This is a genomic window from Halalkalibacter sp. APA_J-10(15) (assembly GCF_023017105.1).
In the GTDB taxonomy this organism is placed as follows: Bacteria; Bacillota; Bacilli; order Bacillales; family Bacillaceae_D; genus Halalkalibacter.
In genome coordinates, this window is the sequence record NZ_JALKEV010000001.1 from 576,715 (window position 1) to 634,385 (window position 57,671).

Annotated in this window: 39 protein-coding genes and 6 pseudogenes (2 of these 45 only partly in view); 32 read left to right on the forward strand and 13 right to left on the reverse strand. The window is 37.7% G+C overall.

Features of this window, described 5'->3' with window-relative positions:
* The 4 genes from MW695_RS02540 to MW695_RS02555 all read left to right on the forward strand — a co-directional run.
* On the forward strand, positions 1 to 1,489 hold the 3' portion of the coding sequence (locus tag MW695_RS02540; protein WP_247102861.1) for an ATP-binding protein. The gene continues 119 nt to the left of window position 1, outside the view; the window shows 1,489 of its 1,608 coding nt (coding positions 120–1,608); its start codon lies off the left edge, out of view; its stop codon occupies positions 1,487 to 1,489.
* 200 nt (positions 1,490 to 1,689) lie between these two features.
* Entirely contained in the window at positions 1,690 to 4,521 is a 2,832-nt protein-coding gene (locus tag MW695_RS02545; RefSeq protein ID WP_247102863.1) for a peptidoglycan-binding protein, read from the forward strand.
* A 373-nt stretch (positions 4,522 to 4,894) separates the two neighbouring features.
* Positions 4,895 to 6,283: a sugar transferase gene (locus MW695_RS02550; RefSeq protein WP_274169692.1), complete on the forward strand. Its 1,389-nt coding sequence runs from the start codon at positions 4,895 to 4,897 to the stop codon at positions 6,281 to 6,283.
* A 142-nt stretch (positions 6,284 to 6,425) separates the two neighbouring features.
* Positions 6,426 to 7,493, forward strand: a complete 1,068-nt coding sequence (locus MW695_RS02555) for a glycosyltransferase family 4 protein (RefSeq protein WP_247102866.1) — start codon at positions 6,426 to 6,428, stop codon at positions 7,491 to 7,493.
* Between the two features lie 38 nt (positions 7,494 to 7,531).
* On the opposite strand, the gene MW695_RS02560 is transcribed toward MW695_RS02555, so the two are convergent.
* Together MW695_RS02560 and MW695_RS02565 are read right to left on the reverse strand one after the other, a co-directional pair.
* Positions 7,532 to 8,572 (reverse strand): LCP family glycopolymer transferase, encoded by a 1,041-nt coding sequence (locus tag MW695_RS02560; protein ID WP_247102867.1) that lies wholly within the window; start codon positions 8,570 to 8,572, stop codon positions 7,532 to 7,534.
* Positions 8,573 to 9,029: 457 nt separating this feature from the next.
* On the reverse strand, positions 9,030 to 9,668 hold the full coding sequence (locus MW695_RS02565; protein WP_247102872.1) for a YigZ family protein: 639 nt from the start codon (positions 9,666 to 9,668) through the stop codon (positions 9,030 to 9,032).
* A gap of 232 nt (positions 9,669 to 9,900) precedes the next feature.
* On the opposite strand from MW695_RS02565, the gene MW695_RS02570 reads away from it, so the two are divergent.
* From MW695_RS02570 to MW695_RS02585, 4 genes and pseudogenes are all read left to right on the forward strand, one after another.
* Complete coding sequence (locus tag MW695_RS02570) at positions 9,901 to 11,070, forward strand: sensor histidine kinase (RefSeq protein ID WP_247102874.1); 1,170 nt, start codon at positions 9,901 to 9,903, stop codon at positions 11,068 to 11,070.
* 106 nt (positions 11,071 to 11,176) lie between these two features.
* Positions 11,177 to 11,872, forward strand: a complete 696-nt coding sequence (locus MW695_RS02575) for a response regulator (RefSeq protein ID WP_247102875.1) — start codon at positions 11,177 to 11,179, stop codon at positions 11,870 to 11,872.
* Positions 11,873 to 11,962: 90 nt separating this feature from the next.
* The gene (locus tag MW695_RS02580) at positions 11,963 to 12,817 is read left to right on the forward strand and encodes a DegV family protein (RefSeq protein ID WP_247102876.1); all 855 of its coding nucleotides are present in this window, start codon (positions 11,963 to 11,965) and stop codon (positions 12,815 to 12,817) included.
* Positions 12,818 to 12,973: 156 nt separating this feature from the next.
* Positions 12,974 to 14,191 (forward strand): annotated as a pseudogene (locus MW695_RS02585) (ISL3 family transposase).
* A 156-nt stretch (positions 14,192 to 14,347) separates the two neighbouring features.
* Here the strand turns inward: MW695_RS02585 and MW695_RS02590 are convergent.
* Positions 14,348 to 14,659, reverse strand: a complete 312-nt coding sequence (locus tag MW695_RS02590; protein ID WP_247102881.1) for a sigma factor — start codon at positions 14,657 to 14,659, stop codon at positions 14,348 to 14,350.
* Between the two features lie 724 nt (positions 14,660 to 15,383).
* On the opposite strand from MW695_RS02590, the gene MW695_RS02595 reads away from it, so the two are divergent.
* The 3 genes and pseudogenes from MW695_RS02595 to MW695_RS02605 all read left to right on the forward strand — a co-directional run.
* Positions 15,384 to 17,735 (forward strand): glycoside hydrolase domain-containing protein, encoded by a 2,352-nt coding sequence (locus tag MW695_RS02595; RefSeq protein WP_247102883.1) that lies wholly within the window; start codon positions 15,384 to 15,386, stop codon positions 17,733 to 17,735.
* A 298-nt stretch (positions 17,736 to 18,033) separates the two neighbouring features.
* A complete protein-coding gene (locus tag MW695_RS02600; protein ID WP_247102885.1) occupies positions 18,034 to 18,426 on the forward strand; it encodes a hypothetical protein in 393 nt (130 codons plus the stop codon).
* Between the two features lie 2,079 nt (positions 18,427 to 20,505).
* Positions 20,506 to 20,778 (forward strand): annotated as a pseudogene (locus MW695_RS02605) (transposase); the annotation flags it as partial.
* A 661-nt stretch (positions 20,779 to 21,439) separates the two neighbouring features.
* Here the strand turns inward: MW695_RS02605 and MW695_RS02610 are convergent.
* From MW695_RS02610 to MW695_RS02620, 3 genes are all read right to left on the reverse strand, one after another.
* Positions 21,440 to 21,724 carry a peptidoglycan-binding domain-containing protein gene (locus MW695_RS02610; protein ID WP_247102888.1) on the reverse strand — a complete coding sequence of 95 codons (285 nt, stop codon included), beginning with the start codon at positions 21,722 to 21,724 and terminating at the stop codon, positions 21,440 to 21,442.
* Between the two features lie 153 nt (positions 21,725 to 21,877).
* Positions 21,878 to 22,099 carry a M15 family metallopeptidase gene (locus MW695_RS02615; protein ID WP_247102891.1) on the reverse strand — a complete coding sequence of 74 codons (222 nt, stop codon included), beginning with the start codon at positions 22,097 to 22,099 and terminating at the stop codon, positions 21,878 to 21,880.
* A gap of 187 nt (positions 22,100 to 22,286) precedes the next feature.
* Positions 22,287 to 22,580 (reverse strand): hypothetical protein, encoded by a 294-nt coding sequence (locus MW695_RS02620; protein WP_247102895.1) that lies wholly within the window; start codon positions 22,578 to 22,580, stop codon positions 22,287 to 22,289.
* Positions 22,581 to 22,791: 211 nt separating this feature from the next.
* Here MW695_RS02620 and MW695_RS02625 point away from each other — a divergent pair.
* A pseudogene (locus MW695_RS02625) lies at positions 22,792 to 22,956 on the forward strand (IS110 family RNA-guided transposase); the annotation flags it as partial.
* 110 nt (positions 22,957 to 23,066) lie between these two features.
* Positions 23,067 to 23,141, forward strand: a pseudogene (locus tag MW695_RS23000) (hypothetical protein); the annotation flags it as partial.
* A gap of 126 nt (positions 23,142 to 23,267) precedes the next feature.
* Here the strand turns inward: MW695_RS23000 and MW695_RS02630 are convergent.
* Both MW695_RS02630 and MW695_RS02635 read right to left on the reverse strand, forming a co-directional pair.
* Positions 23,268 to 23,482: pseudogene (locus tag MW695_RS02630) on the reverse strand (IS5/IS1182 family transposase); the annotation flags it as partial.
* A 287-nt stretch (positions 23,483 to 23,769) separates the two neighbouring features.
* On the reverse strand, positions 23,770 to 24,447 hold the full coding sequence (locus tag MW695_RS02635; protein ID WP_247102897.1) for a hypothetical protein: 678 nt from the start codon (positions 24,445 to 24,447) through the stop codon (positions 23,770 to 23,772).
* A gap of 273 nt (positions 24,448 to 24,720) precedes the next feature.
* Between MW695_RS02635 and MW695_RS02640 the strand changes: the two genes are divergently transcribed.
* Positions 24,721 to 25,293, forward strand: a complete 573-nt coding sequence (locus tag MW695_RS02640) for a sigma factor-like helix-turn-helix DNA-binding protein (protein ID WP_247102898.1) — start codon at positions 24,721 to 24,723, stop codon at positions 25,291 to 25,293.
* Positions 25,287 to 25,502, forward strand: a complete 216-nt coding sequence (locus MW695_RS02645) for a hypothetical protein (RefSeq protein WP_247102901.1) — start codon at positions 25,287 to 25,289, stop codon at positions 25,500 to 25,502. Before MW695_RS02640 ends, MW695_RS02645 begins: the two co-directional genes overlap by 7 nt.
* A gap of 417 nt (positions 25,503 to 25,919) precedes the next feature.
* Here MW695_RS02645 and MW695_RS02655 read toward each other — a convergent pair.
* The 3 genes and pseudogenes from MW695_RS02655 to MW695_RS23010 form a co-directional block, all read right to left on the reverse strand.
* Positions 25,920 to 27,105, reverse strand: a pseudogene (locus MW695_RS02655) (IS1182 family transposase); the annotation flags it as partial.
* A 122-nt stretch (positions 27,106 to 27,227) separates the two neighbouring features.
* Positions 27,228 to 27,296, reverse strand: a complete 69-nt coding sequence (locus tag MW695_RS23005; protein WP_368859648.1) for a hypothetical protein — start codon at positions 27,294 to 27,296, stop codon at positions 27,228 to 27,230.
* Positions 27,268 to 27,396, reverse strand: coding sequence for a transposase (locus MW695_RS23010; protein ID WP_247102906.1), 129 nt, complete (start codon positions 27,394 to 27,396; stop codon positions 27,268 to 27,270). The genes MW695_RS23005 and MW695_RS23010 overlap by 29 nt, the downstream gene beginning before the upstream one ends.
* Positions 27,397 to 28,551: 1,155 nt before the next feature.
* Here MW695_RS23010 and MW695_RS02665 point away from each other — a divergent pair.
* From MW695_RS02665 to MW695_RS02680, 4 genes are all read left to right on the forward strand, one after another.
* Positions 28,552 to 29,088 carry an RNA polymerase sigma factor gene (locus MW695_RS02665; RefSeq protein WP_308446059.1) on the forward strand — a complete coding sequence of 179 codons (537 nt, stop codon included), beginning with the start codon at positions 28,552 to 28,554 and terminating at the stop codon, positions 29,086 to 29,088.
* A complete protein-coding gene (locus MW695_RS02670; RefSeq protein ID WP_247102909.1) occupies positions 29,069 to 29,752 on the forward strand; it encodes a hypothetical protein in 684 nt (227 codons plus the stop codon). Before MW695_RS02665 ends, MW695_RS02670 begins: the two co-directional genes overlap by 20 nt.
* A gap of 799 nt (positions 29,753 to 30,551) precedes the next feature.
* Positions 30,552 to 31,880, forward strand: a complete 1,329-nt coding sequence (locus MW695_RS02675) for an ATP-dependent helicase ComFA (protein ID WP_247102911.1) — start codon at positions 30,552 to 30,554, stop codon at positions 31,878 to 31,880.
* Positions 31,880 to 32,584, forward strand: coding sequence for a ComF family protein (locus MW695_RS02680; protein WP_247102914.1), 705 nt, complete (start codon positions 31,880 to 31,882; stop codon positions 32,582 to 32,584). The genes MW695_RS02675 and MW695_RS02680 overlap by 1 nt, the downstream gene beginning before the upstream one ends.
* A 670-nt stretch (positions 32,585 to 33,254) precedes the next feature.
* On the opposite strand, the gene MW695_RS02685 is transcribed toward MW695_RS02680, so the two are convergent.
* Complete coding sequence (locus MW695_RS02685) at positions 33,255 to 35,003, reverse strand: glycoside hydrolase family 13 protein (protein WP_247102917.1); 1,749 nt, start codon at positions 35,001 to 35,003, stop codon at positions 33,255 to 33,257.
* Between the two features lie 419 nt (positions 35,004 to 35,422).
* Between MW695_RS02685 and MW695_RS02690 the strand changes: the two genes are divergently transcribed.
* The 12 genes from MW695_RS02690 (at position 35,423) to MW695_RS02745 (ending at position 54,730) form a co-directional block, all read left to right on the forward strand.
* Positions 35,423 to 36,715 (forward strand): extracellular solute-binding protein, encoded by a 1,293-nt coding sequence (locus MW695_RS02690; protein WP_247102920.1) that lies wholly within the window; start codon positions 35,423 to 35,425, stop codon positions 36,713 to 36,715.
* An 88-nt stretch (positions 36,716 to 36,803) separates the two neighbouring features.
* Positions 36,804 to 38,114, forward strand: a complete 1,311-nt coding sequence (locus MW695_RS02695; protein ID WP_247102923.1) for a carbohydrate ABC transporter permease — start codon at positions 36,804 to 36,806, stop codon at positions 38,112 to 38,114.
* Positions 38,114 to 38,956: a sugar ABC transporter permease gene (locus MW695_RS02700; RefSeq protein WP_247102931.1), complete on the forward strand. Its 843-nt coding sequence runs from the start codon at positions 38,114 to 38,116 to the stop codon at positions 38,954 to 38,956. Before MW695_RS02695 ends, MW695_RS02700 begins: the two co-directional genes overlap by 1 nt.
* Before the next feature lie 844 nt (positions 38,957 to 39,800).
* The gene (locus MW695_RS02705) at positions 39,801 to 40,841 is read left to right on the forward strand and encodes a LacI family DNA-binding transcriptional regulator (RefSeq protein WP_247102932.1); all 1,041 of its coding nucleotides are present in this window, start codon (positions 39,801 to 39,803) and stop codon (positions 40,839 to 40,841) included.
* Between the two features lie 312 nt (positions 40,842 to 41,153).
* The gene (locus MW695_RS02710; RefSeq protein ID WP_247102939.1) at positions 41,154 to 44,711 is read left to right on the forward strand and encodes an alpha-amylase family glycosyl hydrolase; all 3,558 of its coding nucleotides are present in this window, start codon (positions 41,154 to 41,156) and stop codon (positions 44,709 to 44,711) included.
* Positions 44,712 to 44,924: 213 nt separating this feature from the next.
* Positions 44,925 to 46,586, forward strand: a complete 1,662-nt coding sequence (locus MW695_RS02715; RefSeq protein ID WP_247102942.1) for a glycoside hydrolase family 13 protein — start codon at positions 44,925 to 44,927, stop codon at positions 46,584 to 46,586.
* A gap of 100 nt (positions 46,587 to 46,686) precedes the next feature.
* Positions 46,687 to 48,417, forward strand: coding sequence for a methyl-accepting chemotaxis protein (locus MW695_RS02720; RefSeq protein ID WP_247102945.1), 1,731 nt, complete (start codon positions 46,687 to 46,689; stop codon positions 48,415 to 48,417).
* 372 nt (positions 48,418 to 48,789) lie between these two features.
* Positions 48,790 to 49,734, forward strand: a complete 945-nt coding sequence (locus MW695_RS02725; protein ID WP_247103110.1) for a carbohydrate ABC transporter permease — start codon at positions 48,790 to 48,792, stop codon at positions 49,732 to 49,734.
* On the forward strand, positions 49,734 to 50,558 hold the full coding sequence (locus MW695_RS02730) for a carbohydrate ABC transporter permease (RefSeq protein WP_247102948.1): 825 nt from the start codon (positions 49,734 to 49,736) through the stop codon (positions 50,556 to 50,558). The genes MW695_RS02725 and MW695_RS02730 overlap by 1 nt, the downstream gene beginning before the upstream one ends.
* A gap of 76 nt (positions 50,559 to 50,634) precedes the next feature.
* Entirely contained in the window at positions 50,635 to 51,951 is a 1,317-nt protein-coding gene (locus MW695_RS02735; protein ID WP_247102950.1) for an ABC transporter substrate-binding protein, read from the forward strand.
* Between the two features lie 285 nt (positions 51,952 to 52,236).
* Positions 52,237 to 54,009 (forward strand): cache domain-containing sensor histidine kinase, encoded by a 1,773-nt coding sequence (locus MW695_RS02740; RefSeq protein WP_247102953.1) that lies wholly within the window; start codon positions 52,237 to 52,239, stop codon positions 54,007 to 54,009.
* Complete coding sequence (locus MW695_RS02745) at positions 53,987 to 54,730, forward strand: response regulator transcription factor (protein WP_247102958.1); 744 nt, start codon at positions 53,987 to 53,989, stop codon at positions 54,728 to 54,730. Before MW695_RS02740 ends, MW695_RS02745 begins: the two co-directional genes overlap by 23 nt.
* 147 nt (positions 54,731 to 54,877) lie before the next feature.
* Here MW695_RS02745 and MW695_RS02750 read toward each other — a convergent pair whose 3' ends face one another.
* Entirely contained in the window at positions 54,878 to 57,352 is a 2,475-nt protein-coding gene (locus MW695_RS02750; RefSeq protein WP_247102962.1) for a CotH kinase family protein, read from the reverse strand.
* Between the two features lie 150 nt (positions 57,353 to 57,502).
* On the opposite strand from MW695_RS02750, the gene MW695_RS02755 reads away from it, so the two are divergent.
* Positions 57,503 to 57,671, forward strand: the 5' portion of a protein-coding gene (locus MW695_RS02755; protein ID WP_247102963.1) for a polyphosphate polymerase domain-containing protein. The gene runs 569 nt beyond the window's last position; only the first 169 of its 738 coding nucleotides appear in the window; the start codon lies at positions 57,503 to 57,505; its stop codon lies off the right edge, out of view.

Consider the following 57,671-nt stretch of genomic DNA (forward strand, 5'->3'; position numbering starts at 1 on the left):
TACTTTTTACAATTATATTGAGGATAATAAAGTACAAATAAGATATCAGCTATCATATAATGGGAGGTCTCATAACTTTCATAGCTCTAAAGGGGATAAAGTATCTGAAGAAGCATATGGAATTTGTAACAATAAAAGTTTAACTGCTGCTTATTTGGAAAAAGGAAAAGTTCCTATACCACAAGGGCAAAGGTTTAATAAGGAAATTAACGACGATCAAATCATCCAATACGCGAGATCTTTAAAGTACCCTCTCGTAATTAAACCAACTAATGGTAGCGCCGGTAAAGGTGTAATTGCTAATATTTCTGATGAAGAAGAGTTAAAAGAAGCTTTAGAGTATGTTAGATATCAATTAAAGTTGCCTGAGGTGATTGTTGAAAGATATATTCAAGGTGAGGAAATTCGAATTTATGTATTAGATGGTAAGGTGTTAGGTGCAGCTAATCGAAGGCCGGCTAATATTATTGGCAACGGAGAAAACACGATACAGGAATTAATAAGGATTAAAAATAAAGAAAGAAAAGAAATACCTCATTTGTACTTTAGGCCTATTAGAATTGATAGAGAAGTTCAGCACTCCATAAATATGGCTGGTTATGACCTTAATAGCATTCCGAAAAAAGGAAGAAGGATATACCTTAGGAAAATCAGTAATGTGTCTAAAGGTGGAGAGCCGATTGATGTTACAGATCAATTAACTGATGCTGTAAAAGAGATTGCTGTTAAAGCTGTACAGGTTGTTCCTGGTCTCACACAATGTGGTGTAGACATGATAGTTGATCCTACAATGAAAAGTGGGGTTGTATTAGAGTTAAATACAAAAGCTGGTTTAGGATCTCATTTATTTCCGATAGAAGGAGTTTCTAAAGACATACCTAAAGAAATTGTTAGTTTTTATTTTCCGGAAACGGTCAATTTTAACACGTCTAATTCCAATATTTTCTTTGACTTTAAATCGATTATGGATTCTTTGCAGAGTAGGTCTTCATCTAAAGTTGTACTTAAATCTCCAAAACAGTTAACACTGAAAAGTAAAAAAGTAGTATTTGATCGTTCATTAAATCAAAGAGAAAAAAAATGGCTTAAGAAACAGGCAGATATAGAGGATATTTTTGGTTCTGTTCAAATCAATAATAAGAAAGAGACAGAATTAATCATTGCTACCTTTAATAATGATGAACTAGATCCATTTATAAGTAAAGTACTTGGGAAATTTTATGGTTGTACAATTTTAAGTGAGGAAGTATATAATAAGCCAGTGAAGGTGGGTTTTGAAATCATTGATAAGTTAAATAGTATGACAATTGGCCACCTTGAAGATGAATTATCTGTTTTGAAAAAAGAACTAATTCAACTTGAAAAAGAAAGAGATAGATATGAAAAAAGAATGAGGCAAATTAAAGAGAGTAGATCTTGGCATTTGATGAAGCCTATACGACGATTATTTGCATCATTTATGAAAGCAGTACAAAAAGATAAAGAGTAAGGATTCATATGTATAGGTATGTTTTTATGCTATAGTGATTAGGTATTAACCCTTGTTTAGTCAATGGAATTAGGTATAAATAACTATTTATTAACGACATGATATAAACAAGTTAAGGGACTATTTACTTTTTTAGAAAATATAATTATAGTAATCTTAGTGATGATAGTGTTGATTTAGTATTTTGAAAGGAGATTTTTATGCTTAAAAAAGCTAGATATACTTTTATGACAGGTTTGACAGCAACAGTTATTGTTTTTGTACCTATCACAAGTAGTATTGCCGAAGTCACGAATATAGAGGAAAATGAAGAGGTTTTTGTAATGGAGTTAGGCTCTAGTGGGTCTAAAGTCGTTGAGTTAAAAGAAGCGTTAAAAGCTTTGGGGTATGATATAAGTCTTGATGAAGACCTATTTGACGAAGAGACTCAGGAACAGGTTATTGTCTATCAAGAAAATAATGATCTTGAGCCTAGTGGTCAAGTTGACGAAGTTCTTTTTTTAATGGTCATTGAAGAGGCCGATTCCATACATGAGGGAAGTACTGAAGAATCTAGTACTGAAGACACGTTAGTAGAGAAGGAAGAGGAGCAAGAACCGGAGATAGAGTCATTGTCAATTAATACTGCTCAAAATGAAGAGCCTGTATTAAAGCAAGGAGACAATGATGATTTAGTCGTTGATCTAAAAATACATTTGGCAATTATGGGTTTTGAAGTGTCAAGTACTCCAACTACCTTTTATGGTTCAATCACTGAAAGACAGGTGAGGAATTTCCAGGAGGCATATGGACTAGAGGCTACTGGAAATGCTGATGCTAAAACTATAGAAAAGCTTCAAGAATTAGCATTAGGTGACCTTCAAGTAGGTATGTATCGTGAAGATGTTATTGACTTAAAAGTAAAATTAGCTAAGTTGAACCTTTCGGTATCAAGTAACCCAACAACATACTTCGGTCCTATCACTGAATCACAGTTAAAAAGCTTTCAAGAGGTGTATGGTTTAGAAGTAACGGGAGTTGCTAATAAAGAAACGTTAGATACATTAAATAAATTAACAACTAAGGTATACTCCCAAGGAGATCGCCATTCTGATGTTATCAAATTAAAAGAGCATTTAGCAATTATGGGTCTTTCAGTATCAAGTAATCCAACGACTTTATATGGTTCTATTACAGCTTCGCAAGTAAAGCAGTTTCAAATAGCAAATAATTTGCCTGCTACTGGAATTGCTGATCAGGTTACGATTAATACATTAAGTCAACAAGCGACTGGTCCACTTCGAGAAGGGATGTATCACGAAGATGTAAGTGATCTTAAACTGAAATTAGAAATAGCAGGCTTTGCAGTTTCAAGTAGTAGAACAACGTATTTTGGTCCTATTACAACCTCACAGGTTAAAGAGTTTCAAGCGGCATATGGACTAACTGTGGACGGGATTGTAGGTCCGGCAACACTAGGAAAATTAAATGAAATTGTTGAAAACTCTTTATACTCTGGTATGAGAGATTCGAGAGTGGTAGATTTGAAGATTCATTTAGCTATAATGGGTTATCCTGTTTCAGATAATCCGACTAGTCTTTATGGCTCAATAACTGCAGATCGAGTTAAAGAGTTTCAAAGTGATAATGGACTCAAGCCAACAGGAGTAGCCAACCGTGAAACGATTGATCTTTTATCTAAACTTGCTAATCGCCCATTGCAACAAGGGATGTATCATGAAGATGTTATTAAAATAAAAGAGCAACTAGCTACTTTAGGTTATGGAGTTTCATCTTCACCAACTACATACTTTGGATCGATTACAACAAGACAACTAAAAGAGTTTCAAGGCGATCATGGTTTAGAAGTGACAGGTATCGCAGATAGTAAGACTCTTGAAAAGCTTGAAGAGTTATCAGGTAAAGAAGTAATTACCTACTATCAAGCAGATAGAACACTAAATCAAGCCTTAAGCACTCAAATGGGGCGTAGCCCACAAACGGATAAATATCGTAATCAAAATGCTTTTGTTCATGCGGACTACGTTAATTTATCAGGTGGATACATTTCAGGTGATGGTGTTAACCTACGTACAAGCCCTAATTTAACATCAAGCGTCGCCGCCAATGTACCTAGAAATACAAGTATAGAAATTTTAGGTACAACGTCAGGAGCGACAGTTTCAGGCAGTACTACTTGGTTTGAAATTAGATACAATGGACAAACGTTATATGTGCATAGTTCGTTAGCAGGTTATCGCGCAACAACTACTGCGAATGTGAATGTTCGTGAAAGCTCTTCATCAAATAGTCACGTTTTCGGAAGAGTTAGTGCAGGTTCTACAATAACTGTTGTCAAAGAAGGAAATACGTGGCATGAGATTAGCTATGGTGCATGGCGTAATCCTAAAGAATCTGATGTTCGGGAATATTTGAACCCAAATAATAATGATAAGTTTCAACACCTTGTTTTATCTTCTAGTGTAGGGGTATCTACATCACAATTAAATGACTTTTTAAGAGGCAAGAGAGTACTTGAAGGTCAAGGACAAGCTTTTTCACAAGCTAGTAAAGAACACGATGTTAATGAATTATATTTAATTGCGCATGCAATTTTAGAAACAGGGCATGGTAGCTCAGATCTGGCTCAAGGTATTGAAGTAGGTCGTAACTCATCAGGAGATTTGGAACTTGTCACCTCTTCAAACCGTAGTCGTTTAAGTAATATACGCACAACCTATAACATGTACGGAATTGCCGCTTTTGATAGTAGTCCGAGACGTGGTGGTGCATTTTATGCGTATAATGCAGGGTGGTTTACACCAGCTGCAGCAATAAAAGGCGGAGCAGGCTGGATAGCGGATCGTTATGTTTATAACAACCATGGTCAAGATACAATCTACAAAATGAGATGGAATCCATCGAGTCCAGGTACCCATCAATATGCAACAGATATTGCTTGGGCACAAAAACAAACGTCTACTATGAAAAATATGTACAATCAATTAGATTTTAACCCAAGATTACATTTTGACATCGTTCAATACCGTTAATCTATGAATCTAAAAGCCTAGGATAGCTTCCTAGGCTTTTTAGTTTGAGAATTCAGAGAAAAGCAGCGGAGTCACGCGTTATATGCATTCTGAAAGAATCCAACTGTATCATCGGTACCGGTGCTCAAGGTGCTGTTCAGAAAAAACCATTGAATTCTTTTGTAACTAAGTTAAGCTTCTGTGAAAATGGGTATGGTTTGTTTTAGATATGGTGTTGTATTGGAATGTATGATATGATATTACAGGTTTAATGTATATTTTTCGTAATTAATCTTGTGTAAAGTTGACAAAAATCATACAGGTCGATTTACTTAAGAAATTTACATGATAAAATGAAAAAGAAATCAATCATTATTAAAAAGGGGAGAGATCGATGTCGAATATGTTTCCGAAACGCACGTCGCGTTTATTTATTATCCTGATTGATCTATCCCTTCTAATGCTTGCGTATTTAGCTGCTTTTAAGCTGGCATCTTACCATACATTAATTGAACCACGGAATATTGAGGCGCTTGTTAGTATTATGCCTTGGATATTGTTAATGGCTGTGTTGTTTATTTATATATTTGAGCTTGACCGGCTCGTGAAGCGAGACTATACAGAGATTTTTCGTAAGCTGCTTGTCGTCTCGTTAGGAATTATGGTTTTGACAATTGCGGCATCCTTTTTGTTCCGTGAGTTTTCATTACCGAGATCGGTTATCTTCCTATCACATTCATTCATGTTTGTGATGTGGTTTTTCTGGAAGAGCATGTATGTGAGAATTGCCTGTAAGGTAATGAGTCAAAACGTTCTTTTTATAGGAGACGAAAGTGAGCTAGACCTTATTAGAGAAAATCTATTAGACTCAAAGGTGATTAAGAGAAAAGATGACGTTTCATGGTTGAATAAGGATTTACTGATGAAAGATATTAAAATGAAAATGAAGCCATATGAACTTGTCTTTATTGGATCGACGATGACTGAGCGTAAGAAAAATGATATCTTATATTATGCAATGAAACAAAAGCAGCTTTCGTATATGATCCCGAATACAAATGAATTGTTTATTATGAAAACGTCCTTTACGACACTTGGTGATACGATGGTGCTTGAGGTTAAGCCGTTTACGCTTTCGAGTGGACAAATGCTTGCGAAACGTTTACTTGATGTTTTTGTATCAGCCATTTTGTTACTCCTTTCAGCGCCGATAATGGTTGCAACAGCGATTGCGATTAAATTAGAGGATCGTGGACCGGTCTTTTTTAAACAGGAGCGAGTTGGGAAGCATAATAAGCCATTTCAAATATTAAAGTTTCGTTCGATGATTGTTGATGCAGAAGCGAAGACGGGGCCGGTTTTGGCAAAATCTTCAGATAGCCGTATTACAAAAGTAGGAGCATTTATTCGTAAGACTCGAATCGATGAGCTGCCTCAGCTTCTAAATGTTTTAAAGGGGAGTATGTCTTTAGTAGGTCCAAGGCCTGAACGAGAATATTTTGCGAAGAAGTTTGAAAAGGAAAACAAATGGTTCTACTATCGTGGTGCTGTTAAGCCAGGGATTACTGGTTTTGCGCAAGTGTTTGGTTATTATACGACGAGTGCTGATAGTAAATTGAAGTTTGATTTGTATTATATTCGTCATTACTCCATTTGGTTAGATATTGTCTTATTGTTTAGAACGATCTTAGTTGTTCTAAATAAATCACAGGCAGAGGGACAACAGGATAAGCAGAAGACAATTGAGAAGAAGATTTCAATGATGAAAAGTGGTATACGTTAATGAATTTCATTATGAGAACGGACCTTATGCGAATGATCGTGTAAGGTCTTTTTTATAGTGTTACCTGTTTACCCTCACCTCTCTTTGTAAATACTACTCATAAAGCTGTAGCTCGATGGGAGTGTTGGGAGGTTTTTAATCGTTGCTCATTTATTTATTTGCATTTTTAGTTTCTTTGTCTGTTTCGGCCTGTGCCGTTCCGGCTGTTCGGGCTTTTTCGAGGCGCTATGGGTTTGTTGATAAGGTGGGTGCGAGGAAGGTGCATCAATATGAGATGCCGCGCTTAGGTGGGGTTGCGATTGTTCTCGGGGTCATGGCAGGTTTACTTATTATAAGGCCGGAGCACGAGCATTTTTTGAGTATTGCCATAGGAGCTAGTGTGATCGTTTTAATTGGAATTATGGATGATAAATATACACTTACAGCAAAAACAAAGCTTACATGGCAGTTAGTAGCTGCTGCGATCGTTGTTTTATCTGGTTTGAATATTCCTTATATGACGCTACCATTTTTAGGGGAGGTTAAATTAGGTGTTATCGGTTATGTCCTAGCAATCGTCTGGATTGTTGGTATAACGAACTCGATTAATTTTATCGATGGATTAGACGGATTGGCTGGTGGTGTTGTCGTAATTGCGTTTATGACGATTCTTGTCATGTCTTTATTCGACCTAGGTGCGTCGTCCTTATTTATTTTATCAATAGCGATTGTATTTATCGGAAGTATTATTGGCTTTTTATTTTTTAATGTGTATCCCGCTTCTATTTTTATGGGGGATACAGGTTCTTTATTTTTAGGATATGCCATTTCAGTTATTTCATTAGTTGGTTTTTTTAAAAGTGTGACGGTTTTTAGTTTAGTGCTACCGATTGTCATTTTAGCTGTACCGATCTCTGATACACTATTTGCTATTGTCAGAAGGTTATTAAATAAACAAAGCATGATGACACCTGATAAAGGCCATTTGCACCATTGTTTATTGGCTTTGGGGTATAGTCATCGTAAAACGGTACTGATTGTCTACCTTTTTAGTCTTTTGTTTGGAGTTGTCGCGATCGTCTTTACGACGACGACATTATGGGTTTCTTATTTATTATTGGCTATTCTTATTATGGTGATTGAATTGTACGCGGAATGTATTGGTTTAATGGGAGACCGGAAACCTCTTTTGCAATTTGTGAAAAGAATTGCAAATATGAAAGGGAATTAAAAAAACAAGACAGTTACGCTGCCTTGTTTTAATTTTTCTTATTGTTGAGGCTCAGCTACTTCGGTAGTATTATGTTCAATGCTCTCTACCATGAATAGATGCTGTTGCTCCTCATTTGTTAAGTCAATGTCTAAATGCTGCTTCAATTGAATTCTAATATCGAGAAGTGATTCGTTATCCACTTCGTAATAATAAATACCATCTAACATAAGATCGGTTCCGCCTAGCTGTAGTTGCTCGATGTTATTTAAATTTCCTGCATAAGAATGTAGGGAGACGAGGTCACCAAACGATAGGTTCGTAACTAAATTTTCCCCAATCGCATCCATTACGTCATCAAATCGTGTAATCGATGAAAAGGAAGTCCCTTTTTCAATGATCGCTTCTAGCACTTGCTGTTGTCTTTGGCCTCGTCCGATGTCGCCACCACCTTGAGGGTGCTTACGCATTCTCGTATAGGCAAGTGCTTCCTCACCATTTAAATGCTGCATTCCTTCTGTAAACTGAATCCAATCGTTATTCATATCCTTCTCTTCGAAGTTGAAGGGTACCTCTATTTCAACTCCATTAATGGCATCCACAACATCAATAAAGGCTTGAAAATTGATTCGAGCAAAATAATCAATCGGAATATCAAGTAGTTGTTCGACGGTATCGATTGTCATATCAATGCCACCAAACGCATGAGCATGGTTGATTTTGTCTAGTGTTCCTCGACCAGCGATTTCAACACGTGAATCTCGCGGAATACTTGTTAAGATAATAGATTGCTCCTCTTGGTTCAATGTAGCAATTAATATTGCATCAGTGCGTCCGTTCGATTCACCTGGACGGGTATCAACACCGAGAAGTAAAATGGACATATTGTCGTCATGTGGGTTTACAGCGTCTTCTCGAAGCTCTGATTTTTCACCGCGGATTAATTCTTGTTGAGATCCGGCTGTTACATTGTTGATTTTATGAATAAAGTAACCAGTAGTAGCTCCTAATATAGCTAGACATGCAATGCTAAATATGATAAGAGACTTCACAATCCAAGACTTCTTCTTATTCTTTTGATTTAGACTTCTATTTTCCATGAAAAGCCTCACTTTTTATATAGATTAGTAGTTTTCTAAGACATACAACGATATCTTATCTAAAAATGACGAAAGAGTAAAGGATTAATCATATGATATTCACTAAAGAGTGCAGACAATTATGGTTATTCTTGATTGACTACGTAAAGAGTTAAATGAAAGAGTGGCTTTCTTACTATTTCTGTTGCTAGAATAATGATTATGTTAGATAATAAGATAGAGAGAGAAAAAGGCAAATCTTAGCAAAATTTGTTTTTTAAAAAGATAAAAAAGTATAATATTCTTAGAAGTACTGTGGGGAATCAAGAAGACGAAAGCAGACTCAGTAATGTGCATCGGCTCCGTTCGTTACAAGTTATTCTGAAAGAATCCCACTTCAGAATCCTTCAACCCATTGTACGACTGAGCACGACGCAGCATTTTATAAAAAGACGCTGTCGCGTTTTTCTTAGGTGAACTATTTAGTAATAACCGATTCGAGATAGGTTTGCTTACCTACTTTCGTTGTTGCTTGTCCATTTGTTAAGTTAATGACCCATTCTTGGAAATCTGTCGTTTGCTCGATGGGTACATAGGTTTGAATATCAACTTGCTCTAGGTAATCAGTCTTTTTAAGTTCATATGGTGATTCGCGTAAAGCATGCTCAACTTTACCGAGCCAATGGTAGTCGATTTCTGTATGGATAATGGACATTAACGTTCTCTTGACAATACCTATATTGTTTAGCCCTTCACTAACTGCGCTACCATAAGCGCGGATAAGACCGCCAGCACCTAGCTTAATACCACCGAAATAGCGTGTTACAACGACGACGGTGTCCTTTAGCTCACGTTTTTTTAATACTTCTAACATCGGCACACCTGCTGTACCGCTAGGTTCACCATCATCGTTTGCTTTTTGGACTTCATTGCGTTCGCCAATTACATATGCAGAGCAATTGTGGGTCGCATTCCAATGCTCTTTCTTGATTCGGTCAATAAACTGTCGAGCTTCAGACTCGTTTTCAGAACGACTTAAATGAGCGATAAAACGAGATTTTTGAATGATGATTTCATGAGAGTTGGTTTCTTTGACCGTTTTATATGTAGATAACACAGTAATTCTCCTCTCTTTTTGATAGTTTTACAAATCTCAGTTATGCGAATGTAATGTAGTTTTGTTAAAGTAGGGTTGTCGTTCATAAACTACCCTTTAAATATGAAGAAATTCGACTCTTTTGCCGAAATTTGTTGTACTATAAGAATAGCGAAATGCTTGGATAATCGCAAACATTTCAACTAACGCTATAGTAAGTGACTAGACAATAGAACAAATGTGGTGAAATACGATGTTTGGAAACAATGTGTATGAAGAAGGGTTGATTAATTTGGCGACAGATAAGTCCCTTGACTCGATATTAGACAAGACGTTAGAAACAGTGGATGAGAGTCGGGAAAAAATTTTTGAAATTAGTGAACAATCTCGACATGAATATACGGCTTTGAAGGAAGAACTGAAGGACGTAAGACTAAAGGTAGGTTCCGTTATCGATCAAGCAGATCAGATGAGCTTACACGCTCGCTTAGCTCGAAATCGCTTAATGGAGGTTAGTAAAAATTTCTCCAAGCACTCGAGTGATGAAATTCGCTCCGCCTATGAACAAGCGAATGAATATCAAATCAAATTGGCCGTTCTTGAGCAAGAGGAAAAGCAACTCCGTGATAGACGAGACCGAATTGAACGTCGACTTATTGATTTGGAATCTACTGTAGAACGGGCGGAACAGCTTACAAGTCAGATGTCTGTCGTGTATAACTTTCTTTCCAACGATTTAAAAAATATTAACGATGTCCTAGAAGATGCGAAGGAGAAGCAGCAATTTGGGCTAAAAATTATTGAAGCACAAGAGGCTGAGCGTAAGAAGTTATCGCGAGAAATTCATGATGGGCCGGCACAAATGATGGCAAACGTGCTTTTACGATCTGATCTAATAGACCGAATTTATCGAGAGCAAGGAATTGATCAAGCACTTAATGAGATAAAAGACCTAAGGATGATGGTAAAATCTTCCCTTGCGGAAGTGAGGAGAATTATCTATGATTTAAGGCCGATGGCGCTTGATGATCTTGGTTTAATTCCAACTTTAAAGAAATATCTTAAAACCTTTCAAGATCATCACCTTATAAACACTGACTTTTATCAAATGGGACATATCATTAGACTTCCTCAAAAAATGGAAATCGCAGCGTTTCGTCTTGTACAAGAAGCAGTCCAAAATGCCTATAAACATGCAGAGCCGACAAATATTGAGGTAAAAATTGAATATAAGCCGACTAAAGTTATAATAGTTATAAAGGACGATGGCAAAGGGTTTGATCCTTCAGAGAAAAAAGTGGGGTCATTCGGCTTAATGGGCATGAAAGAAAGAGTTAACATGTTATCGGGGCAATTAACAATCCATTCAAAGCCTAAGTATGGAACAGCGATTGTAATTGGGATTCCTTTAAGTAATGTTTGATTAAGAAAGGATCATTTTCTTTTTAGATGAAAAATAATGAATAACTAGGATTTCTTAAAATGAAAGAGTTATAGACAAAACAAAGTAAATCGATGAGGTGAGAGGATTGAACGAAAAAATAAGATTAGTCATAATTGATGATCATCAGTTGTTTCGTGAAGGTGTAAAGAGAATACTAGCAATGGAGAACGACATCGAGATTGTTGCAGATGGACAAGATGGATCGCAAGCGGTTCATTTAGTTGAGACATTTGAGCCTGATGTGATCTTGATGGATATTAACATGCCAAATATGAATGGTGTTGAAGCGACAAAAGAGTTAATTGAACGCTTCCCTGATGTAAAAGTATTAATTCTATCGATTCATGACGATGAATCATATGTGAATCATGTATTGAAAACAGGAGCGACAGGCTATTTATTAAAAGAAATGGATTCGGATGCTTTGGTCGAAGCGGTAAAAGTCGTTGCTTCTGGTGGAGCTTATATTCATCCGAAGGTGACGCATAATCTAATTAATGAGTATCGCCGTCTTGCTAATGAGGATGAAGAACAATTAGGTGCGGTTGGCTTCCGTGAAGTGGAGTATCAAAAGCCACTCCATCTGTTGACACGTCGTGAATGTGAAGTTCTTCAGTTAATGACAGATGGAAAGAGTAATCGCGCTATTGGTGAATCACTTTACATTAGTGAGAAAACGGTTAAGAATCACGTAAGTAATATTCTACAAAAGATGAGTGTGAACGATCGTACGCAAGCTGTTGTGGAGGCTATTAAAAAGGGCTATGTTCTTGTAAGATAAATCGCTATCATTGATTGAAAGGTTTCTTATTTCCTAGTAGTATGTACAGTAGGTTGGTTATATCAGATTAGAAAAGTGAGGAACATGTAAATGGAGAAAAAAGTTGCCATAGTCACGGATAGTACAGCTTACTTAAGCACGGAAATAAGAAAGCAATTAGAAATTGAAATGGTTCCCCTTAGTGTTGTATTTGGAGAGGAAGCCTTTCGTGAGGAATTGGATTTATCGACAGATGATTTTTATAAGAAGATTGCTACATCAGAACAGCTTCCAACGACTTCACAACCAGTTGTAGGTGATTTTGTTACCTTGTTTGAACGTTTAAAGAGTGAAGGCTATGAGCAAGTGATTTCGATTCATCTTTCTAGTAAAATTAGTGGTACGTATCAAACGTCTCAAACGGCGGCTACTATGGTAAATGGGATTGAAGTACTCGGTTTCGATTCAGAGATTAGCTGTGCTCCTCAAGCTTATTACGTCCTAGAGGCAGCGAAGCTAGCGAACGAAGGGACAGATGGTACGACCATTATTGATTATTTACAGTCGCTAAAGAAGACGTGTCGAGCGTACTTTATGGTCGATAACTTGAATCATCTTCATCGTGGCGGGCGTTTAAATGCCGCGCAGCTCGTTGTCGGCAATCTATTAAAGATTAAACCAATCCTTCATTTTGAAAATGGGCGTATCGTCCCGTTTGAGAAGGTTCGTACAGAAAAGAAGGCGCTTGCCCGTATTTTGCAACTATTAGCTGAAGATGCATCGAAAGGCTCCCCTCTTGATGTGACTGTCATTCACGCCAACCGTGAAGATGGAGCAGAGGAGCTAGCAGAGACCATTCGTGAGGCTCACCCGAGTGCGACAGTGTCTATTAGCTACTTCGGTCCGGTCATTGGGACTCACTTAGGGGCAGGGAGCTTAGGTGTTACATGGAATAAATATAACTAATCAACGAAGAGGCTGTTCTATCTTGGGATAGGGCAGCTTTATTTAGGTTCTATTATAAAATTGGTGTATGGAGAAAATTTCATGCAAAAAAATACACCAGATCCTAATATCCATTATACTTGAATTTGCCGAAACAAGAAAAAGAATAGGAGCTGCGTGCACAAGCGTCATAACATAATGATTATAGGGTTAGAAGACGTTATAATTACCAATTTAGAAGTTGTTGAGGGCATCTGGAAGTATTTTTGTAGAGGTTCCGAAGTGTTGTCATAAATGTCCTTGTTGTGGTAATAGAATCAACCGTGTTCATGATTACAGAATTCAGTAGATCAAACACCTTAAAGTGTTTGAAAGAATGACGATTATGTATAACCGTCGTAGACGTTATTCATGTAAATGTGGGAAACGCTTCTCTGAGAAAGCATTCTTTATTGAGCGTTATCAACGTCACTCCGTTGAATAGAACCAAGCTGTAGTGCTTCGGGTGGTTAAGGGAAAAACGTTTAAAGAGACTGCTGAAATCCTTGGAACTTCTTCCGCTACCATCATGCGTCGGTTTGATACCATGGCCGCTCCTCAGTTGAAGGAAGTAAGGGAGTTTAATCCATTTCCATTGTTAAATATAAAGGAGACACGAGTGAAGGAAAGTACTAGGTCATCATCGCTGATCCGGTTAATCGACATTCTCTTGATATCCTGCCAAACCGAAAGATGGAGGCGGTGAAAAATGACCTTCGCAAAAAAGGTGGCAAGGTAGAAGTCGTTGTGATGGATATGAGTAACAGCTTTAAATCCGCTGTTACAAAGGCACTAGGGAAGCCTGTCATTGTTGCCGATCGCTTTCACTGCTGCTGTTATATTTACTGGGCTCTTGAACGTGTCAGACGAAGTGTTCAGAATGTATTTGATGACTACAATTGTAAAAAATGTAAGCGGATGAAACATGTGTTTTATAAAAAGAAAGAGAATCTTTCCGAGGTGCAGCGCTGGTATCTGGATAGGTACTTGTCCATGTCCGATGAACTTTGCGAAGTTTATGACTTGAAGGAGTTATTTTGTGAGTGGTTGGAAAAAGAAAAGGAAATAGGCTCCTCCAACATAAGCTATGTAAAAGAAACACTTTACGAGTTTTATCGTAAGGTAGAAGCTTCTAACATTGACGTATTTAAATCAGCGATCCAGACATTCCGTAAATGGCAACCTGAGATTTTTAACAGTTTTGCTTTTGGTTATACAAACGGCTTTACAGAGGGATTGAACAACCAAACGAAAGTATTTAAACGTCATGCATTTGGTTTTAAGCGATATGACTGTCTCCGAATGCGAATTCTATTGCACCATCAATGGAAACATGCACCGGCACATATAGGTTAAGGGCCAGACGAAAACTGGCTATCCCAACACTTGACTTAGAGCCATTTTTTTGGATAGAGTTCACTTTGCTTTCAGACCAATTTAATATTTCTACAGTATCTTTGATGGGAAATACTTTAATCTTCCTCAAATAAATAACGTCTCGATAGGCTTGCTTTAGATTTTTAAAACTTTCATATAATTTCCTTGATTTTTTAAAATCTGAACCACCTCTTCGGGCAATGATTCAATATCTTTTACATTAAGTATGTTTTTAAAAACATAAATAGGCTTTTGTTTTCTTGAAAAATCAACTGTCACATTATAGGTGATTGAGAATAACCAACTCTTTAACGAAGAACCTGGCAGAAATTCGACATGTCTATATGATTTCAAGAATGTTTCTTGAGTAAGGTCTTCTGCATGTTCAACATTTCTAATTTTGATCAATATAAATTTAAAAATTGCAGCACTAAATTCAAATACCATTGCGCTACTAATGATTCATTCCCATTCACTGTATAACCTCCTTTTAACTTTGTACTTATTTAGACGTGAAATCTAATTTAAAGTGAAACGTTTATTAATATTTTTTGGCATTTTTTTATCATACAACTATTCAAACTTAACTACTATAACCAATCAATCGATGCTTAATATTTGTAGCACTTGTAATTATCAAACGAGAATAGGAGTTTATTAGAGATAAATTAATACACTAGCCCAATAATTATTAACGGTCACAAAACAATAAGATATACAACATTTACTTCCGTAACGATTAAAAACAAGGAGGTAGTATTTGGTGATTATATCGAGAGTAAGCAGTTCAGTGAATTTATAATGTTATGGGGGGGATTTCTACACGGTAGAAGGGAACACTACCACTTTAGATGGGTTAAATGTTGATCATATAACAAGAACCTTTACATCTATGTGTTTAACAGTTTAGCTAACTAGAATGTATTTAAAATGGACGAAAGAGTATTAGAAGTACGAGAATGGCTTAGTGTGATTTATGGAAATGTTCTGGTTTGGGCTCTATCAAGGATGATGGACTTACTGGTGGGAATGTTGTGAAAGGTTTAATTACATCCCCCGTATTAAATTACTGTACGAAAAATCTAAAGATAATCGCATATTTACTGCATATTATTGCAAGTTAGAAGAACGTGTGTTTTCATTAACACATCTACTGAATTAGGAGGTATTTATGGAGAAGATAAACACAAGTAACATTGATGAGATGGTTTTATTAGTTCAAAGATGGGTCAATTTCAATTACTCGAACCGTTTCAACTGGGGTGAACCAATTCCCGAAAATGGACGGACTGGCTGGACTACTATGTATGCTCTAACAAGAGCTTTGCAAATAGAAATAGGAATTACTAATCCAGTCAATGCATTTGGCCCAGCAACATTAGCAGCATGTCCCACATTAATACAAGGTGATAATGCACATGTGAACTCGAATATTGTGAGAATATTACAAGGAGCAATGTGGTGCAAAGGATATAGTCCAGGTGGTTTTACAGGGAATTTTGGTCCAGGAACAGAAAATGGTGTAAAGATGATGCAAGAACATGCAGGACTTGAACCAGATGGTATTGTAACACCAAGGGTTTTCCAAGCTATGCTGAACATGGATGCATACAGAATTGTTAATTATGGTGATGATGGTGATGAAAATGTTAGGTTAATCCAACAACGTTTAAACGGAAATTACTATACTATTACTGGTGTACAACCAGCTGATGGTCATTATTCTAGAGATACGAATATAGCACTTATATATGGATTACAAATTGAAGCAAATGTTAGTGGAGCAAATGGACATTATGGACCTGGTACTAGAGCAGCTACACCAACAATCCGTATAGGTGACTCCGGAAGTAACTTTGTAAAATTAATTCAATACAGTTTATATGTAAATAACTATAATCCAGGGAATTTCGATGGTGACTTCAACCTATCAATGGAAAATACAATCAAGGAATTTCAAAGTTTTTATAGGTTAACTGCTGATGGTATAGTTGGCTTGAATACTTGGATGGCATTACTTGTAAGTACAGGGAACCCTGATGTTAAAGGAACAGGAATCGATACTTCTAATACAATTACTCTTGCAAGAGCACAAACACTCAAAGCTGATGGCCGAGAAATTGTAGGACGTTATTTGACAGGCTCTTTTGCTCTTTCTTCATCTGAATTAAACACACTTTATGGTGCTGGACTAAGAGTTTTTCCTATTTATCAACGATTTGCTGATCACGCCGAATGGTTCTCTTATAATCAAGGTATTATTGATGCTAGAGATGCTGTTAGAGCTGCAACAACCTTGAAATTCCCATACGAAACCATCATTTATTTCGCTATTGATTTTGATGTCTCATTACAACAAATTAATAATTTGATAATTCCTTATTTTGAAGGAGTAAATGAAGAAATACAACGAAATCGAGATGTAGGGGCTCCTTATAGAATTGGAGTATATGGACCGCGCTACGCTTGTACAGTACTTTCTAATAACGGATTAACAATTTCAAGTTTCGTCAGTGGTATGTCAACTGGTTTCTTCGGAAATAAGGGTCACCCATTACCAGAAGATTGGGCTTTTAATCAGGTGAAAGAACACTCAATTGGCACAGGTGCAGGAGCGTTAGAAATTGACAACCTTATAGTTTCAGATAGAGACCGAGGCGTTGCATCAAAAGATTATAATGTTAGTTCTCCCGAAATAGAAGACTATGTTGCTGAAAATCTTCCATTCATGAATAAATTAAAAGATTTATTTAATTTCGCTTATGAATTATCTGGTCGTGACAATCGTATAGCTAGCATATTAACTTTAAATTATTTGAGGAGTGAAAACTACTCTTCTAATATCTGGACCCCAATTGCCGGTGCAATTGACTGGAACTTTGTAGAAGCTGCTGAACAAAGGTTCGGAAAACCATCAGATTTTCCTATTTTATACGATCCCGTCACTGGAACAGATATGGACTTTATGCACATGACCGCTACTCTAAATGCAATACTATTTCAAAAAACATTTTCAATTGGGGACAATTTAGCACACCTTTCTGACTTTGCAGGATGGCTTGGAGATTTAATTACAGTATTTAATGATGCAAAGGATGCTTATAACGAAGGTAGATTTAATTCTCTATACGATGCGACGTATTACTATATTGGACACACTTCCAATTCAGCTGGTCACTTCCCTCTAGAAGATCTATTAGGAGATATGGATGCTATAGTTATTGGTAGAGCATTAGATCTGAATGATACTACTGCTAATGTATATGAAGAGATGGACACATATTATCGTTTAGGGTATCGCCGTAGATTTAAACAAGCAGCTCGTGTTCGTTTCGAGTACAACCGAGAAGAAATTTATAATGAAGCTTACCGATTACTAACTACATCAAATCCAATTATCGCTCTCGCTCGCAATCAATTTAAAGAAGCTTTTGATGTAGATGATTGGACAGGCGCTGAAGCTGATAGTGTTGCTAGAGCGTTTAGAGATGTCTGTTCTCATTGGCTAGATAAAGAAGATTAAAAATTTACTATCACTAGTAGTACAGCCCCGTCCAGGGTTTGTGCTACTATTTTTTATAGTAGAAGTGAGTAAGATCAGCCAGTCTCTGGAACAATTTCCGAATCCGTATTAATAACTAACTTTACACCCTTATTTGATTCAGTTTAATATGTTGGGTTGCTATTAAGAAAATTAATTTTTTCATTTCCTTTTTAGTTAAATTATAGTAATATTAATAATGTAAATACTATTATTGAAATTTCATACAGTTGTAGTATTTCTGTTAGTATTTTAAAATAATATATCAAGGAGAGTGACTATGAAAAAAATTGTAAGCAATGTTTTATTAGCAACTTTTATTTTAGGGGTTTTTGTGGCTGTAGATTTAATTAATCCTTCTGCTGCTGAGGCATCATACAATCACGAAAAAGTTTCAACAGATAAGCAGGTTTATACAAAAGGTGAAACTATATATGTCACTGGAACTGTAGACCCAGATTTTTATGAATCAAACATGATGAGAATTGATTTTAGAAAAGGTTGGTTTGAATTAGTAGATGAAACTTTTGTAACAATAGATAGCACAGGAAGGTTTCATGCTGAATTTCAAACAGATGCATCATTCGAATCTGGAGATGATTATCAAATTAGTGTATTCCACGCGGTAGATGGACGGCAGTGGGACATGTCCGAGTGGTTTACTATTAAATAATTTATCAAACTAACCTATGGGATAAGACTCAGTAAATTGAATAAAGGAGGCCCCGAAGAAGCAAAGAGTTGCTTCTAAAGGCCTCTTTCTATTTATGTTTCTTCATTTAAAACTATTTATCCTTGTCTCTATCCGAGGTTTATTAAATAAATCGGTCTAACCGTGCTTCAGCACAAAGATAAACGTTTGGTCACTAGGATGATGAAATTGTTTCAATTCATGGAAAAAACAAAGGGTGTTTGGTTACCTTTACAGAGCGGATGTACCTTGCAGTAAAAATGAGGTTCTCCATTCATGGAAAACAGCTAGTCTAAATATGGGAGAATGCCAATGGCCTTTGACAAATTTCCCCATAGAATAATCATCGACCAAGAAAATATTATTGCTGGGAAACTTTATACGAAGTACATTGGGGAGAAGTGTCATTTAGATTAACAAAACGTCTATTAAAAAGTAGCTAATGAAAGCCATATCATTAATATAAGTAAAAATGTCCATATAAAAAATAAAGGTATTGAAACCATTATCATCAAGATTCTATGATACATATTTGAGTTAACAAATATTAGAACTGCTAAAAAAGGAGTAAGTATAAAATAGAGAAGTGACGGTAATAAATCTGAAAAAATGAAAGGTATAATAACCAACACTAAAACTATTATTAATATAAAGTAGTTAAATTTATTACTTTTGTTGCTAAAAAACATTTTTTTCATAATATCTATCATTTCCTCTCTTTTTTACTGAATTACTTAGATTTAACTAATGCTACAATTCCCCTTCCCTTTTAACACTTCTGCTCTAATTCGATAAACAGAAACTTTTGAAACCTATGTTTTTTTATAAACCCGTAATGCTATGACCAACGCTTAAATTCTGACAACCTCGTCATAAACAATTTTTTTCCTGATCTATAGCTTCTTTGTGTTACTTGTTTTCCAAATATACACTTCCAATAATGTTTAACAATCTCAATACCTTCTCGATTGAATTCCATACCTAACTTTACGTCCTAATAAATGATTTCACAATCGCTCCTTTATTCAACTGATCTGACAAACAATATCAAGCCCCTTATTGGAAACACGAGCAATTATCCATAAAAGTCATTTCATAAACCATCTCAAACCACCTTATTATCCTACAACCCGTTCTAGACAATATTTATTCCTTATAGATTGCCCCTTTTTTAATGTAGTTTAAGAGCAACCTCCCAAACCAACAAAGAAAAGTCTTATTTAACCTTAAATTACTATTTATGGTTTAGATGTGAATTTAGAGATATTTTTAAGTATACAGTAAAATGATTAAATCAAAAGTTATTTTTTTCTTTATTTACTCGATTTACTCCATAATACCTATGACAAAAACAAAGGTTTCACTAATAAGAATGTTGACATCATACATACTAAGGTTAAACATTCAAAGAACGCTAGTGGGTTCAATTAACTAATTGTCTCAAAATGGAATAGCAACTACATCTGTTGCTAGTATAGTTTCATTGATACATCTGATTTTTTTGTAAAACCTATCTAAATTGTTAAAAATAAGTATATATGAATGGGTAATCAGAATAGGAATACTACGAAGAACTCAAGAAGATCGTGGACGGACTTTATCAATCAGATAGTTCTGTAAATGATTTAAGCAGCGAATATGGTGTATCAGAATTAAGTCTGGTTTAATCCTTCATACTGACTTAAGAACTAAGATAACTCCTGTATCAAAGAATCGTTTCATTCCATCTAAAAGAAAGAAAAAGCACACCATTGTAAACGCCAGAATAAAGTGGCTCTTACGCAATTTTGGTGAAAACCTACGAATTTTTCATTGAATGCATGGATTAATTTTTTTACAGTCTATAAAGAATTCGCTTTTTAAGAGAGTTAAACTTGCGTCCATATAACAATCGCTTTATGTTTTTTAAACGATTAATATGCCCTTCCAAAATGGCATTATTGTAGGTATAAGTTAAGGCTGTTCGGATAGAATTCTTTTCTTCCCGTAGTTTTATTATAAATAAAACAATGTCCTTTAGCTTATAGTTCTTCTCCGTCGAAAGTAAATAGTGCCGAAGAAATTTCAGTGATGTATAAATCACGCTGGGCCATTGAGTTGTTTTTCAAATGGATTAAGCAGCATCTCAATTTAAAAAAATTCTACGGTCAAAGTGAATGGGCTATCCAAAATCAAGTGTTTATCGCATTAATCGTTTTTTGCCTACATGTTCTCATTCAACTCGAGATGAAAAGCAAGCGAAAAACCTTACAAATCAGTCGTTATCTAAGAGCTGCTTTGTGGAAGCCGGCACATATTTGGCTTCGGAAAATTGAAGGAAAAGCCATTCCTTAATAAAGAATCAGTCGTTGTCACTAATGTCTAATTATAAATAATTTTCCAAATGGATGGAGCCACCTCAAACTGGGTATTTACCTTTTTGCTCTAAGCAGGATGAATATAGAAACTGAAAATTCAGTCAAATTTCACGCAACACTAGTGAGTAAATGGGGATTAAATAAAGTATAAAATTTCGAAAATTCAACAAAAACCCGTAAAGAAAAGTTCTCTGCTGAAAATAAACGAATACGCTGAATCTAGAGTAGTCGTCATAAACTCAAAAACTCGTTGCACGGCTGCAAGTATAAATTAATTGTAAGCTAATTGGTTCGGGTCGTTATGTAATTCATCTGGGATTTTGACACTATTATCTATAAATGAAGCACCTTTATCTTACTATAGATGTTAATTGCACTATTTTAAGTACCAATAGAAATAGTTGAAATTGGTTAAATGAAGAAAAGAACGACATATTTACGATTAAAGAATGAGTGTAGTCAAATTTTAGTGTGCTTAAGCAGAGGCTTTAAGATGACTTCAGTCTTATGAAACGACTTTAGTCGTAGACATTTTATGTCCAAATCCACCTGCTTTAGCAGATGGTCGTTTAAGTAAGTAGTCAGTAATGTACACTTAGATGAAAATAAAGCCACTGGTTCTATGGGCGGATAGTTACTTATGTAAACAACTTACTCCAAGTATTTTTACCTGCAATACCATCTACAGATAGCTGATTAGCACGTTGAAACTTTCTAACTGCTTTATCGGTAACTTTCCCAAATATACCATTAAATGGATTGAGCTTGAATCCAGCGATATACAGTGAAGCTTGCAACACTCTTGTTAAGTGGCCAATAGTCCCTTTACGGACAATTACTAAAGAGCTACGAGTTTTAGGTCCCATAATACCATCCACAGCTAAACCGGCTTTAACTTGTTTATTAAGTTCTGCTTGTAGCACTTTAATAAACGTCTTTTTAGTTATTGGCCCAGCAAAACCATCAACTGGGATCTTATAACCATATTCTACGATCCACTCTTGTATTTGTCTGGTAAACGTATCGTCTTTTGAAACGCTAGGCTTACTTGTTTGTAAAGGAAGTGATGTTGGTGTTTAGGATCCAACTTTGCGAACTAGGTTAGGTTTGGATCCATTACGTAGCTGTGGGAGGCTTAAACCGCCTGTCATCTGTAAGCGAGGATAATCTTTAAAGCTAGTCCAATCACCTCCCCATTCAAAGCCTAATGATTTTGCAACAGCTGCAACTTTTCTCCAATCATCGTGTACTGTCCACAGGGCTGTTGCGCCATCGTTACTTACGAAGAAATAATCCACTGCTAAGCCAAAATTATGATAAGATTGACCACCTTTAGCATTTGTAAGGATGTTACCGCAATTGTGTGACCTTTTGTATATAATCGATTTTGTTCAGCGATTGAACATAATTAATCATTAAACGAAAACTAGCAATTACAAACTCAAAATCAAAGACTTTATGACGGTCTTTAGTCAATTATTATACTTATAATTCAATATCTATACCAAAGATGGAGGCGATTATTAGGATTGCTCCGCCGACAATCCATAGTAGTCTTTTTAATAATTCTTTATTTTGTTCCCTTAAATAATTTTGTTGCTCAGTCATTACTTTTATTAATTGTTTTGTATTGCTATCTTGCATTCTAATGACAGTTTGTTGCTTAGTATTACTTTCCTGCATAATTTTTTGAATAGAATCGATTTTAATATCAACTTCATTACTCCCTTTTTTTAGCTCTTCTATCAGTGTTTCTATGTTTTTTGTTTTGTTCTCCATTGTAGTTAGTCTTAAATGTGTATCATCAACTAATTCATTTCTTTGTTCAATTTCTAGTTTAATCTCAGTAATTTCAAATTTAATTGATTGAATTTCTTTTTCTAAGTCTTCTATGGTTAAATTTTTAATAAGCCCTTCCTCCTCTTGAACAGTTAATGTGCTTAAAATGTAGTTTATTAAGCTGAAATGTGACTGTCTCTTTTTGGCTTAACTGGCCCTTACTCACTTCTCAACGCAAAGGATTAATCGAAACGACTTTTTTCTCCAATTGAAGTCGCTTTCCCAGGTTTACAGAAAACTCGATGATGAATTGTCTCTAATACGTAACCGCATGCATGAAGTTATTCAACTAACCTTTCCAGAAATGGACATAATCATAATATGATTATCTCAGGATTAGAAGAAGCTACCATTACCAATTCTGTCGTTGTTGAGGGCATCTGGAAACTTTCTGTATAGGTTCCGAAGTGTCGTCATACATGTCTTTATTGCGATAACAGAACCAACTGTGTTCATGATTACAGGATTCAGAAGGTCAAACATCTTAAGGTGTTTGAATGAATGACGATGATGTATGACCGTTTCCGAATGAGAAACATACTGTATCATCAATGGAAACGCATACCGGTATATATAGGTTAATGGGCAGGCGGAAACTGCCTACCAAAACATTTGACTTAGAGCTTATGAATGTTCCCGAACACAAGTTGGGGCAAAGTACATATTAAACCCATCTAGCTCGGATTCATTTTTCTTATTGTAAGCAATCACGGATTGCGCTCCCATTTGATAAATCTGTTAGCTGGATAATCGTAACCTGCATCAAGTAGACTAAATGAAATTGGTCGTTCAGAAAGACACTCTTGCATTCCCTTTAATAAAGGGATAGCCACTTTTCCATCATAAGCTTGTATTTGAAGTCATTTTTCTTTCTCTTCTTTTGGTTTGCGACCGCGCCTTTTGGGTTTAGATTTAAATTTTTATTCTTTTGATGGGGCTTGATCTCTGTCTTCAATAGAGGGAACCTAAAATCCCAAAGAAACCTTTTAGTGACAAGCGAGCAGGTCATAGCTGCATAATTAATCTAAACAGGCGCGTCACCAACTCATTCGACATTTAGGGAGTACTCCTTTTTGTGTCTGGAAATCCTTATGAGACTAAGAGTTCAAATTATGAAATTTACTCAATATTAAAAAGAATAACCATTTGCTAATAAGTAGTGATAAAAGGAATCTCTGGAACGTTGAACAAGTTTACGCATTTTATTACTATAAGTGAGATCTTCTCCAGAAACCTTAGCTAAATCTTTTCCATTGAATCCTTGATATAATAGATAAATGATTTTACCATATCGATTATGTTCTTTATAAAAAGAAGAAATATAATCAATTAAACTCATATTAATGTATTCTCTCTCTGTAGAAATTGAGCTGAATAAAAAATCAACTTTGTTATTAAAGGTATCCTCATCATTACTGTAATATAAACTTTCCCATCTACCCTTACTGTAGTTTTTATTATTTTTATCAGAACTATCACTTTTCACTTCATAATTTCTCCATACAGTAGCTTCAGCTATTCGAAATCTATATGATACTAACGAAACAAGACTGCCTCTTTCAGGAGAGTATGCTAATATACAATCCCAAAGCGATAGATTAAAAGTAGAAATAAAGTCTTCAATAGGAATATACACATTAGTGATTTTAGCTCTTTGTTGAGCATTATGAGAACAACGGTATATGTAACGCTCCATTAAATTATAAATTTCATGAAAAAGTAATTGTTTATTTTCAATATCACTTTCTCTTAAAACCTGTAAAGCTAATTTTTCAACCTCAGACCATAATATTTTATTTTTATCCAATTCTACACCTCATTTAGAATTCATCTAAAAAGAAATGTAGAAGGATTTGTAAATTTGTGACATAAAATCAGAATAATATATATGCAAACATATTTAAACAATTTCATCCTAATTATAGTAAATTTTAAAAGACTAAAATACTGTCTCTGACAGCCAAAATAAGATTTAAAATCACTTATACCGTTTTCCGCCTACAACTTTATACACCATGAAAAATACAGTCACAACTCTAATTATTTTTTTACATTTAAATAAAAAATTGGAGTTGATAACATGGGAATCCATAATAATTGTAAGAACGTAACTAATGAGTTTTTAGAATTACCTGTCATAAAAAGTTTTTTAAGTCATCATTGTTACAGGTCATTATTTGAAAGAGCCTTAGAAAATCCTTCATTGAATAATTGCCAATTGCTAGACCGTGAATTTAAAGACTATTTCACAAATATTAAAATGATATCTTATATTGAGAAGCTAATAACAGGGTACACATATGATTACAAAAAAAAAATTTCAAGAATAAATAGAAATGAAATATCCGCTTCAATGACTCTAGATTCTGAGGGGGGAATTGAAATATTAAATACTTTAAAAGGTGGCTGTGTTTATACAGATTATAATTCTATGATTGAGAAGAAGGGGGAATTGAATGAATTAATTACAAATGAAAAATTATCAAAATTAATAGAGAAATTAAATCCGTTGGAAAAAAAAGTAATAATCTTAATTTTTGTTTACCAGTTAAAGAATAATGAAGTGGGAAATTTTTTACACATTTCTACTTCTTTAGTATCTTATTATAAAAGAAAAATATTAAAGCAATTAAAAGGAGAAATGAGATGTTAAACAAGGATTTAATTAAACACAACTCTTATGAAGAGATTTTACAAAGATTCAAACCAAAAATAAAGAAGACAATACAAGCTATTCCAATAAATCAGAGAGGGGATCTTGAGCAAGAAATAATGATAAAGCTATTTGACAAAATGGATACCATCAAAAACATTAATGCACCTGGTTTTTTTGAATTAAAAGATAAAATGGTTAAAAAATAGAAGGTTACAGTCAAATTATAGCGATAATTTATATATTTACATTGTTAACAATACCAGATCCATAAAACCAGTTTTACTGGTCATAGACCTAGCATTTTGCTGATACTTCCGAAAAGTCAAAAATAGATGCTGTTACCTATCAGATAAAGGCAATTGCGACATTGTAACAAAATCTGTGTAAGTAAGTAGTGCACACGGCTCTTACTTACACGTTTTTTTTTAATATTTATAAATCTAAGGGAGTGTTTAAAGTGGTAAAATCAAAAAGTGACCCCTTACTCCGTAGAATTAGCTAACAAGATTAGTGAACAATGCCAACTAGAATCAGTTGAAGATATGCAAAATGAGTAAAAAGATATTTTGGGCCTCATGTTCGAATCCATGCTTAAAGAGGAGATGGATCGACATTTAGGCTACAACCTTTCGTTGGTTGGGACACCAGTAGAAATCGTCCTTCTCAACATAATTCCAATTATGATGAGGAGGGTACTCTTTCTTTGAAAAGGATGGCTTTTGTTCTTGACGAAACGTGTAATAGGGGATCAGTGCTTTGAATGGTTCTTCTTCCATTGCGACATAATTTGATTCACTACCGTAACCAGCATCGGTAATTAATGTATCTGGCAGGGAGCCCACTTTCTTTTAGAGCTCCAACATGCGGTTCAAGACACCGTGTGTCAGTTGGGTTGCGGTGAAGAGTATGAAAAAGAATAAATTGATTTTGAGTTCCAACTTGCCAGTTGAAACCAACTTTTAGTTGCCCATTGCTCAATGGTTATCTTTCTTACGCATAAACGTTGCGTCATGATCAATTTTTGAATAACTATTGCGCTCGCCAAAAAGCTTAAAAGATTCCTCATATTTTAAAACGTGGAAGAAATCGGTCGTCATTTTCCTATGAAGCTTTTTGAGAGGCTTCGATTCTCTTTTTTTAATTTTCTTAGCTTCTCTGTTTTGAGTATGTTCGATTTCTGCTTTTTTTTCTGTAATTCCTCTTCAATGGATTGGACAACTACTTGAAGAGCTTCGCTAGAAATACGTGGCTTTTCAAACATGACATCTTCTTGTTTGATCTGAGCTGTATCGACTTCAATCTGTTCTTGGATAGGTTGAAGCATTTCTTCCATTTTAATTTGAAGTTCTTCCTCATAGTTAATGATGCTCTTTTTCCAAACAAAGGAGTACTTATTGGCATTGGCTTCCATTTTAGTTCCGTCCAGAAAATATGATTTCCCGTCTACATAGCCCTCTTCAATGAGTAGACAAGTTAGTTCTGAAAACACGGTTTCAATTGACGGCTTTAACCGTTCTGAACGGAAACGGTTAATCGTTCGAAAGTCGGGTGTTTGTTGAGCTGCAATCCACATCATTGGGAGATTTTCTTGTGGACCTTCGCAATCTCTCGGCAAGAAAACATCTTTTGCGTATACGCATAAAGTATAATTTTGGTCATCATTTTCGGATGATAAGCGGGTCGACCGCCTTTATATGCTTTTAAGAAAAGATCATCGTGCAAGGAATTGACCATGTCATTTACCACACGAACGACGTGGTTGTCTGGAATTATATCGGAGAAATCCATAGGAAGAACTAATTGATTCATGTTATACTGCTACTACTAAAGTCGTTTTATAAGGTTTCATAAGACTGAAGTCTTCTTAAAGCCTCTGCTTAGGCACACTAAAATTTGACTACACTCATTCTGCAATGAATATCGTTCTTTTCTTAATTGAATGGGTTCGCAATATAATTTCTTATTGCTTCTTTATCTACCGTTCCTACCGTGGCACAAATATAACCCCTTGCCCAATAAGTGCTGGCCCCAATATTTCTTTTTCAATTCAGGAAATTGATCTTGGAGAAGCCTTGATGATCTTCCTTTTAGATACTGCATGATTTATTTGGAACAAGGCTTGGTGGACATGATAACAATAAATGGATTTGATCTTTTCCAACATTTCCTTGCAAGATGGTAATTCCTCTTGCTTCACACCATTGTCTGGTCGAAGACAGCCCATTTCCCGGGGAGGATGAGTAAGATATTGGTATTAAACCCAGTGATATTCCGGTTGTATCATGTTCTTTATACAGCTGACTTTCATAAATAAGAGTTCCTAATAACGACTTGCATACGACCTCAACTGGCTACACAGGACATCGGGTGACAAAACGTTAGGCAATGATAATTGTGCTGTTTCAAGCAATTGTATAGCTTTTCTTACAGCTCTTGTGGAAGAAATATTCTTAACAATGTTTGATAACCGTTTTTGAATGTTGGAGAATAAAGTCTGGGGGCTAACTATATTATAACTCTGATTTTTTTGTTATGATGCATGTGCACGTGGCTCCTAACCTGTTTCTTGTTTCGGCAAATTTAAGTATAAAGGACATTAGGATCTGCGTGTTTTTGCATGGAATTTTCTCCATACTCCAACATTTATTATAGAAACTAAAAAAAAGCAGAGAGAATTGCAAGTGGAAAACTAGAACCCTGAAATTCTCATAAGTTGGTTCTGTACTTGGTGGTAATCAAAAATGAATCCGAACGAAAAGAAATGTGTAAATCTTTACTCTAGGACAATGTAGCATTATCTATAAAAAGAGCTCTTATATAGAGTCAAATCAATATTATGAACCGTTGTTCCATAAGGAATTGGCTCTCCATTCACACAATATCCGATAGACGGAAGTATAAACAGCACGTATTTTTGCTTCCTCTACCTCGAGAGTTAAGCACTTCCATAACCTCTAACAAATACCTATTCTATAAATAATATATGGATATTAGGACCAGAAAGAAGAAAATATTTTGATGTGTTCTAAATGTTTATTGAATTGGGTTATATCACTAGTGTTACTTTAAAGAAGATTCAATATTAAAGATACATTGAATTTTCACTAATTTAAAGTCATCTATAATAGATAAGTCAGGTGGAACCTTGTCCAAATCCATCTGCTTTAGCTGGTGGTCGTTTAAGAATTTATAAATGATATTATATAATATGCGACCTTTTTTCCTCTGATACGTCTAATACATTGAGTAAGGAGAGTGTTAATTTTGGAAAATAAACAATCTGATATAGAAAAATGGTTTACTCTATATGGTGACACAATTTTTAAATACTTTTTACTGAATATACATGAATATCAGCAGGCTGAAGATTTAACTCAAGAAACATTTGTAAAAGCTTTTAAACATTATCATTCATTCAAAAGGGAATCTAATCCGAAAACATGGCTATTTAGTATCGCTCATAATCTTATGGTCGATTATTTACGAAAGAAACGTCCGATTCATTTGTTGCAAGAAATCCTTAATTCTAAGCAAGATGATAGTCCCTTGCCATCTGACATTGTGCAAATGAGAGAAAGTGAAGAAAATTTATATAAAACATTAACTAAATTGAAACAATCCTACCGTGAAGTCATTTTCTTAAGAAAAATGAAAGAATTCTCTATAAAGGAAACAGCCGAGATATTGAATTGGTCTGAGAGTAAAGTCAAATCGACATTGTCTAGAGCAATCGTATTGCTAAAAAAAGCACTTGTTAAAGAGGGGGATGATTATGAACAAACAATTCGATAAATCTCTGAAAGCATTGCATGACAATATTCAATGGAGGGAATCTCGAAAAAAAAAGATAAAATATAGAATCAAAGATGAGATAGAAGGTATCAGGAGAAATTCAAGGAGAAAACACGGTTTAATGTATGTTGCTAGTGTTGCATTGTCACTTTTTATCATATTCTTAGGTGCACAATATATCTTAGATGGGAATTCTAATGTTGAAAATAACTATGGAGGGGAAGATAAGTCAAATGTAATTTCTCATGAACATCAAGAGATGTCTGATTCTGAGACAGGAGATGAAGAGAAAATTGATAAAGATGAAGTAAAACAGACCATTAACAACGAGATTTATTTTGGACATTCTACAATGAATGGATATGTCATGTACGGATGGGATCACGATAATTTCAACCTAGAAAACTTAAAAGGTTCAATGGAGTATCGAATTCCTAACATAAAAAAAGCAATTGAGGTAACAGAAGATCCTTATTTGAAAAAAGATTTTGAAGATATTGAAGGACTTTTGCTTGAATTAGGCGAGAATATGGATAATGAAGAGATTAGAAATAGAATAGTTAAAGAATTGCAAAAAATTTATCGAGATCTCGATTATTACTATCGGTCTAACGACGTTCATGCGCCAACTAATGTTAGTCATTATGGAAAAAGTAAATCGTAACAAGAGTTTACCAAGGAATAGAATGGTTTTTAAAAAAACAGCCTCTCAATCATGTTCTCGAACATTTTAGAGGCTGTTAAAAAATCTAATTACTAATTTTAGCGTTGGACTGTGAATGCATTGGTGCGCATATATCCTAAATAACTAGAGGGGCTACGTAATGGTGAGCTATAAAAATGAACTAAAACTCTATAGCTACCAGCTCGACGTCCTGAGAGAAGAAATTGTCGAAAAGATGAACTTCTGTTATTTAAGTACCCTATAAATGTAGATGTTTGAGATGAAGTATTATTCTTCCACGAAGAACCATCATAATATTGTAAATGCATTCTCCAGTAATAGGTGTTAGGGTCTCCCCCAGAGTCCGGCATGGTCATACTAAAATCAACAGAAGTGGCGTTTTTTGTATAGGAATTTGCATCCGTCCCTCCTCTTATGTAAGAATTGCAATAATAATCTCTCGGATGAGTAACCCCATAGGCATCAAAGATTGCTTTGGAACCACATCTAAACAGTGTTCTTGACATTAAAATTTCCCCTTTCAACTAATAAAATTTATTAATTTGATGGCCATCTACTTTATAAAAAGGGGAGAAGTTAAAAAAAACAAAATCTTGTATAAAAAATTTAGTTTTTTTTAAAACTTTGGAACATCCACTTACCTAGATATTTATTGGTGGAAGAAGTTTAGAGGCTCCCAAGATGAATCTTGAATTGAAAATAGGCCTTAAAATGCTTTGTTAGAGAAAAATCTTTTTATTTCGAGTAATACTAATTAATGAAAGCAGGTGAATCAACCTTGGAAAGTCTAATCGGAAGACGGCTATTACGCTCTGAAATTCGCTTGCAGAATGAAGAGCTTGGAAGCTTAATAGAAAAAAGTGTGATCGTTAAAGAGAAGGCGTTGTTGCACGACGGTACGTTTATATGTCGGCGTTGTGGGAATCGAGAGTCACATCTATTTGCTCGGCATCATTGTGTGAAGTGTGATAGGAGCTGCACGTATTGTCGCCATTGTCTGCTTCTTGGGAAGGTAAGTGAATGTGAATCGCTTTATCGTTGGAATGGATCAAATCCGGTATATCCGAAGCTTGAGAAACCAATGGAATGGTCTGGGACGTTATCACCAGCACAGCAACGTGCTTCCGATGCGGTTGAACAAACTGCGATCGAGAAAAAGGAACTACTCGTCTGGGCGGTGTGTGGATCAGGCAAGACTGAGGTCATCTTTAAAGGGATAGAGCGTGCGCTTGTACTTGGAAAGCGAGTACTTGTTGCGACGCCACGGACAGACGTCGTGAAGGAGCTTTTGCCGCGTTTTCAGAAGAGTTTTCCGAACGTAACGATATCGGCCTTATATGGTGGAAGTCGAGATCGAAAGGATGGAGCGCAGTTTGTACTAGCGACGACTCATCAAGTGATGCGGTTTTACGATGCGTTTGATTGGATTGTTGTAGATGAGGTTGATACCTTTCCGTTTTCCTACGATCAGAGTCTTCGTTATGCGATCCAAGAAGCGAAAAAAGAAGACGCCTCCCTCGTTTATTTAAGTGCCACACCGAGTCGAGAATGGACTCACTCCCCTCAGATTGAACGAATCAAAATTCCGAAAAGATATCATGGTCATCCATTGCCCTTGCCACAATTTACATGGTGTGGGAATTGGCAAAAGAAAATCGAAAAAGATCAACTCCCCCAATGTATAACAAATTGGCTTGCGAAGTTGCAAAAAGAAAAGAAGCCAATTCTCCTGTTTGTCCCCTCTGTTCGAGTGCTACACTCCCTCTCTCGTGTGTTACAAAGCCATTCATTTAATCATGAAAAAGTACATGCGAAAGAATTGAAACGCCACCCGCTTATTCAAGCTTTCCGTCAGCGACAAATTCCTATTTTAGTAACAACGACCATTTTAGAACGAGGTGTAACCTTTACGAATGTTCAAGTTGGGGTAGTCGGTGCAGAGCAGGATGTTTTTACTGAGGCAGCGCTTGTCCAAATTGCTGGAAGGGTTGGCCGACATCATAAGTATCCTGCTGGAGATGTGATGTTTTTTCATTATGGCGTTTCAAAGGAAATGAGACGTGCTTATCAACATATTGAATTGATGAATAGAGAGGGAGGGTTTTAATGCGTTGTTTAAGCTGTCATGAGCGTTTCTTTCCAATGCCGAGCTGGGAAAGTGTTTTGCTATTAAAGGAAGAAGAGCCCCTTTGTCAAATGTGTGCTGAGCAGTTAGTGGCTCTTGGAGGGGAAGGGTGTTGTTCAACGTGTAGTCGACATATACACACACAATATAAAAGAGAGGGGGTCTGTCTTGATTGCTGGCGCTGGGAGCAGCAGGAATACACGAAAGGGTTGCTAACGATGAATCGCTCATTGTACGAATATAATTCATTTTTGAAAGAATGGTTAGCTGTGTATAAATTTCGTGGCGATGCGATTGTCGCTTCTTATTTTGCGAAGCTGCTATCCGTTATGTATCATCATTTCTTTCAAGGGGATTTGGTTGTTCCTGTTCCGTTAAGTGAGAAGCGGTTGAAAGCTAGAGGCTTCAATCAAGCTTCATTAATAATGGAAGGATGGGCTGAGGACCATGATGTGTTAGCTCGTGTAGAAGGAGAGAAGCAAAGTAAGAAAAGCCGTAAACAGCGAATATCGCAAGTGACGGATCAGCCGTTTCGCATGAATGAGCAAGGGATTGAATTAGTGCGTGGGCGCTCGATTGTACTCGTTGATGACATTTATACGACAGGTACTACGGTAAGACAAGTAGCCCGATTGCTGAAAGAAGCGGGTGCTCAGAAGGTGTCGTCAATGACTGTGGGGAGGTAGAGGTTTGATAAGTCATCCTCATTCCGCAATAGCGGTGGACTGAGGAGCCAAAAGCAAGTCGTGAAATCGAGTTTCCGCTATTTGCATAGGGAGAGCTAAAACCCCTGTCGGAAGGGGGGGAATAGAGGAAAGAGGATGCCGCAAAGAGGCGGGGCGTGGGGAAAAAGAGTAAATAGAGGAACGAGGAACCGCACGCGTAAAAAGGGACTCCTCATGCCGCAAAACAGGCGGAATGAGGAGCCAAAAGCAAGTCGTGAAATCGAGTTTCCGCTATTTGCATAGGGAGAGCTAAAACCCCTGTCGGAAGGGGGGGAATAGAGGAAAGAGGATGCCGCAAAGAGGCTGAACACAATGAAAAAGAGCAAATAGCGGAACGAGGAACCGCACGCGTAAAAAGGGACTCCTCATTCCGCAAAACAGGCGAAATGAGGAGCCAAAAGCAAGTCGTGAAATCGAGTTTCCTCTATTTTCTTGAAAAGAGCTAAAACCCCTGTCGGAAAGGGGGAATAGAGGAACGAGGATACCACAAAGAGGCAAAACAAAATGAAAAAGAGCAAATAGCGGACCGAGGAACCGCATGCGTAAAAAGGTATCCTCATTCCACAAAATCGACAGAACTAGGATACCGCATGCGCAAAATCAAGTAGCTAACAGTTGCTCTCTCGTAGGTTTACGTAGTCAATTGGTAAATGGCATAACCCCATTTATCTATCGTGACCGTTTCTTCAAATGAAACCGGCTCATTAGTCCATAAATCGATCGCGCTCTGACCGTTGTAATGTGGTGGGAGAGGAATGGTTATTGCTCGTTCCTGTCGATTTAAGATAAAAAGTAGATCCTGCTTCTCGTAAACAATGACATCCAACTTCGCGGCGTCTGTATAAAAGCGAAGACCTTCATTACTACGGAATGCTTTGTGTTCTTTACGCAATGAAATTAATGTTTTCGTAAACGTAAGCATGTCTTGATCTTGGTTTTGTTCCTCCCACTGCATACATTTCCTACAGCCTGGGTCTTGATCGCCTGTCATCGCAATTTCATCACCATAATAAATGCATGGTGTGCCTGCCATAGAAAAAAGTACGGTCATTTGTAGCTTAACGAGTGACGTATGTTCATCGCTAACGGTTAAAATTCTTGGTGTATCATGGCTGCCTAATAAATTGAATTGAACGTCATTGACAGTCTCTGGATATGAATTTTGTACGGCGTGAATAGAATGTATTAGCTGATCGGCATCAATTGTTTGATGAGCAAAATAGTCAATGATCGCTGATGTGAAACGGTAATTCATAACAGCATCAAATTGATCACCTTGGAGCCATGGCATCGAATCGTGCCAAATTTCACCTAGTATATAAAGATCAGGCTTGATGGAGCGAACCTCTTTGCGAAAGTCACGCCAAAAGGCATGATCGACCTCGTTGGCCACATCGAGTCGCCATCCATCGATATCAAACTCCTCAACCCAGTAACGAGCGACCTTTAGTAAATAATCCTTTACATCTTTATTTTCAGTATTGAGCTTAGGCATAGATGGTACGTAGGCGAAAGTATCATAATTTGCAGGATTAGCAGCTTGGACTGGGAACTCGTGAATATGAAACCAATCTTTGTATCGAGAAGCTTCTCCTTTTTCAAGGACATCCTGAAACGGTGGGAAATAGAAGCCGCTATGGTTAAAAACGGCATCTAGCATGACGCGTATCCCGCGTTGATGGCATTCTTTGATTAACCGTTTAAAGGTGTCTTTATCACCAAATTGAGGGTCAATATCTAAATAATCAATAGTGTCATATTTATGATTCGAAAACGCTTTAAAGATCGGTGTGAAATAAATTCCTGTTATCCCGAGTTCGTGAAGATAATCGAGATGATCGATTACTCCTTGGAAATCACCACCAAAGAAATTCGTTGTTGATGGCTCCTCGCCTCCCCAGCTAAGTGTTTCTGGTGGGTTAATCGAAGCATCTCCGTTGGCAAATCTTTCAGGGAAGATTTGATACCATACTGTGTTTTTAACCCAATTTGGCGCTGAGAAAACGTCTACCAGATTTAAGAATGGAAAGCAAAAATAATAGCTTGAATCTGTAGGAGCTTCATGATAAAAACCTTTTTCTGTATAGACTAAAGTTTCTTGATTATTTACTAGCTTAAAGCCATAACGTAGTCGTCGGTGCTCTGGTTTAATGGAAACGAGCCAATAATCATACAGGTCATCATTTCCGTTATGAGTCATTTCCTTCTCCTTCTTAATCCAGCATTCCTCTTTTGCGTTATAATCGTAAGGATCTCCGTGGATGAGAATGGCTTGCTGCACATCCTTTTTCTTCGTACGTATACGAATGTGGATCGTTCGTTCGTCAATTGCATAAGCAAATTCATTTTTAGGACGATGATAAATGGCTTCCTTTAACATGGAATCACGCTCCTGTTCATATAAGATTAATCAGTTTTCTTACAATAGTACTCATGTTCATAGAGATTTTGGTTTGGTTCCTTTATTATTAAACATACTAATGATAAAAATGAGTGTCAAGCGTTTGCGCAAATTGCACGTTTTGTCGAAAAAAATAATTGAAGGTTGTTATAGGAAGTTTAAAAATTTTTAAAAAAGTATTGATAATAATATAATATGCCTATATAATAAGTGTAACCAATTAAGTGCAATCGCTTTCACTAACAAGGAATGAACGGTTGTTCTTTTTTATTATTCGTTGTGCAAACGATTGCTCTTTATTGCGCTTGTTTTCCTCGGTTCTCATGTTTGAATGAGGCTTATGAGAAGGGGAAAACAGCAAGTTTATGAAAAAACATTCATTTTGGGGGGATACGAACATGTTACGAAAAAACAAATGGTTGATGATGATTGCAGTAGTCGCGATGATCGCTTTACTGGCAGCTTGTGGTCCTGATCGTGATGAGGAACCAACTCCAGCACCAGAGGATAGTGGCGAGGAAACAACAGGTGATGGTGAAGAAGCGACAGCAGATAAACCTGAATTGTTAAAAATGTGGGTAAATGATGAGGAATCACAGTTAGGTGCCTATGAAGAAATTACGACACGCTATGAAGAGGAAACAGGTATTGCAGTAGAAATCATTCCGTTTTCGATGTTAGAGCAAATTGATGCATTGTCGTTAGATGGTCCATCTGGTACAGGTCCTGACCTTTTCTTCCAGCCTCATGACCGTTTAGGGGAAGTGTATTTGCAAGGTCTTGCTGCTGAACTTGAATTAACGGCTGAACAGTTGGATGGCTATACTGAGGGTGCAATTGATGCTTTTTCGTATGAAGGAGGCCAATACGGAATTCCGGCTGTAACAGAGACGTATGGACTCTTTTATAATAAGGCTCTTGTACAAGATGTTCCAGAAACGATGGATGACTTAATGGTAATTGCTGAACAATTAACAAATGCCAGCAATGATGAGTATGGCTTCTTAATGGAAGCGGGAAATTTCTACTTTAACTATCCATTCCTAACAGCTACTGGTGGTTACGTATTTGGCGAGGATGCTGACGGTGCATTAAATGCTGATGATGTTGGTCTTGCAACGGATCCAGTTATTGAAGGTGCTGAAATGATTCAGTCTTGGTATGAAAATCAGTACATTCCTCAAGGAATTAATATGGATATCATTAATGGTTTATTTCAAGATGGCAAAGTAGGATCTGTTGTAACAGGTCCGTGGGCGATTCCTGATTATAGCGGGGCACTTGGCGATGACCTTGGTGTAGCACCGCTTCCGACAATGGAAGGTCAAGCGCTTCATTCTTTCTCAGGTGTGAAAGGTTGGTTAGTATCTGAGTATAGTGAGCATAAGGAGTGGGCAACTGACTTAGCATTATTTATTACAAATGCAGAAAATTCATTTACGTATTATGATACAGCAGGTGAATTACCGGCTCGTACAGATGTTGAAATAGACGATGAGTTTCGTGCGCCGATTTTAGAGCAAGCTGAGCATGCCATTCCGATGCCGAACATTCCTGAAATGTCTCAAGTTTGGGATCCGATGGCTGATGCCTTTGAGTTTATTTCACAAGGTGAAGACGTAAGAGAAGTATTAGAAGAAGCAGTTGAAGATATCGAGTTACAAATTTCTTCAATGGGAGCCGGAGAATAAGGAATCGTTCTCGCATTCGGTTTGTTTTAAAGGGTTGATTTTGACCTTTTAAAACAAACCTTCAATTTTTAAGCAGGGGGAAGCTGAAATGGCTAATAAGCAAGATCAAACAACGACTGTTGAAAAAGAACAGCGACATCATAATTCGAAAGTAGCAACGCTCCTTTCGATTATTCCAGGTATCGGACAAATGTATAATCGAAGGTTTGTTAAAGGTTCTATCTTATTTATTCTCTTTGCTGCTTTTTTCATTGTATTTATGCGGTTTTTAGAAATGGGGTATTGGGGACTGCTTACTCTTGGGACTCACCCTGGACTTGATGATTCTCGTGTTCTACTGTCTCAAGGGATATTAGCTTTGATCTTAACAGGGTTTGCTGCGACGTTTTATGTGGCGAATTTAATGGACGCGTATAAGGACGCGAAGAGAATACAGGAAGGTTGGACTGTTACGACATTGAGAGAAGGATTTCGTAACGCATGGGATAAGGGATTCCCGTACTTAATTGTCGGACCGGGACTCTTACTGCTCATTTTTGTTGTTGTGTTTCCGTTGTTGTTTATGTTTTTCTTAGCATTTACAAACTATAATCTATACAATGCCCCGCCGCGTAATGTACTTGATTGGGTCGGTTTTGAGAACTTTATTGCGCTCGTTCAAGTGCCGATTTGGCGTGATACGTTTTTCTCTGTTTTAGCTTGGACGTTAATTTGGACGTTTTTCGCAACAACCTTGCAAATTGCGCTTGCTTTATTTTTAGCGTTAATTGTGAACGATCCACGTGTGAAGTTTAAACGTCTGATTCGTACCGTATTCATCTTGCCTTGGGCGGTTCCGGCCTTTGTAACGATCTTAATTTTTGCGGCGCTTTTTAATGATAACTTTGGAGCGATCAATCGAGATATTTTAATTCCGTTATTCGGCTCTGGTTTACCGTGGATGTCTGATCCGTTTTGGGCGAAAACAGCGCTTATTATGATTCAGACGTGGCTCGGTTTTCCATTTGTATTTGCCTTATTTACAGGAGTGTTGCAAAGCATTTCTTCAGATTGGTATGAGGCAGCTGATATGGACGGGGCTTCTCGTTGGCAGAAGTTCTTAAATATTACGTTCCCACACATGATGTTTGCAACGGCACCACTATTAATCATGCAATATGCGGGGAATTTTAATAACTTTAATATTATTTACTTATTCAATCAAGGGGGGCCGCCGGTGCGAGGACAGAATGCTGGTGGGACTGACATCTTAATTTCATGGGTGTATGGTTTAACGTTTGAAACGCAGAACTATAATATGGCTGCAGCGATTTCAATTATTATTGGGCTCATGGTTGCTACATTTGCTTTCTTCCAGTTCCGTCGTACGCGTTCCTTTAAAGAAGAGGGGGAAATCTAATGTCAAGCAAATTGAAAAATAGATTAGAGCTTGCGGGTATTTACTTGATCATTATCACGATGTTTGTCGTTATCGGCTATCCGTTGCTATGGACAATAGGTCTTTCATTAAATCCAGGTACAAGTTTATATGGCGCTAGTATGATTCCGGAAAATTGGTCACTTGATCATTATAAGTGGTTGTTCTTTGATCCACGAAGTAATTATTTGACATGGTACAAAAATACGCTAATTGTCGCAACGGCGACTTCGTTGTTATCGGTTGTGTTCGTTTCGTTAACGGCTTACGCGTTTTCACGCTATCGTTTTGTCGGAAGGAAAAACGGTCTATATGCCTTTTTACTATTGCAAATGTTCCCGGTTTTAATGGCGATGGTTGCGTTGTATATTCTTCTAAATACGGTGAATCTATTAGATACTTTAACAGGGCTAATCATCATTTATGCCGGTGGGGCAATTCCGATGAATGCCTTTCTCGTAAAAGGCTACTTTGATACGATTCCTCGTGAACTAGATGAATCAGCTAAAATTGATGGTGCTGGACATTTTCGGATTTTATTTACGATTATGCTACCATTAGCAAAGCCTATTCTAGCTGTTGTTGCTTTATTTAATTTTATGGCACCTTTTATGGATTTCATCTTACCGCGAATTATTTTGCGGAGCCCGGAGAATTTCACGTTAGCGCTAGGTTTGTTCAATTTTGTGAATGACCAATTTGCGAACAACTTTACGCGTTTTGCAGCAGGAGCGATCTTGATCGCGATTCCAATTGCAGCCGTATTCTTATTCTTGCAACGTTATCTCATTTCAGGACTAACAGCTGGTGCGACTAAAGGATAGAGAGGACAAACCAACTTTTTTAGTCTTCGAATAGTAAGGGGGTGGAGGCTGGGACACAAAAGTGTTTAGAATTAGAATCCGTATATCAAGAGAACATAGTATTCTCATTAATTCAAACACGTTTGTCCCAGTCTTTTAGCCTTTGTCATAACTCATGGTGGAGTCGCCTTCGTGCGATACACGTTATTCGCTAAGAACAGTTCTAACCTTTGTTCGAAGAAAAGACGCTAGCGCGTTTTTCTTATGCCAAACAGAACGTCATTCCGTTAAATGGACGAAATAAGCCTATTTGCGTTTGAAGTGGAACGTCATTCCGCTAATACGTCAAAAAAAGCGTGAAGAGAGGCGTAAATGGTCAAATAGCGGAATGAGGTTCCGAACAGATCGTAAAAAAGCCAATAATGGGGGGATAGCGGAATGAGGTTCCATCAAAGAGAATGAAAGTGAATTCTCATAGAGGAGTGTGCTACCCTCCAGGGTCATGCAATTTAATGAAGAAAAGACCGATACCGCGGAAGCGACTGACTGTAAAAAGTAAGAAAATGTGAGAAGGACCGAAGCAGCTAGCGGGATCATTCAAAGAAGAGCGTTGGCTTCGCATGTTACACGTTATACTGAAAGAACCCCACTTTCAGTATAACTGAAACCATTGTAACGCCCCCGCACAACGGTAGTAAGAAAAGCCGTTATCGCTATTTATTTATTGTAGGAATTTATAAGCTGATATCGTTAGGATACGTCAAAAACAATACAAAGAACCGCAAAGCGGATTTGTTCTTGTGTTTATAAGGGGACATCGTTAAAATAAATGACAAATGGTTGAATGTGAAGGAGGTTGATACCGATGGCGGTAACCATAAAGGAAGTCGCTAAACGGGCTAATGTTGCACCGTCCACGGTATCTCGAGTTATCGCAAATAGCTCAAGAATTAGTGAGAAGACGAAGGAACGTGTCCGTGAAGCAATGAAGGAGTTAGGCTACCACCCTAACTACAATGCAAGGAGCTTAGCGAACAAAAGCACGAAAACAATAGGGATTGTCATGCCGAATTCAGCTAAAGTTTCATTTCAGAATCCCTTTTTCCCTGAAGTTATTCGTGGCATTAGTATGAAAGCGTATCAATCGGGATACGGTTTATATTTATCTACGGGTCACACGGAGGAAGAAATTTTAGAAGAAGTGAAGCAGATGGTATTCGGCGGTCGTGTTGATGGGATTGTCCTCCTATACTCTCGTGTAAATGATAAAGTGATGCCCTTTTTGATTGAGCAAAAGTTTCCATTTGTCTTAATTGGTCGTCCGTATCAAGTGGATGAAAGTCTTGTGACGTATGTAAACAATGACAATTTCAAAGCGGCCAAGCTTGTGACGGAATATTTACTTCTTTTAGGTCATGAAAAAATTGGCTTCATCGGCGGTAACTTAGATTTTGTCGTGACGATCGATCATATGAATGGCTATGAACAAGCATTGAAGAATGCGAATATTTCAGTCAATGAGAGCTACAAGGTGTATCATAATGAATTGAAGGAAGGTGGGCAGGATGCAGTCATTGAGTTAATGTCGAATGATCAACCGCCAACCGCTTTAATTGTAGCCGATGATATTATGACATTTGGAGTTATTCGGATGCTAGAGGATATGAATATGAAAGTACCTCATGATATGTCGATTGTTAGCTTTAATAATGTGATGATTTCTGAGCTATCTTCACCTCCTATGACAACGGTTGATATTCATATTTATGATCTTGGCTTTAAGGCGACTGAATTGCTGATGCATCAGTTGGAAGATCCGACAGCTGGTGTTGAGCATGTTATTATTCCTCATAAATTAGTGAAACGACAAACGTGTAGGCTAGATCATGGTGCTTCAAGAGTATAGTGAGCATTCCTCTCGTATGAAAGCTTATGTGGATTGGTTCTATCGATAAGAGGGGTATTGAAAAAGTTGATTTTCCTTTAGCTTTTTCAATACTCTTAATGCTGTATGGTAATGGAAGATCACGTTGGAAGTAACATAAAATAGTAAAAGTAGTTGAAATTTGGCTAGTTTCGTAGTATGTTTTAAACTAAGGAAATCGTTTGCATTAAGAGATAATTAGTGAATAAAAGCCATACGCAACATCTATTATTTTTTTATTAAGTTGTGCAAACGATTTCACGTCAAAAGCGAAAGAAAGGATGATTTGAAGTGATGAGAAGCAAACAGTTGCAAAAAGGAATGTCAGTCATGTTAGCCGCTTTACTAGTCGTAAGTCTATTCATCGGCTACATACCGCAAATGGTCGCACATAGTGTTCAGGTAAGTCCGGTAGTTTATGAGGATCGATCGGTAGAGTTTAGCTTGGACGCCGGACAGGCGGAACGTGTTCAGGTCGCTGGTAGTTTCACAGAATGGCAGGACCATGCGATTGAGATGGAGCGATATGATGGGCAGAAGTGGCATACGAGAACGGAACCACTCATACCAGATATTTATGAATACAAGTTTATTATTGATGATGAGTGGGTTGTAGACCCATTGAACGAAGAAGAGCGCAATGGAAATAGTGTCATAATCGTGCCAGGTTTAAACCTCCAAGCAAATGCGTCTTTCATGTCTGTAGGAAGTGATTATGAATTAAGTGCTACGTATGTTTCTCCAAATGGAGAGATGAATAGAGTAGATGAGGTGATATGGTCTTTAGTTGAATCGAATGAAGGAGTAGAGCTTCGTGGTGCAAACTTACACATTGAAGAAGATGCAAAAGTCGGTTCAACGGTCATCGTTGCTGCACAATATGAGAATTGTGTAGCGATGAAAGAAATTGAGTTAACGGATTTTATGTATACGTATACGATTCATTATCATAGAGTGAACAATGATTTAACAGGTTGGGAGGATATGTGGATTTACAACAGTGGTTTCGATCCAGCGGCATATCCATTTCACTCGACTTATGGTGAGGAATATCAGTTTGCTACAGCTACACATATGTTTCCAGAAGAAGAAATTGAGATCATTCCACGAAAAGGAAATTGGGAGGCGCAGGATCTTAATAGAGTGATCTCCATTCCAAATGGTGAACTAGAAGTGGAGGCTTGGCTCATAGAAGGTGATCCGTCCGTTTATACAAGTGAAGAAGAGGCGATCGCTTCTTTAACAGAAACAGTCCCAGAAGAACGATATATTCGATTCTTGTACGATCGCCCAGAGCGTGATTATGATGGTTGGAACCTATGGGTATGGGGGACGGGCAAGCAGGATGATCAGATTGATTTTACCGGTTGGTTAGGAGAGTTAGCTGTTGCTACGATTGAGGTAAGTGCTGCTGCCCAACATGTTGGCTTTGTTTTGAGAGATTCAGACGATTGGGATACAGCAGAAAAAGATGGTGATGGTGACCGCTTTATTCGAGTGAATCGTCATGATCCCGTTACAAAGGTAGTTGTGAAAAGTGGTGAAGTCGAATTCCATACTGTACCAGAAGTGACAGGGCCTGTCGTAGCAAATGGAGATGTCACCTTCTACTATCGCGATCCTGAGTTATATGTAGCAGATCAGATGGACACGATTGACCATGTTGAGCTTGCGATTTTCGGTGAGCGATATCCGATGGTCTATGAAGAGAAGAATGAACGGTTTGTCTTTATATATGATCAAATTGAACACGGGACACATGAGTATACGTTCTTCGTTACGATAAATGGTCAAGAGTATGAGGTGACCGATCCATATCATACTGTAGATGGGAAGTCGGTCGTGTCTTATATGATTTCAGATGTGAAACTGTCTGGGACTGCCTATCCGCAAGCTGTTGATTACAACGAAAATGCTGTACTTACAATTGATATCGAAAAGGATGAGGAGCTGTCGCTTCGTGAGCTCTATGTTGATTTACGTGAGGTTGGTGGTCCAGAGAGAATGGAGGTTGATCTAGAGTTAGAGGAAGTGACGATTGCTATCGATGATTCAACAACAGCAGGAATGAAAGCGTTACCCATTATTACGGTAGATCAATTTGGTCATACTCATTATGGAGAAATAGAGCTAGAAGTAAAGACTAGACAATATGTAGGTGATGCGGATTTTGACTGGGATGAAGCGAGAATTTACTTCTTGTTAACGGATCGCTTCTTTGATGGTGATCCAACAAACAATGATCCGTACGGTATAGGTTACAATACTGAAAAACGTGGATCCTATCAAGGTGGGGACTTCCAAGGGATTACAGCTAAGCTCGATTATTTGGATGAGCTCGATATTAATACGATTTGGATCAATCCAATAGTTGAGAATATTCGCTATGATGTTCGTCATGACCATCCAGATACACCTTATTATGGTTATCATGGCTATTGGGCGAGTAACTTCGAACAATTAAATCCTCATTTTGGAACGATGGAGGACTTCCATGAATTAATTGATGAAGCAGACGAGCGTGGGATGAAAATTATGATCGATGTCGTTCTTAATCATACGGGCTATGGCCTTAAATCCGAAGATGCTCAGCTAGATGGAACGATCCCACATTTCCCAACGAATGCAGAACGTGATCGTTTTGCTGGCATGCTACGAGATGGTGGGACAGACACGATCCAAGGGGAACTAGCAGGTTTGCCGGACTTTTTAACAGAGGTTCCCGAAGTTCGTGAACAGATTATCCAATGGCAAGTGGATTGGATTGAGAAATCACGTACGGAAAAAGGTAACACGATTGATTATTTCCGAGTGGATACAGTAAAACATGTTGAAGATACGACGTGGATGGCATTTAAAAATGAATTAACGAAAGTGATGCCTGAATTCAAAATGATTGGAGAGTCATGGGGAGCAGGACCGCATGATGACCATGGTTATTTGCAGTCAGGAATGATGGATTCCTTGCTTGATTTTGATTTCAAATATCAAGCGTATGATTTCGTCGAAGGACAAATCGAACGAGTTCAAACACAATTGGAACAGCGTAATGCTCAGCTGTCAAATCAAGCAACATTGGGGCAGTTTCTAGGTAGTCATGATGAGGAAGGTTTCTTATATTCTGTCGGAGGAGATGAAGGCAAGCTGAAGCTAGCTGCTGCATTGCAAATAACAGCTAAAGGTCAGCCTGTTATTTATTATGGTGAGGAGCTTGGACTATCTGGAGCGGATAATTACCCTTATTATGATAACCGTTATGAAATGGACTGGGATGTAGTGGAGGGAAATGATATTCTTGCACATTACCAAACACTGATGAGCATTCGTGCGGATTATTCACAGATTTTTTCAAAAGGAGATCGTTCTAAGCTGGCTGGTCATGATGATGACGGTTACCTTATATTTGAACGGTCGTATGAGGGAAAATCGGTTGTCGTTGGGTTGAATACAAATGAGGAGATTAAATCAGCGACGATTCCTGTCCCATTCACAGGTGAGGCTGTCGATCTATACTCAGGTACAACAGTTCCCGTAAAGAGCGGTCAAGTAACCATTGACCTTCCAAGTATGGCTGATGGCGGGACGGTTATATTAGCTGAGATGTCAGAGAGGTCGACTGATGAACAAACGCCAACTCAACCTAAAGAGAAACAAAAGGATAAGCCTATACCGGAAACGAGCAAAAATGGTCAAACCGAAGAAGGCTCAGGTGTGGGAGTCAAAGAAGAAAACTCAACAGGTGAAGGTTTGCCTAATACAGCAACGGAGATCTATCGCTGGTTATTAGTCGGTATCATTCTTTTCGCTGTTGGACTCATTATGATCAAAGTGAGGAGGCGACAGGTTGGTTAAATGAAAGAAACGAAAGAGGATTTTGCAGAATCAACATGTATAAGTGCATCCTGTTGTACGTGTTGTAGCTTGTAGCAGCCCCCTTAATGATCGCATATCTTAGTCGGTAGGTCATTATAATATCAATTACCGAAAAGGTTAATGCAAATTAGTGCAATCGATTGCATAAAGCGATAAAATATGCTATTTTATAAAGTAAGAGGGGGATGCTTTATGAATAGAACATGGTGGAAAGAAGCAGTTGCGTATCAAATTTACCCTAGGAGCTTTAAGGATTCCAATGGTGATGGAATTGGTGATTTACAAGGGGTAATAGAGAAATTAGATTATTTAAAAGAACTAGGGATCGATGTCATTTGGATTTGTCCAATGTATCGTTCTCCTAATGATGATAACGGTTACGATATTAGTGATTATCAAGATATTATGGAAGATTTCGGGACGATGGCTGATTTTGATCAGCTTTTGGAAGCGGTGCATGCACGAGGGATGAAGCTAATATTAGATTTAGTGATAAATCACACGTCAGATGAACATCAGTGGTTTGTTGAATCACGCTCATCAAAGAATAATCCTTATCGCGACTATTATATTTGGCACCCTGGTAAGGATGGGGGAGTGCCGAATAATTGGGAGTCGATCTTCGGGGGCTCAGCATGGGAATATGATGCGGAAACAAAAGAGTATTTTATGCACGTATTCTCACGTAAGCAACCAGATTTAAATTGGGAAAACAAAGAAGTGCGACATGCCTTATATGAAATGGTTAATTGGTGGCTTGATAAAGGTATTGATGGTTTCCGAGTTGATGCCATTTCTCATATTAAAAAGGTGGCTGGTTATCCCGATTTACCAAACCCTGATCAGAAGAAGTATGTTCCATCGTTTGAAGGACATATGAACCGTGAAGGCATTCAAGAATTTCTTGAGGAACTGAAACGAGAAACATTTGCTAAGTACGACATTATGACGGTTGGTGAAGCAAATGGTGTAAGTATCGATGAAGCTGAGCAATGGGTTGGAGAAGAAGACGGCTGTTTTAATATGATCTTTCAGTTTGAACATTTAAGTCTATGGGGGAAGAGTGCAACTGGTGGGCTTGATTTACCTTCATTAAAGGAAACCTTGACAAGATGGCAAGAAGGCTTAGATGGCATTGGCTGGAATGCTTTATTTCTTGAAAATCATGATCAGCCTCGTTCTGTTTCGACGTGGGGCAATGATGGGAAATACCGGATTCAATCAGCGAAAGCATTAGCGTCACTTTATTTCTTTATGAAGGGAACTCCTTTTATTTATCAAGGTCAGGAAATTGGCATGACGAACGTCCAGTTTGACTCGATTGATGATTACAATGATGTCGCCATTAAGAATTTATATCGAAATGAACGTGAGGAAGGAAAGACTCACGAAGAGATTATGAAGGTCATTTGGAAAAATGGTCGTGATAATTCGCGAACACCGATGCAATGGAATGACGAAGAGAACGGTGGATTCACAACAGGCACTCCATGGCTGAAGGTGAACCCGAATTACAAAGAAGTTAACGTTGAGAAGGCAATCTCTGCTCCAAATTCGATCTACCAGTTTTATAAGAAGATGATCGAGCTACGCAAGCAATCAGAAGCGTTGACGTATGGGACATATACGTTAATTGAGAAAGATCATTCAGCTGTCTATGCGTACACTCGGACAACGGAGGAGGAAGAGATTCTTGTCATCTGTCATTTATTTGCGACGGAGACGGAATTTGAGTTCCCCCAATCGTGGAAAGAGAGAGAACGCGAATTGCTGCTTCATAATTATGATATTGCAGAAATCGGTTCGAGCATGAAGCTACGTCCTTATGAAACGAGAGTCTATCGTTTGAAATAAAATAAGGTGTAACCTCCCATTGTATGGGAGGTTGGCTGATTATGAAGGTCGCTGAAAATGGTTTGCATTTTCGGTGGTCCTCTCATATACGGGGGACAAAATGAAAAAAATAGTAAACTATTACGCAAGTATAAAAATGAAGCTACTTGGAACGATGATGCGGAAAATGACAGCGTTAATTGCTATCCTATTTATCGTCGCTACGCTATCCTGCTTATTTTTAATCACAACGAATTCGTCCATTGATCAATCAATCGAACATGCAGATTATTACCTTGAAGTAGAACAAGAATATCGTGTTATGATGCGTGATTTAAATCGAGTTATGTCGATTCAATACGATATGATGGCGACAGGGTACTCACGACAGAAAAGTACAACGGTCGATCGTATGTTTGAAACCGTATCCGACTGGGAACGAGCAAGGCAATTTTTAATAGATGAAGGTCTACATACATATGTACAACAGCTAGAAGACACTCGTGATGAATTAGCTATGCTACAGGAAGAATACTTTCAATCGTATCAATCGAATTGGGAGCAAATCGTGCGTAGTGAGGTTGAACCGATTATAACACCGATTGAATCTCACCTTACTCGAATTGATGACAATGTTAGTCAATACATTCGTGAAGTGAACGAGCAAAATCATTTGCAAGTCTCTGAAACGATTGAAACCGGTACAACTCGAATGATTTTCTTAATCGTTCTATTATTTATTGTGCTAACTTTGTCGCTATTTTTATTTGCACGTGATTTGAAACAAGGGGTCTCGCAGTTAAAAAGACGAATGTCTCTTTATGAACAAGGTGATTTCTCTAGTTCAACTGTTACGAAGCGTGTTGACGAACTAGGAGAGCTGGAGCAGGCGCTTGAGAAAATGAGAGAGCGAATTGCCGATAATTTAAAAGAAAGTCAGTTGATAAGTCAAGGGGTCGTGCATACATCAAAGGATATAGAAGGTGAACGAGAGCAGCTAGCTGATCAACATCGAGAAATGGATGAAGTCGTTGCGAGGCAGAAATCGCTTATTGATATTCAACAACAAAAAGCGATGGCTATTTCGGCTGTAACGGAGGAATCGGCAGCTAATGTGGCGAGTATTCACCAAGCATTGGAACGATTAACGAACGGAATGAGTTCGATGACTTCATCGGCAGCTACAGGTGCACAATCAATTTCGGAGACTGATGATCAAATGAACACAGTTGCTGATATGCTCCACTTTTTTGCGCAGCAGCTACACGATGTGAATGAACGTACGAACGACATTCAAGAAGGAATGCAGCATATTTTTTCGATTTCGAATCAAACAAATTTATTGGCGATCAATGCTTCGATTGAAGCAGCGCGTGCAGGAGAACATGGAAAGGGGTTTAAAGTCGTTGCGGAAGAGGTACAGAAGCTTTCGCAGCAAACCAATTCTTTTTCAGAAAATATTAACAACCAATTATCAAAAATTGATCATAGCGTAAGCGATTCAATTGACCGATTTCAACAGCTTGAACAGTCGATTAAGCAGACAAAACAACGAGCTAAAGACACATCCACACAATTTCATCACGTCTCAAACCAGAGTCAGCAAATGCAGCAGCAAGTACTCGAAGTGACGCAAACGATGGAGGAAATTTCTAAGGGGACGAACGAAATCGTTCATGAAATCAATGAATTAGCCGAGCAAGCGTCGATTAATGAAGAAAGTATTGCAGCCATTTCAGAAGTGGCTGTTACTCAAGGTCAAACGACACATACGTTAAAAAACTCTGTCGACCAGCTTGTTGAATTAGCGCAAAAGCTGCAAAAGCAGGAAGAAAGATTCCAGAAACGTTGATATTTCGAGAGGACGCTTGAAAAAGGTGAGTAATGAGACTTTTTTCAGCGTCTTTATTGTTGGAGATTGTACGTCTTTTGCCTATGTTTGTCATGTGAGCGCCTTCAATCATTTATAGAGCGTTTCTACTCGTTTTAAACTCATTCCCGAAGAATAAGAGGGTGCTTCGCATATAAATAAAGCGTTTTACCGAAAGGAAGCCGCTCCGCATTCATACAATCACTACATAAATCCCTTGTCCTGTCTCGTGTTCACTGTCCAATGTCAATATAGTGCACTTTTTTCGTCAATAGAGTGAGTGTTCAGAGAACGGAGCTGTCATCTATAATAATAACTATGAAAGCGATTACAAAAATGAAGGCGGTGATTCATATGAGCACAGTTGCGAAAACAAATCAGACAGATACAAATGTTCAAGCTGAACGCCGGCGTGCAAAAGCGAAATTAAAGTGGAAAAAAATATTGGCGTACTTAGCATTTGTCGGTCCAGCCCTTCTCTTTTTCGTCGTGATTCAAATTATCCCATTTTTTATGGGCGTTTATTATTCCTTTACATCTTGGAATGGCATAAGCTCTGCGAGTGAATGGGTCGGGTTTGATAACTATATACGAATCTTTACAAATGATGAGCGTTTCTTTGATTCCTTCTTATTTACGACGAAATTTATGTTTGCGGCAGTGGTCATCAGTAATATCATCGGGTTTTCGTTAGCCCTATTATTAAATTCAGCAATTAAGTCAAGAAATATTTTACGAACGGCCTTTTTCTTACCGAATGTAATTGGTGGTCTTTTACTAGGTTTTATCTGGCAGTTCATCTTCGTTAGAGGCTTTGCGGCGGTTGGAGAAATGACGGGAATTCCGGTGTTTCAGCTGGCTTGGCTTGGGGATTCGACGACAGCATTTTGGGGGATTGTGATCGTCTTTGCTTGGCAAATTAGTGGCTATATGATGGTCATTTACATTGCTGCATTGCAAGGAGTCGACACATCCTTATTAGAAGCAGCAAAAATTGATGGGGCCAATGCACTAACAGTGTTACGACGTATTATTATTCCACTTATTTTACCGGCGTTTACGATTTGCTTCTTCTTGACGATTTCGATGGCGTTTAAAATCTTTGACTTAAATCTTTCCTTAACTGGTGGTGGGCCGTTTAACTCGACCCAATCTGTTGCGATTAATATTTATCAAGAAGCATTTACGAACAACAACTACGGAGTTGGTTCAGCGAAGGCGAACATTTTCTTCATAGTTGTGATGATCTTTACGGTCGTTCAAGTATCGTTGACAAAAAAGAAGGAGGTTGAAGCGTAATGAACAAATATACGAAACGCACATTTACACTTGAGATATTTGCGATTTTGCTTGCCATCTTCTTTCTCATTCCGTTTTACTTTGTCATCGTCAACTCGTTAAAAAGCTTTTCAGAAATTTTAATCGATGCGGCAGCTTTACCGACGGAAATCATGTTTTCGAACTATGCGGAAGTATGGCGGATACTCGATTTCCCGAAAGCGTTCTGGAACTCTTTTCTCATTACCGTGTTTAGTAATATTGGTATTGTCATTATTAGCTCGATGGCAGCATGGAAGCTCGTGCGAACACCTTCGAGGATAAGTAAATTTCTATTCTTGTTCTTTGTCGCAGCGATGGTCATTCCGTTCCAAACGGTGATGATTCCACTCGTGAAAATTGGTGGAATGTTAGGGCTCATTAATAGTATTCCTGGCATCATCATTATGTATTTTGGCTTTGGTGTTCCGCTTTCCTTGTTCCTTTATCATGGATTTGTGAAAACGGTACCAATTGAAGTCGAGGAATCAGCGCAAATTGATGGATGTTCACAATTCGGATTGTTTTGGCGTATCGTCTTTCCACTGTTGAAGCCAATTACGATCACAGTGATTATTTTAAACACATTATGGATTTGGAATGATTACTTACTTCCATTACTTGTCTTGCAGGATGCATCCTTACGAACAATCCCACTTGCAACAAGCTCATTCTTTGCACAATATACGAAGCAATGGGATATGGGGCTTGCCGCACTTGTTCTTGGAATTACGCCTATTATTATTTTTTTCTTATTTTTACAAAAGCATATTATTAAAGGAATTGCCTCAGGTTCGATCAAATAACGTTATCCACTTTGCAGACTAGCGCTGCAATTAAAAGATATACTAAAAAAAGGGGAATAAAAGGAGGAGAAATTTCATGAAAAAAGCATGGATTCTTTGTTTGTCATTACTTCTATTTATTGGGGTTTTAGCAGGTTGTGGATCAGACGATTCGAGCAATGAGCCAGCAGAAAGCGATGAGTCGAGTGAAGAGGTGAATGATGATGCAGCAGCAGGTGGTGATGACCCTGAGGAAGTCACATTGAACTTCTTCCAATTCAAAGTCGAAATTGCTGATGAACTTCAAGCGATGCTAGATGAATTTGAAGCAGAGCATCCCCATATTACAGTCAATCTTGAAACAGTAGGTGGGGGTGCCGACTATGGTGCGGCATTACGAGCGAAGTTTGCTTCAGGGGAAACACCAGACATTTTCAACAATGGAGGCTTTAATGAATTAGAGCTTTGGAAAGAGCATTTAGCTGATCTTTCCGATGAGCCTTGGGTTGAGAATCTACTTGACATTGGTCGTGTGCCGATGACAGATGAAGACGGTACATTATACGGTATGCCGGTTAACCTAGAAGGCTATGGTTTCATTTATAATATTGATTTATTTGAAGAGGCTGGTATTACGGAGCAGCAAACGACGTGGTCTGAGCTAGAGCAAGCAGTTCAAGCGTTAGAGGCAGCAGGAATTACAGCCTTCTCAGCTGGCTACGGTGAATGGTGGGTGATCGGTCAGCACTTGTTAAACATCCCGTTTGCACAACAGGACGATCCTGAAGCATTCATCGAGGAGTTAAATGTTGGAGAAGGTTCGTTCACTGGAAACACGTTATTTGAACAATTTCAACAAGTGATTGATTTAGAAATCGAATACGGAAACCCGAATCCGTTAACGACAGATTATAATACACAAGTGACGTTATTCGCATCTGGTGAAACAGCCATGCTCCAACAAGGAAACTGGACAGAGAATATGATCTATGAAATTAACCCGGATATGAACATGGCCTTCTTACCGATCCCATTAAATGATGATGCTAATGCAGGGCGCATTCCGGTTGGAGTACCGAACAACTGGGCTGTTAACAAAAATTCGGAGAACTTAGAAGAAGCAAAATATTTGCTTGATTGGATGGTTTCTTCTGAAACAGGTCAGCGTTATATGACAGAGGAATTTGCGTTCATTCCAGCGTTTGATAACATAGAACCAGCAGGACTTGGGGCATTAGGTGAATCAATTCTCGAATACTCAGTAGCAGAGCAAACGATTCCGTGGACATGGTTCAGATGGCCTGACGGCGCGAACCAAGATTTTGCAGCAGCCATTCAAGAGTACGTAGCTGGGCAAATTAGCTATGAAGAAATGCTTGAAAAAATGGAGCAAACGTGGGAAAGTTTAAAGTAAACAAATAGAGTGAAGAAGCCCAAAAGAACTGTTATGCATTCTTTTGGGTTCTCCTGTTTGACAGACGAGAATGGTGTATCGGATTCTCATTCTGCTAAATTGAATCATAACAAGCGATAGGAGAAGGAAGGGAGCTGTCATCCGTGAATCCGCTTAAACGAAAAGCGAACGGATCCAGATATAGTAAACTAGAAGAACGAGGAACCGAAAAATGAGCAAAGTAACTTTATTAAAGCAAATGGCGGAATGTGGAACCGCATAATAGTCAAAAAAGGAGGTTATCAAATGAGAATGAGCATCCGCAATAAATTAATTATTCTTTTATTACTCATTACGGTCATTCCATTTGGAAGCTCCCTTGTTGTGACGTTTATGTATACGAAGGAATCATTGAAGGATCAGGCGATTCAAGAAAACAAGCACCTACTCTACCAAGGGAAGGTGAACATGGAAACCTATTTGCGCGATCTAAGCTTTGGGATGATTGCCCTTTATAATAATAGTGACTTCATGAACTATTTACGCAAAAGTGAGGCCAATGATTATATCTCGCGTGGGGTTGTACACAATGTCATTAATACACTTTTGTATAGTGATGAAAGTGTTTTTCAAATTTCGATGTTTCTTGTAAATACTGGAGAACGCCTAACAGCATCAAGAAGATCTACTGTTGTATATACGTATGATATGGATGACATCGCCTTTTATGAAGAACAATTGATGAAAAGTAAATCGAACCTCTTTATTGAACCTCCTAATGAGGCGGGGCGTTTGACGATTCACCGCGCGTTTAAAGATATACCCTCTGATGACGATTTAGCGTTTATTACAATGGAAGTATTCATGGATAAAATTGATGAGCTTAGTCAATATTTGTATCATGAAGGGCAGGAGGAGCTTTATCTTTTTACAAAGGAAGGTGATCTGATCTTTCGGTCGACACCTGTGCATCCTGGAGAGGATTCAATAGTATGGATGGATGATTTACTGAATCGAGAAGAATTTAGTGGCACGATGGTATGGGAGGACGATTCCTTTGATGGGGTGATCGTCTATGACACATTAGCGGAGTCAGCAGGTGGCTGGGTGCTTGCGAAAAGAATTCCTTCACCGACGTTATATGAAAGTGCGTATGGTGTGGCGATGATCAATATTTTCTTCGGATTAATCGGCTTATCGCTTGTCATCATGGCGACGCTCTTTGTCTCCTTCAAAATTACATCGCCGATTCGTGTACTCGTCCAAAATATTAAGCAAATTGAAGCTGGAAATATGAAGGCACAATTCGGTTCTCTCGGAAATGATGAAATTGGTGTACTTGGGGAACGGTTCAAATCAATGATTGCAAAAATTAACACGCTCATCAATCGTGAATATAAGCTCGAATTAGAAAATAAAACGAACCAATTAAAAGTGCTTCATTCGCAGGTGAATCCGCATTTCCTCTATAATACGTTACAATCGATTGGGACGACTGCGTTGAAGAAGCAAGTTCCTGAAGTGTATACATCGTTGACAGAGTTATCACATATTATGCGTTATAGCATGAATATGGAGGAAGATGTTGTTAGCCTTGAGCAAGAATTAAATTATACGAAAGCTTATTTACTCTTGCAGAAGCAACGCTTTGATGATAGCTTTCATTATCAGGTTGATGTTGCAGGTGAGGTCATGTCGTGGCGTGTGCCGAAAATGATTTTGCAACCGATTATTGAAAATTACTTTAAGCATGGCTTTGATACGAGAGATCGAGTCGGTGCACTTATGATCGAAGGGTTTGAGGAAGAAGATAAGCTGACATTGAAGGTGTCTGATAATGGAGCGGGCATCTCAGAGGAGCGATTGACAGAAATTTGTTCCTATATTTATTCGAACCAAAAGCCTGAGGATGATGGTTCAAACATCGGCTTGAAAAACATTTATGCACGATTGCAGTTATATTATGGAGGAAGAGCAGAGTTGATGTTGGAAAATCTCGCTGAAGGTGGTTTTGTTGTGAAGATACGACTTCCAAAGGAAATAGAGGGGTGGCAATATGAAAGCGATGATCGTCGATGATGAGAAGCATGTCCGCGAAGGCTTACGCTTACTGGCGGAATGGGAACGTTTTGGCATAAAGACGGTGCTTGAGGCTGAAGATGGAGAAGAAGCGATGCAGCTTATCGCGAAGGAGCGCCCGCAAATCATCTTTACGGATATGCGTATGCCGAAAAAGGATGGTGTTGCTTTAATGAAATGGTTGTACACCTCCAATTGGAAGGCGAAAACGATTGTCGTGAGTGGATACGATGACTTTCGGTATTTAAAGGAAACGATTACGTACCAAGGGTTCGATTATCTTCTTAAACCGATTAACCCGCCTGAATTGAATGAAACGTTGCAGCGAGCGGTTTCGGCTTGGAATGAGCAATATGGTGATGATTTGAAAACATTCATTGACGAATCAAATTATCAAAAGGAGCCAAGCACAGTTCACACGATTGCTGACTACCTTCGTAAGCATTATAAGGAAGAGTTGAAGCTTCAGGATATCGCTGATCGTTTTTATTTAAGCCGCGAGTATATATCACGACGTTTTAAGCAAGAATATCAGCAAACAATTACCGACTTTATCATTGAGATTCGGATGAAAAAAGCGAAGGAGCTGCTACGTAACCCCGATTTGAAAATTTACGAAATTGCTGATGCTGTCGGGTATCCTAACGATAAATATTTTGCTAAACTCTTTAAAAAGCAGGAAGGAATGAGCCCGAAGGAGTATAGGCAGCAGAATAGATAGATGTGCGAGTGGTGATGTAAGAGGGAGGAGAGGTGGCAGGTTGGCAAATTGTGTCGGTAAATGTCAGGTGAGCGTTTTCACCAATAAATAGAGCGCTTTAAATAAGGTTCTTAAAAAGACTCCCTCACTTGAAGGAGTCTCTTTATTTCATTCAAATATAGCTTCGATTAATAGATCCTCAGTTAATCTAGTTGTTATTTCTGGTGATTCCTCAGCGTCATAGCCACTCCAATTTATAAATTCATAACCGGGCTTGGCTTCAGCTTTGATTACGATCGGAACATCATTAAAATATTGTCCACCCCATTGACTATTAGGTTCATCACCTTGTGTTTCTTCAGGAACAGGTAATGTATTAACGGTAATGGTTCCCTTTTCATGCTCGAATGAGATCGTTAATGTCGATGTGCTACCTAACTCAAAGTGATTAACGAGCTGTTGGCGGAGAATATCAGGCCGTGCATGAGCAAATTCTCTCATTACATCGACATTGTCTTCCCACTCACTAGTTGAACGAGGAATTCCCCAACGATTAATATGATTTGCTATTTCAGGTTCAATCGTGGATTGAAGCTCGTCAATCGTTTTGATAACATGCTCTGGCAAAAAGGCTGAATTTAGTAAATCAGCTACTTGATTGATAAATTGATGTTTGATGTCTTCATTTTCCATTAAGGCTCTAAATAAAATATTGGGCCATTCTTCATCATGTCGAGGGTTTAAATGTGATGTCACCATTTCAATTGTATTGTGATGAACACTTTCGTAACCAAGTGAACGGTCCACATCATACAAAAACCAGCGCCAACGTCCATCTAGCTTATCATTCGTTTCATTAAAAGGATTTTCATAACGCCAAAAGCTAATGTTATTATGTGGCCAATCTGAGTTCGCATTATACACTTGAATAGCGTAATAAAGTAAATAGTTGTCAATGTCCATTTGACTTTCGACAAAGCCTATATGTTCGGCTTCACTAAGGTCATTCTCTTGCACATAGTCGATCAATTTCTCATACTCTTGCTGACCATCTGCAGACCCATCTGAGAGAGTGCCTTTTCCGTCTAGAATCGTGAAGCCTTCTCGATTTTCCCCATAATGAGTTTCCAAATAATGAGCATCATGACGATCGCGAATATTATGAATGCCCCAATACTCACCATTTAAAAAAAGCACAGTAGGTTGAAAGCTTTGATAATCAATATCTAAATGAGAGACTAATGATTGCATCGCACCATCACGAAACATCGTGATACCCCAATCATTCCCGGAGTTTCGAAGCAATAAACGATTAAAGTCATCAAGCTCTTTATCAGCGAAAAAAGAATACGAAAAACGGCTTGTCCCATAATCACTACGAGAATAAAGACGAAGAGACTTTTGCGCAAAACGTCGTGTGTAACCACCGTGAATACGAACGCCGGCGTCTTGTGACAGAACGTTCTCACCATGAACATCAAAATATTCGACATGAACGGGGCGCTCCCAGTCAACGCCCCTTTGATAATAATTTCCACGGTTATGCATTCCCTCTTCAAAGTGACCTCCTGGCACATAAATTCCTGTATCATGACTGAAAAAGTGATCAGCATTCGTCGAAAGTGAGAAAACAGGCAGTGAATAGTCTAGTCCAACAAAGTAGGTTTGTGTGGAAATACCACTCATATTTCCATTCTCATCAACTAACATAGCTCGCACTACGGTACCTTTATCAACATTTGATTGAGGTTCGATCCACAACCGTAGCCGAGGGTCCGTTTCAAAGTCAGAAAAATTCATGAAATTAGTAGGTATTGTAGAAATCGAGTTCTCTTCACCTGTACGATTAGTTAATTGGATTGGTTCAATATATTCAAACGTTTGCTCATTATTCATTGGATCAGGTTCTGAACCATCTAACGTGTAATAAATCGTTAACTCTTCTACAGGGCTAAGTAACTCTAAAGAAAGTTCCTCGTCATAAAAACCGTTCGGGTGTGAGAAAATGACCTGTTCCTCATTTTCAGCTATGCTACCGTCTAAAGAGAAATCTGTATCTTCAATTAAATGGAAATAATGATCAATAACTGAAAAATCTTGAATTGGATTTCCTTGTAAATAGAGTCGCTCTGTTAAATGCGATAACTCAGAAAGCGGAGTTAAATCGGAAATATGATTATTTCGTGCGTTTAAATCGGTCAAGTGCTCTAAGCTAGAAAGTGGCGAAATATCATAGATGCTATTATCACGAATGTTTAACTCAATTAAATGAGGCAAATGACTCAAGCTTTCTATGTCTTTAATCTCATTACCTCGTACATTTAATTCTTCAAGTTGAGGAAGTTGTTCTAATGGTGATAAATCAACAATCTCGTTATCTCTTAAATCAAGATGCTTTAACGATGTGAAATATTCTATCCCTTCAATCGATGAAATACCAGCGTTTCGAAGTTCTAACGCTTCAATCGTTTCCAATTGATTAGGACGTATTTCACCTTGTGGCAGTTGAAGCTCTTCTCGAATCGCTTCTTCAAAGCTAGATGGTTGAAGAATAGATCCAGGAGCTATCTGAAATGCTCCGAGCCAGATCGCAGCAATGATCAGCATTGCTAAAATAAGTGAAAAGGTCTTTCTTTGATTCATTTCTTTCTCCTTTAATGTAGTAGTTTACATAATTAATTGTTTAAAATATACATAAATTCCTTTAAAATGTTCTTTTGGGGATGAGTTAGTATTATCATAACATATTTTTCTATTATTTTATGACTGTGTCTTGTAACTGGGGGGGTTATTTTGGCAGGAGAAATTTTTAGTCGTTATGAGTTGAAATATTTAATTCCATATTCAATGTACGAAGAAATAGCTATTAAGTTAACGGAATATATGAATTATGATCAATATGGAGATGAACAAGGGCGCTATACGATTATTAGTTTATATTTTGATTCAAGAGATAAAAAAA

What these genes read in the sequence shown, in the direction of transcription:
- MW695_RS02735 (WP_247102950.1), top strand. Translation starts at nt 50,635, where the DNA reads ATGAAAAAAGCATGGATTCTTTGTTTGTCATTACTTCTATTTATTGGG.
- MW695_RS02645 (WP_247102901.1), top strand. Translation starts at nt 25,287, where the DNA reads ATGTTAAACAAGGATTTAATTAAACACAACTCTTATGAAGAGATTTTA.
- MW695_RS02580 (WP_247102876.1), top strand. Translation starts at nt 11,963, where the DNA reads ATGGAGAAAAAAGTTGCCATAGTCACGGATAGTACAGCTTACTTAAGC.
- MW695_RS02670 (WP_247102909.1), top strand. Translation starts at nt 29,069, where the DNA reads ATGAACAAACAATTCGATAAATCTCTGAAAGCATTGCATGACAATATT.
- MW695_RS02545 (WP_247102863.1), top strand. Translation starts at nt 1,690, where the DNA reads ATGCTTAAAAAAGCTAGATATACTTTTATGACAGGTTTGACAGCAACA.
- MW695_RS02550 (WP_274169692.1), top strand. Translation starts at nt 4,895, where the DNA reads ATGTCGAATATGTTTCCGAAACGCACGTCGCGTTTATTTATTATCCTG.
- MW695_RS02680 (WP_247102914.1), top strand. Translation starts at nt 31,880, where the DNA reads ATGCGTTGTTTAAGCTGTCATGAGCGTTTCTTTCCAATGCCGAGCTGG.
- MW695_RS02590 (WP_247102881.1), bottom strand. Translation starts at nt 14,659, where the DNA reads ATGGTATTTGAATTTAGTGCTGCAATTTTTAAATTTATATTGATCAAA.
- MW695_RS02715 (WP_247102942.1), top strand. Translation starts at nt 44,925, where the DNA reads ATGAATAGAACATGGTGGAAAGAAGCAGTTGCGTATCAAATTTACCCT.
- MW695_RS02705 (WP_247102932.1), top strand. Translation starts at nt 39,801, where the DNA reads ATGGCGGTAACCATAAAGGAAGTCGCTAAACGGGCTAATGTTGCACCG.
- MW695_RS02690 (WP_247102920.1), top strand. Translation starts at nt 35,423, where the DNA reads ATGTTACGAAAAAACAAATGGTTGATGATGATTGCAGTAGTCGCGATG.
- MW695_RS02685 (WP_247102917.1), bottom strand. Translation starts at nt 35,003, where the DNA reads ATGTTAAAGGAAGCCATTTATCATCGTCCTAAAAATGAATTTGCTTAT.
- MW695_RS02620 (WP_247102895.1), bottom strand. Translation starts at nt 22,580, where the DNA reads ATGGAGAACAAAACAAAAAACATAGAAACACTGATAGAAGAGCTAAAA.
- MW695_RS02560 (WP_247102867.1), bottom strand. Translation starts at nt 8,572, where the DNA reads ATGGAAAATAGAAGTCTAAATCAAAAGAATAAGAAGAAGTCTTGGATT.
- MW695_RS02695 (WP_247102923.1), top strand. Translation starts at nt 36,804, where the DNA reads ATGGCTAATAAGCAAGATCAAACAACGACTGTTGAAAAAGAACAGCGA.
- MW695_RS02725 (WP_247103110.1), top strand. Translation starts at nt 48,790, where the DNA reads ATGAGCACAGTTGCGAAAACAAATCAGACAGATACAAATGTTCAAGCT.
- MW695_RS02745 (WP_247102958.1), top strand. Translation starts at nt 53,987, where the DNA reads ATGAAAGCGATGATCGTCGATGATGAGAAGCATGTCCGCGAAGGCTTA.
- MW695_RS02600 (WP_247102885.1), top strand. Translation starts at nt 18,034, where the DNA reads ATGAAAAAAATTGTAAGCAATGTTTTATTAGCAACTTTTATTTTAGGG.
- MW695_RS02740 (WP_247102953.1), top strand. Translation starts at nt 52,237, where the DNA reads ATGAGAATGAGCATCCGCAATAAATTAATTATTCTTTTATTACTCATT.
- MW695_RS23010 (WP_247102906.1), bottom strand. Translation starts at nt 27,396, where the DNA reads ATGCAGTATCTAAAAGGAAGATCATCAAGGCTTCTCCAAGATCAATTT.
- MW695_RS02750 (WP_247102962.1), bottom strand. Translation starts at nt 57,352, where the DNA reads ATGAATCAAAGAAAGACCTTTTCACTTATTTTAGCAATGCTGATCATT.
- MW695_RS02570 (WP_247102874.1), top strand. Translation starts at nt 9,901, where the DNA reads ATGTTTGGAAACAATGTGTATGAAGAAGGGTTGATTAATTTGGCGACA.
- MW695_RS02640 (WP_247102898.1), top strand. Translation starts at nt 24,721, where the DNA reads ATGGGAATCCATAATAATTGTAAGAACGTAACTAATGAGTTTTTAGAA.
- MW695_RS02710 (WP_247102939.1), top strand. Translation starts at nt 41,154, where the DNA reads ATGAGAAGCAAACAGTTGCAAAAAGGAATGTCAGTCATGTTAGCCGCT.
- MW695_RS02595 (WP_247102883.1), top strand. Translation starts at nt 15,384, where the DNA reads ATGGAGAAGATAAACACAAGTAACATTGATGAGATGGTTTTATTAGTT.
- MW695_RS02720 (WP_247102945.1), top strand. Translation starts at nt 46,687, where the DNA reads ATGAAAAAAATAGTAAACTATTACGCAAGTATAAAAATGAAGCTACTT.
- MW695_RS02700 (WP_247102931.1), top strand. Translation starts at nt 38,114, where the DNA reads ATGTCAAGCAAATTGAAAAATAGATTAGAGCTTGCGGGTATTTACTTG.
- MW695_RS02730 (WP_247102948.1), top strand. Translation starts at nt 49,734, where the DNA reads ATGAACAAATATACGAAACGCACATTTACACTTGAGATATTTGCGATT.